A 57,671-nucleotide genomic window follows, 5' to 3' on the forward strand; every position below is an offset into this window, starting at 1 on the left:
AAATCGTCGAATTCGGGAATCCTGACGCGCTCGTTTCCGGCGGTTCGATTCTTCTGGGAGTCGGCTTTGTCGGTATGGTTTCCGGGTTTGGTTTGGGCGGGCTATTCCGGGGCTCCCTGCGTGGTGGACGCCGGCGCGGCGGCTTCGTCTGCCTGGCGGCGGCCATGACGCTCGCGGTGACGGCGGTTCCGGCCCCCGCGTTCGCGCCCGTTCGGTCTGCTCAGGCGGCGATGCCGCGCGCGCAGGCCGACGCGGTTCCCATCGCGCCGTGTCTGGACACCGGCGAGGTGTCGCTGGGCGGGGAGTACGACGTTTATTACATCCATACCGATCACCGCGGCGCGCCGGTCTTCCTGACGGACGAATCCGCCGATGTCGTGTGGACGACGGAGTACGACCCCTTCGGCAACGCGCTGTGCGATTGGGGCCGCGTGCATCAGGACGCCACGGGACGCACCGAGTGCGTGCCGAATGACTGGGTTTCGGGCGAGCGCGTGGAGATGAACCTGCGTCTGCCGGGCCAGTACTACGACGAGGAGTCCGGCCTCCATTACAACTGGCACCGGTACTACGACCCCAAGATCGGGCGGTATTTGACGCCGGATTCCTACATTCTGTCCGTCAACAAATATATTTATGCCCACAATAATCCATTGCTATATGTAGATTTTGAAGGAAGTCATCCCGCTGCGGTTGCCGCAGCTGCAGCGTGGGAGCTAATAGAAGGGTTCAATGATTCGTCGGCTTTTGTTTGGGATGTAATGGATTTGATAAACGGAGGGTACTGTAATTTAAGCGATTGGCTTTGGACCGGTTGGGACGCCTTGAGCTTAGCATTGCCCGGATTGCCTGCGCTCGGACTAATAGGCAAACCTGGACGATTTGATGACGTTATGGATGCTCTAGATAAATGGCTGGGCCCTGGGGCACGAACGCGCTTTAACAAAGCAAACGACTGGTTCAGGCAGTCGGAGGACGAATTAAAGCAGGTTCGGTTTGACAAGAATAATCCATCGCCCCATGATAAACCTCATTTACATGTTACAGAGTGGTCCCCAGATGGCGAGGAGATTCTAAACAGACGTTACTTCATCGATGAGTGAGGAGGACACAGTGACGACTGTACGAGGAGAGAGATACTTGGTGATCGATGAACTCGGAAGTTCATATCGTTATATTCATGACAAAGAAAATGACGTTCATCGAATTGTATTAGAAGGTCAGCAAATTGAAATGGGTTTATGTCTGAGCAAGATCGGAAGCATAGAAATACCATTATGTGAAGGCCCGGCGACCTCTGAGGAGAATTTCTATTATTTGAAAAACCTTGGACGAAAGTCTTTGAGATTTCTTGATATGATCGAACATCTACGTGTTGCAAACGGGAATCGCAAAGTGATTATTGATTGCATCTTGGTTAATAAGTACGCTAAACTATTTCTAAGAGAGTTGCAATTACTGAGCTTTGACGACTATGAACTTGCGATGTGGGGTTCGCGAGCAAAAAGCTTAGAAAAAAAGGGAATTATCAACCAGCTCTCCGGGGATGATCATATGTTAAACATGGCGAGCGTTGCCGATGAGGTTCTCATCGACGCGTATGATAAGAAAGAAGTCGCTATAAAAATAAAACTTAATACAAGTTGTGGCAATGAAAGAGTTCGCGATGTTGACCGGTTTGTTCAAATATTACTTCAGGGAATTTCTCGTTCGGACAATCCGTGACTTAGATGAATAGATTATAGCTTGGAAATTCTTAAGCGGTTAGCAAGAGGCCACCTGCGGCCACGTAATTCGAGGAGAAATCGATGCGCGACGGACTGAAATCGATAGATCTGGGTGTTCTGGCGGCGTTGATCGTTCTTGCGCTGCTCGCGGCCTCCTGCGGCGGCGGGGGCGGGGACGACCCTTCGACACGCTCAGGGCCTAGCGGCGACGTGGATGACGACGACGGAGATGACGACGGCGGTTCCGGCGACGACGACGGGTCGGGCGACGATGACGGCGGCGGGGACGACGACGGCGATGATGATGACGACGATGACGGCGCCGACGACGACACGGAGATTGCGTGGGTGCCGATTCCCGCGGGCGAGTTCGTCATGGGCTGCTCGCCGGGCGACACGGACTGCGAGGACCACGAGAAGCCGCCGCGCACGGTCATTCTCACGCAGTCGTTCCAGATGGCGGCGACCGAGACGACGCAGGCCCAGTACGCCGCGGTGATGGGCTCGAACCCGAGCCACTTTGCCTCGTGCGGCGGCGACTGCCCGGTGGAGATGGTGTCGTGGGTCGATGCGAAGACATAGGCCGTGAGTCGGAACTTGTCAGAGAGGGAATTCTCGACTCGGTCGGAAGGCTACGCTCGAAACGACGGTTTCAGCTTCGATATTCGCACGTCTTTCGCTGCCGCGTGACGTTGCCTGAATCCATCCGTGTCCGTATCGACGTCGTGAGCCGATGCCGCGTCCTTCAGCCGCCACTCGTCTTCGATCACGACCGCGTCCGCGAGGCCACGAAAACGGCGAATTGCGTTGGAGATCGCGCGCTCCTCGTGTAGGATTCTTCGCCCATGCACGCCGTCGCATCCGATTTCCGCGTCCTCCTACTGCACGCGCCGTCGTACGAGGTGCTCGGAAACGTCGCGGGCCGCCCGTGGCGCGGGCGCAGCACGGCGCACATTCTCGGTCTCGGCTACCTTCGCGGCGCGATTTCGGATATCGCCCAGTGCGTGGTCCTCGACGTTTCGACGCGGCCGGATCCCGCGCGCGCCGTGGAAGAGCATCTCAGCGAAAACCGCTACGACCTGATCGGCCTGTCCGCCATCGTCTTCAGCCTGGGTTGGGCGCAAGTGTTCGCGCAGATCGCCCGGCGGACGCACCCACGCGCCCTCGTGGTGCTCGGCGGCGCGTCCACGACGTTTCCGATTTCGCTGCTGTGGGAACGCGTGCCCGACGCGCATGGGATCGTCGTCGGGGAAGGCGAACTCGCCCTGCGTGGGCTCGTCGAGGCGATGCGGGCGGGAAACCCTCTCGACGGACTCCCGGGGATTGTCTGGTCGGGGTCGGGGCACGAACGCCCGGCGACGCCATCGCCGCAGCCGGAAATGGACGCACTGGAATTTCCGCGGCCGGCGCTCGGGCGGACGGGCATCGATCTGCATCCGCCGTACGGACTCTACGCGCCGATCGCGCCCTACGAGACCTCGCGCGGGTGCCCCTGGCCGTGCTCGTTTTGCACGATTCGCCGGGGGTATCGCAAACGGTCGGTCGAGCGATGCGCCGGCGAACTGGCGACGCTGTACGAATCGCGCGATATTCGCGAGATCTACTTCGTCGATCCCACGTTCACGCTCGACGCCGGGCGCACACGCCAATTGTGCGAGGCGATGATCGCGCGCAAAACGAAACTGCGGTGGAGCTGCAAAACACGCGTGGACTGCGTGGACGACGAAACGCTCGCCCTCATGAAGCGGGCGGGCTGCTACCAGATCGCGCTCGGCGTGGAATCGGGCGACGAGGAAATCCTGCGCGCGACGGAAAAGGGCTCGACGCCGGGGGAGGTCGTCGAGGCGATTCGGAAGACGAATCGGCACGGCATCAAGTCAATTGCCTACATGATCGTCGGCCATCCGCTGGAAAGCGAGGCGACGCTGGCGCGCTCGCAGGCCATGCTGCGCGAGGCGAAACCCACGTATGCGAGCGTCACGGGCTACGTGCCGATCGGCGTGGACGAGCCGACGTTTGCCGAGTACTGGCGCGGGGTGTTTGACGGCACGCTCTGCGATTGGCCGCGTTATCGCGTCGTCGCCAGGTGGGTGCGAAATTTCTATCTCACGTTCTATCTGCGCCCGCGCACCGTGTGGACGATCCTGATGTTCCTCGCCGCGCCGCGAGGGATGGAGCAGATCGTGCGCGCGGCTTTCGATTTCGCCCGAAAGGCCGTCTTTTCCAGTCGAAAGCCAAAACCGGTCGCCATGTCGTCCGCGGACACGGCACCCGCCGCGACCGGCGCCTGACGGTAGCAGTCCATTCAAGGAGTGGCTCCAGACGGGCACTTGGCCGGATCCACCGGCGGACCCACAATGGTTTTCACATCGACGCCAAACCCCGGCAGAAATTTCCAGAAAGACCACCGCCCTTTTCGCCAGGCATCGGCGGAAAGACACGTCATTCGACCCGCCGGCGCGTCCAGCCAGCGCACAACGTGCCGCTCCCCCGGAAAATCGGGGCCGGTCACGAACCAGGAGTTTTTCAGGTCCGCGTATGGAATCAAGGATGGTCCAACACTTGTCGCCCAAATTTCCGGACCCGCCGTCCACCAGGGCGAAATATCGTTAGTGAACGGAATGTCTTTGCGATGCACGGGCATGAGTTCATTCACCACAGCCCATGACCGACCGGATTCCGCGCCGTGCGGCGGACAGGGCGCGGTAGTCATGTTTCCGAATAGCAGCGCGAGATAATCGGGGGACTTCGACCACAGATAGACGGGACGATCGCCCCACTGCGTCCGATATTGTCTCACCAAGGACACCGCGTAGAGATCGGGCAACAGGTACCCCTCGATGCGGATGTCCTCACTTCGCAACCGGGCCGCGTCACGCCGGATGTCGAACGCGGCGATATCCTTGGCCGGACGCTGGTGATACCGGACGATTCCAACCGCGCCGAATACAATCCACGCCACGACAATAACCCAAGTCAAGGAGGTTCCGAGGGGTCGGTGCCGGTATAGGGTTGCCAGTCCGCATGCGAGCAGGAGAAACAAATAGGGTTGAATCGGCACCCAGAATCGAATGGAAAATTTCGTCGTTCCAAAGATCCGATAAGCCAGGATCGACGCCACGAAAACGAGCGATGTCACCACGACCACCGGGCCGCGTCCCTGCCGGATCCAGGCCATCATTCCAAACGCGGTGATTCCCGCGCCAACTACTCCCAAGATCGGAGTGCCGAAAAGAAAGCCCAGAAGAAATGCGATCATCATGACGGGTGAGACGCCGGTATACGAGTCGATATTCAACAAGTGTTCACGGCAAGTGACGGCGTAGACGATAAATCCGGCCAAAGAAATTCCGCTGAGCGCCGCGCCAAACACAACCTGGCCAAAAAGGCGCAGACGATGGCCCCGAATCTCGGTCTCGACCGAACACACCCGGATGAGGATCCAACAAACATGGATGCCGAGAAAAATCAGATAGCCTTGCGTGAAGGCACCGACTGTCGAAACGATCAACCACCCGGCGATCGCAGCACGATTCCCGCGCGCCAACGCCGAATCAAGAAATAAATGAGCCGCCAACGCGTATGCGGCCACGGTGGAATAGGGGCGAACCTCTTGGGCATACACCACCTGCAGTGGCGACCACGCGACCAGGAGTCCGGCCAACAACGACTCAGGAACTCCCGCACGGTGACGTCTCGCCATCATGACGGCCAAAGGGACGCAGGCCAGGCTCATGATCGCCGGAAATATGCGCAAAACGGTATCCGAAGCGCCCCACATCGCAAGCCATCGAACGCCCTCGCTAAAGGACAGATTCGGCAGATAATAAATCATGCGATCCGGCAGGCATTTGAACGAGGCGATCAAGACCTCCATCGCCTCATCGTTCCATAGTGGTTTACGGCCGATGTTCCAGAACCGCGTAACGGTCGCGATCATGGAAAGCAGCGCGACGGACAGCCACAATCGCCGCGTCGGGTGAGACAAAAATGATTGCGCCATGATGAGCGTATCTATTTTCGGTGCGTTTGCGCCACTGGGCGAAAGGCATCCCAGGACCGTTGTTGCCGGTCAAAATGTCGAACGAAAGCCCTCAAACCGTTGCCGCCTGAGCGACCGCGTCCGTGTCCATTCGACGACGGAACAGTAATCGACGGTAGTATTCGCCGGCCGTGATTCTCGCGCTCAAACGCGTGAATGATGCAAAGAGCAGGAATGGTCTCGTGCTGGCTGTGACGAGACGAAGAAGCCTTCGTGGCGAAAAAAATCGGCGGTAGGCGCGTTTCTGCGTGACCGACAGATCACGCCCGGTCGCCAAGGCATAGAACGAATGTTTGGGGTAGTAATCGTAGTCCAGGTCTTTAATTCGCTCGCCAAGTTCCGCCGCCGCAAGATCGTAAAGCGGCGTCTTGGGAAATGGAGTGAATGTGAAAAAACTCGCAAGGTTGAGTTTGGACTCCACGGCCAATTGCACGGTCTTCTCGATTTCCTCCGCGGTTTCTGTCGGAAAACCGATGATGAAATATCCCTTCGTCAAGATTCCGATACTCGATGCGTAGCGAATGCTCTCCATCAACCGTTCCGGTTTGAGCGCTTTTTTCAGAAGTTTCTGCACGCGATCGGAGCCCGATTCCACCGCGAAAGTCAGGTTGTAGCAACCGGCCCGCTTGAGCGCGTCGATCTGTTCCTTGTCGAGCAGGTCCCCCCGCACGCCGTTGGGGAACGCGATGTGGATTTTGTACGGTCGGGCTGCGATTTTTTCGCAAAACTCCAAAACGCGCCGCCGGTCGTAATTCCAGATGTCGTCCACGAACTGAATCTCATCTACGCGATGGTCGCGGACGAGAATATCGATCTCTTCCAGAACATGGTCCGTGGACCTCGCTCGCATTCTTCGACCCATCAGATTGTGACAATAAGTGCAATGGTACGGGCAACCTCTCGACGTCATGACCGGAGCGACGCGACGGCCGGCCTGAACCATCCCGTTCATGGAATTGACCGCGAGATAGTCTTTGAACCGAATGGATGACCAATCAGGAAATCCCAGGGCGTCCAAGTCCTGTGGGGCTTCCGAAACGGTTTCCGGTTGATCCAGATCGCCACGGGTGGCTACGCCGGGAATGGCGTCAGCATGTCGTTTCGAAAACAGGTTTCGCAAATACCGCGGGAACGAATACTCGGCCTCGCCCAGGATGGCCGCATCGACCGCGGGACTGTCAAACGCGCATGCCCGATCGACCGTGGCCAACGGCCCCCCGGCCACGACGTGCGTCGCGGAATGAGCCCCTCGGACCACGTCGGCCGAGAGCGCAACGCCTTTTTGCTCGCCGAACAGCGCGCTGAGCCCGACCACATCGGGACGATAATCGGCGACCAATCTGGACAACGCGTCCAGCGGCTTTTTCTCGTTACGCGAGTCGTGAATACGAACGTCGACGTCTCCGCCAAAGTCCCTTTTGATGGCGGTGGATAGCCAGAGTGGGCCGAGCGGCGGCGATGACGTCTTGACGGGAATAGGCTGACTGACGCGCACCATCAACACTCGCATGACGGACTCCCCTCGGTGGCAGGGTGTAAGGACTGCTCTCGAACCGCACCCGCGGATTGTGGGCGCACCCGACCAAAAGACTTTCGGAAACGACGGACGGTATCGCCGAGCGACCGGCCAATACGTCCGCCCCCTTTTCCTCGGATTTCCGGCGTCGTCGCGACGGGTGCTCTGGGGAAACGCGGCATGAGCAAATCGGCGACGGCCTTTTCGATCATCATGCCGAAATAGAAACGGCGCATACGCGCGCGCGCAATCGGTCGATAAAGCGTGCTCGCGAGCCGCAGCGGCCACGACCGGCTATAGTCGTTGATTTTGCGATCAATGAATATCGACGCGAAATGCAGGCGTTCGAATTTTTCTTTTTTGTCGCCGTCATCCCACGAATACCGGTTCCATTCGCCCACGCGCGCCCAGCCTGCGAGCGAATCCGGCGCGCGAAATCCCGCCGCGACGGCATCCTGATAAACCTCGGTCCCTGGAAACGGCGTGAACAGATACAGAGGGCTGGTGCGAAATCGGGAATTGAGTTCGAGCAGATCCACCATCAGTTTCGCGGTCTGCCGCGTGTCGTCCTCGGTTTCGGAAGGGAGGCCGGTCATGAAGCTCGCGAAGAGGTTCAACTGAAAGTTTGCGAGTCGCCGAACCTGCTCGACCACCTGCGGCACGTCGCCCTGCTTCTTGATGTACGTGCGGATGCGTTCCGAGCCGCTCTCGATGCCGATCGTAACCCTCTTGCAACCGCTTTTTTCCACGAGTCGCAGGTCGTCATCCGTCAGCCGGGCGAGGCTGTAGATGTCCACGCCCTGCACCTCGTAAGTCAGATCCGTGGTGAGAAACAGTTCCGCCAGACGCAGCGCGCGTTTCTTGTTGATGAAGAAATTGTCGTCGACAAAATAGACCGAACCGAAATCGTGTTTTCTGCGCAGCGCGAGGATGTGCTCGAAGAGCCGCTCGGGCTCGATCGCGCGCCAGCGCGTGTCGTTCATGACGGTGTTGTAGCAATAGGTGCAGTCGTACGGGCAACCGCGGCTGCCCTGCGTGTAAAGCGTCGGCACGCCCTGATACGTGGGAAGATACGGACGCAGATCGGCGTCGATGGTGGGCAGCAGCGGGATGCGTTCGCCGCGCATCAGCGGGCGTTTCGCCGTGACCGAGACACGGCCGTTCTCGGAAAACGCGATTCCGGGGATCTCGCCGAGCGGGCGGCGCTCGATCAGATACGAAACGATTTCGCCGAAGGTCTCCTCGCCCTCGCCGATGACCACGGCGTCCACGAGTTCGTGCGCGGCGGTCTGCTGGGCCGTGAGACTCGCGTGCACGCCGCCCCAGATCACCGGCGTCGGCCCCGATTCGCGCACGATGCGCGCGGCGTCCATGGCGTTGACGAGCATGTCGGAGGTGTAAGACGTCAGGCCGACGGCGACCGTCGGTGCTTCGCGAAGCCAAGCTGCGAGCGTCGATCGCCAACCGGAGTCGAGCCGCGCGTCGAGAAGACGTACGCGCACTCCCTCGGGAACGCCGGTCGAAACGGCCATCAGGCCGAGCGGAGGGGAGGGCGCCGAGCGGAGAAAATCCATGTAGCCGATCGCCGGCTGGATCAGGATGACCTGCGGATTCGCGGATGTCGGCATGCATTCTCCGCGGATTCGGCCCCGCAAACGCATCGCGGTCCGCATGGATTCACGGAATGCTCGCAGTCTATCGCCGAATCCGTGGCCGCGTAAGCTGTATGGATTACAAATCCTTCGTGCGCCCGGTGCCAAACGTTATCGGCGCGACTCTTCCAGGCGCTTGACGCGGTTCTCATCCACGCGCACGAACACGGTTTTCGTTTGCTCCACCACCACGCGGCCCGGCGGCGCGCCTTTGGGTTTGCGGACGTATTTGCGCTGCGTGTAACGCACCTCGCCCGCGCCCTGTTTGACGAGTCGCGACCCGCGCAGCGCCAGCGTCGCGGCGTCCAGCAAGGTTTCCGACGACAACTCCTGCCCCGGCGGGACCTTGACGACGACGTGGCTTCCCGACTCGCCCGAGACGTGGAACCACCAGTCGTTTCCCACGCCGATGCGAAACGTGACCTCGTCGTTTTCGCGGGCGTCGCGGCCGACCACGATGAGCGATCCGTCCTTCGCGACGTATCGCCTCGGTCCCGATAGCTGCGGCGTTGATTTCCGTGTCGTCGCCGCTGTGACGCCTATTGGATTGCGCGGTTTCGGGATGAAATTTTCGGCCTCGGCGCGCGCGCGCAGAACGCCCAATGCGTCATCGGGCGCGCGCTCGATCTCCTGCGCCAACGCCGCGGCCAGATCCGCGCGGCGCTTCGCCTCGGGGATCTGCTCGGCGAGCGCCGCGAGCTTGCGTTCGCCGCGACGGGCTCGGGTAAACAACCGATCGACCTGCCCGGCGGCGCCCAATTTGGGATCGAGCACGATCACGCGCGCGGGACCGCCGTACCAATCCTCGATTTCGATACGATCCAGTCCCTTTTTGACGAGATGCATCGACGCGGCGAGATGCTCGGCGTCGGCTCGAAGGCGCACGGGGTCGCCGGCGTCCTCGGCTTCGCGCGTGAGTTTCGCCAGATGCTCTCGCGCCCGCTTCGCCGACTTGCGAACCGCGGCGAGCAATTCCGCCCGTGCGCGGTCACGCCGCGACCGATCGCGTTCCCGCGCGTAGAACCTTCCGATCGCGAACGCGATATCGCCCTCGCCGAAGTCGCGGACAGTGCGCTGCGCGGCCGGACCCTGGGCCGGCGGCGCGACCGCGTGCGGCGGCTGATAAACGTCGCCGGGCACGCAGGGGCGTGGCCCCGATCCCGCGCGCGCCGCGTCGAGCACGCGCCCTTCTCCGTCGATGACGATCAGGTTGCCGTGCCGGCCGAAGAGTTCGGCGACGAGCGTGCGAACGCCGTCCGCGCGCTCCACGGTCAGCGTCGCGACACGGTCGCCGGGCACGACGGCGAGTTCGACCACGCGACCGCCCTCGAGGTGTTTGCGCGCCGTGGCGCAGAACCGCGGCGGCGTGGGGTCATGCGCGACGCGCTCGTCGGCCAGCGCGATGTGCGCGAGGCCCGGCTCGCACGTCACGATGAGCCACGCATCCAGGTCGCTCCCGTGAAGCTGGATACTGAGCGTGTGGTCGGCCGTCTGGTAGATCTTCTGGACGCGCGCGCCCTCGACTTGGCCGCGCATCGCGTCGACGACGAAGGTCAACTCCCGCGATGTGAGCGTCACGCGGCGTCGTCCGGGAGTTCGAGAATCGTCAGCCGTTTTTCGTCGCGAAAAGGTCCGCAGTTGATGAATCGCGTGCGGTCGTAGTCCATCTCGCGTCGCCGGGGTTCGTGGACATGGCCGTAGTGGACCGTCCTCGGCGCGTGCGCGTCCACGTAACGCAGAAGTGCCTCGCTGCCGCCCTCGTCGCGATTCGCGATGCGGTCGAAACACAGGTCCTCGATCGCGGGCGGGCAGTGCACGAAGAGGTGATCGACCGGGCCGAGCGCGACGAGCCGGCGCTCGAATTCCTCGGGCGAAATCTCGCCGGGCATGCCGAAGCTGTAGTTCATCTTCGGGCTGCCGTTCACGAATCCCAGCCGCGCGCCGTTCAGATCCAGTACGTGCGTCTCTTCGATGTACCGGATGTTGGGACGCAGATTGGCGCGCAGTTGCGGCGGAAAATCGACGTTGCCGTTGATGAGATAAACCTCGCAGGGAATCTTCGAAAACAGTTCGCGGTAGCACTCGCCGGTGCGCTCGGCGATTTTTCCGAACAGATCCTCGATTCCCGCCGCGGTTTTCACCATCACCTTCTTGGCTTCGGCGAGGCGGTTTTGCGCGGTGAGCTCGATGACCTGCTCGATGGTTTCGCGATCGACGAATTCGGCGAGCAGTCCCGACCGATCGGAGTAGTCGATGATGTTGATGAAATCGCCGAGCAAAAAGCACAGGTCTTCGCCGTCCAACTGCGCGACGAGGTCGTCGTACGCGCCGTGGATATCGCTGGCGATCTTGATGCGCACGATCGCTTCCGTTATCGGGCGGCGCGGATGCCGTCGAGGGCGTCCAGATTCGCGCACGACGCGGTATCGCCCGGGTCCTGACCCAGATACACCTTCTTGATGGTGCCGCGCAGAATCTTGGCCGAGCGCGTCTTGGGCAGATCGCTCACGAAGACGAGCACGCCGGGGCGCAGCGTCTTGCCCAGATGCCGGACGACTTGATCCTTGAGTTCGGCGCGAAGTTCCTCGCTCGGCTCGTGACCCGGCGCGAGCACGACGAAGCAGCCGACCGTCTCGCCCTTCAGATCGTCGGGCAGACCCACCGCCGCGGATTCCATAACGGACGGGTGCTCCATGAGCGCCGACTCGATCTCGGCGGGCCCGGTGCGTTTGCCCGCGACCTTGATCGTGTCGTCCGACCGGCCGCGCAGATACCAGAAGCCCTGCTCGTCCACCTCGGCCCAGTCGCCGTGAAACCAGATGTTCGGGAACTTCGAGAAATACGTGTCGAGGTATCGCTGCCGGTCGCCCAGGAATCCCTTGGTCATCGACGGCGCGGGCTGCTTGCAGACCAGGTGCCCGATGCCGGTCTTGATCGGATGCCCGTCCTCGTCGAACACGTCCACGTCCATGCCGAGCGCGGGGCCGGCCAGCGTGCAGGGGGTCAGCTCGGTCACGGGGTTCGGGCTCAGGTGACAGCCGACGATCTCGGTGCCGCCGCTGATGTTGATGATCGGCACGCGCGACTCGCCGACGTTTTCGAACAGCCACATATACGACTCGGGATCCCACGGCTCGCCCGTCGAACCGAAATAGCGCAGCGACGTGCGGTCATACTTTTTTACGTACGACAGATCGGATTGCTGAAGCAGCCGGATCGCCGTGGGCGAAACGCCCAGGTGCGTGACGCGAAATCGCTCGACCATCTCCCACAGCCGCCCGGCGTCGGGGTAGTTCGGCACGCCCTCGAAGATGACGAAGCTCGCGCCGAAGTGCGCGACGCCGATCATCTCCCACGGCCCCATCATCCAGCCGATGTCGGTCACCCAGAAGAATCGCGAGTCGGGCTTCACGTCGAAGGCGTACCCGAGTTCTTTCGCCATTTGCGCGATGCAGCCCGCGTGCGTGTGGACGGTGCCCTTGGGCCGCCCCGTCGTGCCCGACGTGTAGATGATGAGCGCGGTGTCCTCGGCCTCGCAGATCTCGGTCGGCGCGTCGTCGCCGTGGTCCGCGACGAAGTCGGCGTAGCGCACATCGCGGCCGTCCGTCATCGGCACCGCTTGTCCGGTTCGGGCGACCACCACCACGGTCGTCACGGTCTTCGCGAGGTCCACGGCCTTGTCGGCCTCATTCTTCAGCGGCACGGGCTTGCCGCGCCGGAACGAGCCGTCCGCCGTGAACAGCAGTTTCGCGCCGGCGTCCTCCAGGCGCACCGCCAGCGCCGATGGCCCGAAGCCCGAGAAGACGGGAATCGCCACCGCGCCGATCTTGAGGATCGCGAAAAACACCACGACGATCTCGGGTGCCATCGGCATATAGATGCCGACCGCGTCGCCCTTTTTCACGCCGTGCGCGCGCATGGCGTTCGCGAGCCGGCAGACCTCGCGGTTCAGCCGGTCGTAGGTGTAGGTCGTGGGCTCGCGGTCGTCGCACTCGTGCGTGAAGCAGATGTGATCGCCGCGGCCGTCGCGGATGTGCCGGTCGACCGTGTTGAGCACGACGTTGGTCTTGCCGCCGACGAACCAGCGCGCAAAGGGGAAACCGTCGGCCTGCGTCTGCGTGTACGGCGCGTACCACTCGACGCCGAGGTCGCGGAGCGCCGTGTCCCAGAAGCGCGAGGTGTCGGCGACGGACCAGGCGTGCAGCTCGCGATAATTCGCCGCGCCGACCTGGCGCATCAGCCGCGCGATGTTGGAGTTTTCCAAATATTCGCCGGTGGGTTTCCAGATCACCTCGACCATGGCAGGACCCTTTCGTCGCGCATCGCGCGCATGTGCATTCGGCAGCAGTCGCTCATGTGCATTCGGCCCCAGTCGGACCCGGGCGGGTGGTTGCGAAAAGAGCCTCAATATTGTACACGGTTCGCGTTCAATTGACCACGTTTTGAGCCCCCGCACAAAATGGCGGATTCGTGCATTGACGGGGCCGGTGTTCCCGAAGGAGGTGCTTCATGTCAGGCGAGAAGATCACGGTAAAGGACGGCCGGCTCCAGATCCCGGATCGGCCCATCATTCCCTTCCTCGAGGGCGACGGAATCGGCCCGGACATCTGGCGTGCGTCGCAGATGGTGTTCGACGAGGCGGTCCGCAAGACCTTCGGCGGCAAGCGTCAGATCGTCTGGAAAGAGATCCTGGCGGGCGAGAAGGCGTTCAAGGAAACCGGCAACTGGCTGCCGGTCGAAACCACCGACGCCATCAAGGAATATCTCGTTTCCATCAAAGGTCCGCTGACGACACCCGTGGGCGGCGGTTTCCGCAGCCTCAACGTCGCGCTGCGCCAGATCCTCGACCTGTTCGCGTGCGTGCGGCCGGTGCGCTATTTCGACGGCGTGCCCTCGCCGGTGAAGGCGCCTCACAAGCTCAACGTCGTCATCTACCGCGAAAACACCGAAGATGTGTACGCGGGCATCGAATACGAACAGGGCAGCGACCAGGCGCTGAAGCTGATCGAGTTCCTGAACACGACCTACGGCACCAACATCCGCGTCGATTCGGGCGTGGGCATCAAGCCGATCTCGGTGTTCGGCAGCCGCCGCCTCGTGCGCAAGGCGATCCGCCATGCGATCGACAAGAAACGCGGCAGCGTGACGCTCGTGCACAAGGGCAACATCATGAAGTTCACCGAAGGCGCGTTCCGTAGCTGGGGCTACGACGAGGCCCGCGAGAACTTCGGCGAATTCACGGTGACCGAGGATCAGGTGTGGAGCGACTTCGGCGGCAAGACGCCGGCGGGCAAGGTCATGATGAAGGACCGCATCGCCGACGCCATGTTTCAGCAGGTGCTGCTGCGCCCCGACGAATACGAGGTCCTCGCCACGCCCAACCTGAACGGCGATTACCTGTCCGACGCGTGCGCCGCGCAGGTCGGCGGCCTCGGCATGGCCCCGGGCGCGAACATGAGCGACGACGTGGCGCTCTTCGAAGCGACGCACGGCACCGCACCCAAGTACGCGGGACAGGATAAGGTGAACCCCGGCAGCGTGATCCTCTCGGGCTGCATGATGTTCGAGTACATGGGCTGGGACGAGGTTTCCGTGGCCATCCAGCGCGGCATCGAGGGCGCAATCGCGAAAAAGACCGTGACCTACGACTTGGCGCGCCAGATGCCCGGCGCAACCGAGGTGTCGTGCTCCGGCTTCGGCGAGGCCATCTGCAAGAACCTCTGATTCCGACCCGAAAGACCGATGCGGCCGGTGGGATTTTCCACCGGCTGTTCTCATGCGGCGTCGCGCGGAAGATGGCCCCCGTCATGGCGCTCACGAACGATCGTTTCTACGCTTCGTGCGAACTCTGAGAACGACACGGCGGTTTCGCGGGGCGCATCGCCCCGTTCGGAGGATGACGTGGATAGACTCATCATCGACCCGATCGGCGCGACCGGCGTCCGATTCGACGAGGGCTTCGTCGAGGTCGAGCCGGGCGTGCGGCTTCGTGTCATGTCGTGGACGCCGGACGCGCCAACGGACACGGCGCCGGTCGTCTTCGTCGCGGGCTGGGTTTCTTCTGTGCTCGGGTGGGCGGAAATGATCCGCGAGTTGGCGGCGCATCGCCCGGTCGTCTATATCGAGACGCGCGAAAAGTCGTCGGCGCACGTCGCAAAATCGGGGCTGGGTCCGTCGGACTTCTCGATCGAGCGGATGGCGCGCGATCTGGTCGCCGCGTTCGCGGCGCTTCGCATCGACCACGAGCGCGCGGTGGTGGCGGCGAGTTCGCTGGGCGCGACCGCCGTGCTCGAGGCCCTCAAGCAGGGCCGTCTGCGCGCCCGGGCCGCGTTTCTCATCGGTCCCAACGCCGAGTTCAGCGCGCCGCGTTCGCTGCGGCCGATCCTCTATCTGCCCGCGGGGCTCTATCACGTCGTCAAGTACTTCGTGCTCTGGTACGTGCGCACCTTCCGCGTGGACACGAAGCGTGAGCCCGAGCAGTGGGCCCGCTACAACCGCACGCTGCGCGACGCGAATCCGCATCGCCTCAAGTACTCGGCCCGTGCCGTCATGGATTACACGGTGTGGAGCGACCTCGAGACCGTGGAGATCCCCGTGGCGGTTGCGTACGCGCCCACGGACAAGCTGCACGGCGCGGACAATATCCACCGAATTGTCGGGGCCATGCCGAACGCGGTGGCGGTGGAGTGCGCGTCGAACAAGGCGATGCACGACGCGCGCGTGGCGCGGCGGATCGAGGACTTCATTTCGCGGTTGGAGGCCCTCGGCGGACGGCGCCGGGCCGTGTGAGAAAACGCGCTCGCGGGGCGGGCGAACCGGCCCCGTCGGCGGAATCTAGTGAACCGTGCCGCCTTTTTTGAGCGCCTGACGGTGCAGCGCGCGCATCAGCGCGGCCTGCGCCCGGTTAATGTCGATCTCGGGATCGGCGTGCGACTTCGCGAGGCGCTCCTCGGCGCGCTTCTGGGCGGCCGCGGCGCGATCGGGGTCGATCTCGTCGGGCCGCTCGCACACCTCGGCGAGCACAATGACCTGATCGGAATCGATCTCCGCGTAGCCCTTGGCGACGAACATCGACGTCGTCTGCGCATTGTTGGTCAGACGCAGCGTGCCGGTTCCCAGCAACACCATGTACATGTCGTGCCCGGGCAGCACGCCCATTTCGCCCTCGGAGGCGGGAAGCACCACCATGTCGGCCTCGCCCGCCGCGACCTTGCGCGTCGGCGTGACGATGTTCACGGTCAATTTGTCGGCCATCACTTGCTCCCGATCACGCGGCGGACGCGGCGATCTTTTTGGCTTTTTCGATCACCTCGTCGACGCCGCCGACCATGTAAAACGCCTGCTCCGGGTACTCGTCGAGTTCGCCCTGAATAATTTTTCGGAAACCGCTGACGGTGTCCGCGATTTTCACGTATTTGCCGGCGAAGCCGGTGAACTGCTCCGCCACGCTGAACGGCTGCGAGAGGAAGCGCTGGATCTTGCGCGCGCGGGAAACGGTCAGCTTGTCGTCCTCGGACAGTTCGTCCATGCCCAGAATCGCGATGATGTCCTGCAGGTCCTTGTAACGCTGCAGAATGCGCTGCACCTCGCGCGCGACGTCGTAGTGCTCATCGCCCAGCACGCGCGGATCGAGGATGCGGCTCGTCGAATCGAGCGGATCGACCGCGGGGTAGATGCCGAGCTCGGCGATCTGGCGCGAGAGAACCGTCGTGGCATCGAGATGCGAGAACGTTGTCGCCGGGGCCGGATCGGTCAGGTCGTCGGCGGGCACGTAGATCGCCTGCACCGATGTGATCGAGCCCTTCTTGGTCGACGTGATGCGCTCCTGCAGTTCGCCCATGTCGTTGGCCAGGGTCGGCTGGTAGCCGACGGCGCTCGGGATGCGGCCGAGGAGCGCCGACACCTCGGAACCGGCCTGCGTGAAACGGAAAATGTTGTCGATGAACAGCAGCACGTCCTTGCCCTGCTGGTCGCGGAAGTATTCGGCGACGGTAAGGGCGGACAGACCGACGCGGGCGCGCGCGCCCGGGGGTTCGTTCATCTGGCCGTACACGAGCGCGGTCTTGGCGATGACGCCCGATTCTTTCATCTCGACCCACAGGTCGTTGCCTTCGCGGGTGCGCTCGCCGACGCCGCCGAACACCGAGTACCCGCCGTGCTGTTTGGCGATGTTGTTGATGAGTTCCATGATGAGCACGGTCTTGCCGACGCCCGCGCCGCCGAACAGGCCGATCTTGCCGCCGCGCGAGTAGGGGCACAGCAGGTCGATGACCTTGATGCCGGTTTCGAGCGCCGCCGTGGTGACGTCCTGGTCCTGCAGACTCGGCGCGTGACGGTGGATCGGCCAGTGGTCGTCGGCGTTCACCGGGCCCATCTCGTCGACCGGATCGCCGATGACGTTGATGATGCGGCCGAGCACCGCGTCGCCGACGGGTACGCTGATCATCTTGCCCGTGTCGCGCACTTCCTCGCCGCGCACCAGACCCTCGGTGGAGTCCATCGCGACCGTGCGGACCACGCCTTCGCCCAGATGCTGCGCGACCTCGAGCACGAGGTTGTCGGGTTCGCTGCTGATCGCAGCGTTGTGCACGCGCAGTGCGTTGTAAATGGCCGGCAGATGACCCTCGTCGAACTTCACGTCCACGACCGGGCCGATGACCTGCAAGATCCGTCCTTTACTCATCGTCTCATCTCCTTCGCGGCCCGTGACTCCGATCAGCCCACGCAGCCGGTTGTTTCGATCTTCACGCGGCGCGGGTGCGCCCATCCCCTCGCGCCCGACTCAGCCCTTCAGGGCCTCGGCGCCGTTCACGATTTCCGTCAGTTCCACCGTGATCGCCGCCTGGCGGCTGCGGTTGTAAAGCAGCGTCAGCCGGTCGATCATCTCGCCCGCGTTGCGGGTCGCGTTTTCCATGGCGTTCATGCGCGCGCCCATTTCGGCGGCGAAGCTCTCGAGGAACGCGCGGTAAAGCTGATAGTTCACCTCGCGCGGGAGCAGATCCTTCAGGATCGCCTCCATGCCCGGCTCGTACTTGTAGTCGAGCAGTCGCTCGCGGTCGTCGTCGATCGGATCGTCGGGAATCTCCACGGGAATCAGACGTCGCGTCACGATGCGCTGGCTGATCGCCGAGACGAACTCGTTATAGACGATGTAGATCTCGTCCGCGCCGCCCGAGTGAAAGTGCTCGATCAGCTCCTCGCCCACGCGCTGGGCGAGCGAAAAGTCGAAATCGCGCAGCAGGTTGAGGTAGCTTTTGCGGATCGGTTTTTCGCGCCGGTTGAAAAACTCGTACGCCTTGCGGCCCACGAACGACATCTCGACCTGGCGCTTCGATTCGAGGTCCGGCAGTTCGCGCTGGACGTGCCGGATGATCGACGAGTTGAATCCGCCGCACAGACCGCGGTCGGATGTGATGACGACCAGCTCGACCTTTTCGACGTGCTCGCGCCCGTGCACCAGGTCGTATCCGTCCAGCGGCGCGTGGTGCAGCAGGTTGTTGATCACGTTGTCGAGCATGATCGCGTAGGGCCGGGCCGCCTTCAGGCGTTCCTCGGCGCCGCGCAGCTTCGCCGCGGCGACCATTTTCATCGCCTTGGTGATCTGCTGCGTGCTCTTGGTGCTCTTGATCCGTTTGCGGATCGCTGAGAGATTCGACATGACTTCCTCACGAACCCTTCGCCGCCTTGAGCATATCGCTGAACTTCCGAAGACCCTCGTCCAGGTCCTTTTTGAGCGCGTCGGAGATCTCCTTTTCCTTCTCGATGGTGGGGATGACGTGCGGATAATTGTCTTCGAAGAACCGGTGCATCTGGGGCTCGTATTTGGTGACGTCGTCAACATCGACGTCGTTCAGAAAGCCGTTGAGGCCCGCGTAAATGAACAGCACCTGCTGGCCGACGCTCTGCGGTGCGTAGATGCCCTGCTTGAGCACCTCGGTCATGCGCTTGCCGCGGGCGAGCTGGGCCTGCGTGGCCTTGTCCAGTTCGGAACCGAACTGGGCGAACGCGGCGAGTTCGCGGTACTGGGCGAGGTCGAGACGCAGCGATCCTGCGACCTTCTTCATGGCCTTGATTTGGGCGGCGCCGCCGACGCGCGACACCGAGAGACCGGCGTTCACGGCCGGGCGAATGCCCGAGAAGAAGAGATCGGTTTCGAGGAAGATCTGGCCGTCGGTGATCGAAATGACGTTGGTCGGGATGTACGCCGAGATGTCGCCGGCCTGCGTCTCGATGATCGGCAGTGCGGTGAGCGAACCGCCGCCGCGTTCCTTGGACATCTTCGCCGCGCGCTCCAGCAGGCGCGAATGGAGATAGAAGACGTCGCCCGGGAACGCCTCGCGGCCCGGCGGGCGGCGAAGCAGCAGCGAGATCTGGCGGTAGGCATTGGCCTGTTTGGACAGGTCGTCGTACACCACCAGCGCGTGCATGCCGTTGTCCCGATAGTATTCGCCGATCGAGCAGCCGGTGTAAGCCGCGAGGAACTGCAGCGGCGCGGCGTCGGAGGCGTTGGCGGCGACGACCGTCGTGTACTCCATCGCGCCGTTGCGTTCGAGCGTGTCGATGACGCGCGCGACGGTGGAGACCTTCTGGCCGATCGCCACGTAGATGCAGTAGACCTGATCCTCGGGGCGCGCCGGATTTTTCTGGTTGATAATGGTGTCGACGACGATGGACGTCTTGCCGGTCTGCCGGTCGCCGATGATGAGTTCTCGCTGGCCGCGGCCGATCGGGATCATCGAATCGATGGCCTTGATGCCGGTCTGAAGCGGCTCCTTGACGCCCTGGCGATAGACGATGCCGGGCGCCTTGACCTCGACCGGACGGGACTGCGTGAGGTCGAGATCGCCCTTGCCGTCGATCGGGCGGCCCAAGCCGTCGAGCACGCGGCCCAGCGTCTGCTTGCCGGCCGGGGTCGACACGATGCGGCCGGTGCGGCGCACTTCCATGCCTTCCTTGATCGACATGCTCTCGCCGAGCAGAACGCACCCGACGTTGTCCTCCTCGAGGTTCAGCGCCATGCCCATGACGCCGCCGGGGAACTCGAGCAGCTCGCCGGCCATGACGTTCTCGAGGCCGTGCAGACGCGCGATGGCGTCGCCGACCGAGAGCACCTGGCCGACCTCGGCCACATCGACGGCCCGGTCGTAGTCCTCGATCTGTTTCGCGATGATCTTGCTGATTTCTTCCGCGCGGATCGCCTGCATGTCTTCAGTCCTTCCCCGTCAAAACTTCAAAACGACGCAACTGTCCGGCCAAGGAACCGTCGATCACGAGCGAGCCGACCTGCGTGCGCACGCCCCCGATCAGGTCGGGGTTCACGGCGGTCTCGAGGGTGACGGTCTTTCCCAGGCGTTTGGTCAACTTGATGCGGAGCTGCCCCAATGTGGCCTCGTCGAGCGGCATGGCCGACACGACGCGCCCGCGCACCTTACCCGCGGCTTCGTCGGCGATGCGGTGATACGCCTCGACGATGTCGGGCAGAGCGGCGAGTCGGCGCTTTTCCACCAGCACGCGCACGAAATTGGCGACGGCGGCAGCGGGCACGGTGGCCTTCAGGATTTCTTCGACGGCCGCGCGGCGCTTGTCCACGCCGAGCACCGGACTGTTGAGCGTGCCGAGCGACGGAGCCATCGCGTCGCACAGCGCCCCGAGTTCACGTCCGAACTCCTCGAATTTTCCCTGCTTGAGCCCGACCAGTAGCAAGGCCTGCGCGTAACGGCGGGCGAGGGCGGTGACGGCCATGTCAGGCCTCCTCGACGCGTTGGATGTAATCGTTCACGAGGCGGCGCTGCACCGAGGCGTCGGCCTCGGTGGCGAGCCGCGCCTTGGCGGCCTCGACGACGCGGAACGACATCATGTCGCGCACATCGGCCATGAGTTTCGCGGTCTCGGCATCGATCGTGGCCTGCGCGTCGGCGAGCATGCGCTCGGATTTCGTCTTGGCCGCGACGATGATGTCGTGGCCCTGACGTCCGGCGGCGTCCTTGGCGTTCTGGACGATGCGGTCGGCCTCTTCCTGCGCGTGCGCGAGGCGGGCGGCCGCTTCCTGATGCAGACGGTCGGCCTCGGTGAGCGTGGCCTTGGCCTTGGTCACCGCTTCGTTCAGTTCCTCGGTGCGCTTGCGATAGAAGTTGGTGACGGCCTTTTTCGCGAGCCACACCAGCAGAGCCACGTAGAGCACGAAGTTGACGACCGACGCGACGACCTGACCGAGTGGGAATCCGCCGTGCGCGCCATGAGCCTCGCCGTGTGCGCCTTCCTGGCCCGCGGCTTCGTGCGTTGCGGCTTCGTGTCCCGCCGCCGCGTGCGGATCGGCGACCGGATGTTCCTCGGCGGGCGCGTCTCCTTCCGGATGCGACGGCGCGACCTCGCCCTGGGCGACCGCCCACGACGCCGACATCAGGATCGCCGCGATGCCCACTCCCAAAATCCAACGATGAATTGACGTCATTTCCCTACCCAACCGGCGTCCCGAGGGTCGCCGCAATTCAAGCCGATCGACCGATCAGACGATCCGCGAGTCGTGCCGCGAGCTTCATGGCGTGGGCGTCCACTTCGGCGACGAGTTGCGCGCTCGCGGCCGCGAGTTTCTCCCGCGCTTCACCGACGAGCCGCGTCGCATCCGCCGTGGCCGCCGTCAGGATTTTGTGCTCCTGCTCGTGCGCGTCCTTGATGAGTTCCTCGCGAATGCGGTCGCAGTCGCTCTTCGTCTCCGACATGATGCCCGCGTACTCGGCGCTCTCGGCGTTCGCCTTGGCGATCAGTTCCTCGGCCATCCGCGCCGGCTCCACGTGCGCGCGCTCGCGGGCGTCGAGCACCGCGAGAATCGGCCGAAACAGCACGCGGTTCAGGAACCACATGAGGAACAGGAAGAGCCCGAGCTGATAGAAGAAGGTCAGGTCCAAACTGATCATGGCTCACTCCGCGCCGCGAAGCCGGTCTCGTCCCAGGACGATGCCGATCTCGCTCAGTTCGAGCAACGGTTCGTCCTCGGCCATCCGATGGATCGCAACCAGCGATTCCACGGGGCCGACGAAACGACCCGAACCGGTGTAGACGTAGTCGTGCGAGGCCGTGTAACGGCCCGTCAGGTCTTTTTCGTGCGGTTGATCCGAAACAGCGCTCTCGAAGTTCTCAAGACGCACGCCCGTGGCGTCGGTCTGCACAATCCGCCGGATCCGCTCGCCGTGCTCGCGACTGGAGGTCGTGAAGCGGAACGAGAATCCTGTCTCCACCACGTCGTGGGCGGCGACGATCGGCGTGTCGGCCTTCGCGAACGTGTCGCGCGCGACTTCGAGCGCGGGCCATGTCTCGCCGGGCACGAGCACGTGTGTCTCGTTGCCGGCGAGGTGCAGCTTTTCGAGCACGCGATGCACGCGGCTTTCTCCCTGAATCCCGAGTTTTTCCGAGAAAACGACGCGCTCCGCCGCTTCGCCGAGCTTCGCACGCAGGGTCCCGAGCGCCTGCTCGCAGCGCGGCAGGTCGCATTCAAAGACCACTTCGACGTATGGCGTCGCCAAGAACGGCCCCTAGAAGAAAAACACCGGAGTTGACAGCAGGAAGACGACGATCAGCACGGGGATCGAGTACTTCAGCATATAGCCGAAAAAGCTCGGCATCGGCACCCCGGCCTCCTCGGCGATGGCTTTTACCATGAAGTTCGGCGCGTTTCCAATATAGGTGTTCGCGCCCATGAAAACGGCCCCGGCGCTGATGGCGGCCAGGTAGTGCGCGCCGTTGGGGAAGGTTGTTCCCGCCACCTCGCCCATCAGGTAGCGCACCGCCTCGGGCTCGGGGATGCCCGGGTAGATCTGGCCGAGCGCCGCGTTGAAGAAGGTCAGATAGGTCGGCGCGTTGTCGAGGAAACTGGACAGTCCGCCCGTGGCCCAGAAATAGCGGGCGGGCGTGTTGACCGCATTCACGAGGAAGGCGAGGTGCCCTTGCGAGCCGGCCTTGAGAATCGCCAACGCCGGAATGATCGTGATGAAAATGCCCGCGAAAAGAATCGCGACCTCGCGAATGGGTCCCCACGTGTATTCGTTGGCCTTTCGAAGCGCTTGCGACGTGGTGAACCACGACGCCGCGCCCATGCCGAGAATGAGCAGATCGCGCACGAGGTTTTGAACCGACTCGTACAGGCCGAGGCCGACGGGGACCTCGCCCCATTCGATAAGGCCGCTCATCAACACCGCCGCGAGAATCCCCCCGAGGAACACGAAATTGAGCTTTCCGTCGAGGCCGAACGGCTCGGGTGCACCGTCGTCGGGCGGCGGCGATTCTTTTTTGAAATAGAAAGAGTCGAGGGCGAAGAAGATGGCGAGGACAAGCACCGCGGTAAAAAGCGTATCCGGCAAAATGTGGATGGCGGTCCAGAAGAAGTGAACGCCGTGGAGGAATCCGAGGAAGAGGGGCGGGTCACCCAACGGTGTGAGCGAACCGCCGATGTTGGAGACGAGAAAAATGAAGAAGACGACGACGTGCACCTTGTGACGCCGCCACGCGTTGGCGCGCAGCATGGGACGGATCAGGATCATCGACGCGCCGGTGGTGCCGACGAGCGAGGCGATGGCCGTTCCGATGAGCAGTAGGATGAGGTTGACCTTCGGCGATCCGCGAAGCGAACCGCGCACCACGATGCCGCCCGCGACCGTGAAAAGGCCGAAGAGCAGGATGATGAACGGGATGAAGTCGACGACGACGATGTGCCAGATCTCGTGCAGCGCGTGGCCGCGATACGCCATCAGGAACGGAACGGCGAAGACGACGGCCCAGGCCGCCGCAATCTTCGGATAATGGTGATGCCAGAAGTGCGGAGCGACGAGCGGGAATACGGCGATGGACAGGAGGATGCCCACGAAGGGGATGACGCTCCACAGCGGGAGCTCAGCCCCCAGGTTCACGCCATCGCTTTCGGCCGCGTCACCCGCCCACGCAAAACCCGCGCCCAAAAGAAGGACGAGGGTGCAGATCGCGGAGAAAAAAGACACGTACCTCAATGCGGCACCTTCCGCACGGCCGACCGACCGGAAAATTCCGAAGGATAAAGATCGGGCGGGGTCCGGACCTAGACGGTCTTCTCGGTCCCCTTGAGAGCCTGCTGGGGCGGGGCGGCCGCCGGACGGCTCTCGGGCCGGACGGGTCCGTCACCCAGGATCGCCTCGATGTTTTCCATCTTGCACGCGCCTTCGAAGATGACGCCCTGCTCGACGACCAGCGACGGGGTCGCGATGTTGCCGTAGAGCTTGCCGGGGGCGCGCAGTTCGACGCGCTTGCGCGCGGCGACGTCGCCGTGCACGTTGCCGGAGATGATCACGACATCGACGTTGATCTTGGCCTGGATATCGGCGCCGGGGCCGATGATGAGCGTGCCCTTGGAGAAAATCTCGCCCTCGATCTTGCCGTCGATGCGCACGGTCCCGTCGAAGGTGAGCTTGCCGACGAACTCGCTATTCTTCCCGATGAAGGCGTTGACGTCCTTCGGGAATCCCCCCATCTCCTCAACCATGCCCCATCTCCTCCTTTAGGCCGAACCTCCCCGGTTCGACCCGACGTGTGTTTTTAACCCCTGCCCGGTTTCGCCGCAAGTCCATGCGCTTCGATTCCGGGCCGATTCTCCGTTATTCGAGTGTCCGCGCGAGCAAATCGAGCACGTGGTCGCGCTCGTCTTTCGAAAAGTAATGGATTTCGATCCGTCCTTTCGCCTCATTTCCCGACATCTGCAACCGCGTCGCGAATCGCTCACGCAGTCGGCGAAGCAGATCTTCCATGTTCGGGTCGGACTTTTCGTCGCTTTGCGGTGATGGCCGGGGCCGCGCACGCAGTTTTTTCGCGGCCTCGAGCAGGCGCTTGACGTGGCGCTCCGTCTCACGCACCGACATGCCCGCGCCGACGACATCGCCGAATGCCGACAGGATCTCGTCGGCTTCGCCCAACGGCAGAAGCGCCCGGGCGTGACCCGCCGTGATTTCGCCCGCCGCCAGTGCGTTCTTCACCAGTTCGGGAAGACCCAACAGACGCAGGGCGTTCGCCACCGCGCTGCGGCTCTTGCCCACGCGATCGGCGATGATCTCCTGCGTAAACGCGAAGTGATCGACGAGCGCTTGTAGTCCCTCGGCCTCGTCGATGGGATTCAGGTTCTCGCGCTGGAGGTTCTCGACGAGCGAGAGCACCGACAGATCCTGATCGTCGGCGTCGAAGACCAGCACCGGCACCTGCGCGAGCCCGGCGACCGCCGCCGCGCGAAAGCGTCGCTCGCCCGCGATGAGTTCGTATTTTTCCGAGTCGTCGGGCAGGCGGCGCACCGCGAGCGGTTGGAGAATGCCGTTTTCGCGGATCGACGCCGCGAGCTCGGCGATCGACGCGTTGTCGAAGGACTTTCGCGCCTGAAATCGGTTGGGAACGATCTTCGCGAGCGGCAGTTCGAGGACGCGCCGCCCGGCGGGTTCGTCGTTCTTCGCGCTCTCCCTGGCCGGGGGAGGATCGACCGCAGGGGGGGTTCGAGCTTCGCCCTTGGATGCCCCAGGGCCGATGAGCGCGTCGAGCCCCTTGCCGAGCCTGCTATGTTTCGCGGTTTTCGTCGCGGTCGTCGTCGCGGTTTTGGTCATGGCGTATCCGTCGCCTTCTCTCGCTTCAGAAACTCACGCGCGAGCGCGAGATAAGCCTCCGCGCCGGAGGACTTGATGTCGTAACGAAAAATCGTCTGGCCGAAACTCGGCGCTTCGGAAAGACGCACGTTGCGCGGAATCACCGTGGAAAACACGCGGTCGCCAAAGTGCGTGCGCACCTCGGCCTCGACCTGATTCGCGAGATTCGTGCGCCGGTCCATCATCGTGAGCAGGATGCCGCCGATGATGAGTCGCGGATTGTACGCCTCGCGGATCGCGTCAACCGTCCGCGTGAGCGCCGACAGCCCTTCGAGCGCGTAATATTCGGCTTGAAGCGTGACGACGAGTTCATCCGCGGCGCACATCGCGTTGACGGTGAGCAGGCCGAGCGAGGGCGGGCAGTCGATCACGATGTAATCGAATCGATCCTTCACCGATTTCAGCGCCCGGTGCAGCAGGTCGTTGCGGTCCGGCAGATCGACGAGTTCCACCTCGGCGCCGATGAGTCCGGGACCCGACGGCGCGACGTGCAGCTTTCCGGTCGATGTCTCGCGAATCACCTCGGACATCGGGACGTGGGCGATGAGGGCTTCGTAGATGCCGGGGGTGCGTTCGTCGGGTCCGAGGCCGATGCCGCTGGTGGAATTGCCCTGCGGGTCCATGTCCACGAGCAGCACCCGGCGGCGCGAGAGGGCGAGCCCGGCGGCGAAATTCACGGACGTCGTGGTCTTGCCCACGCCGCCCTTTTGATTTGCCACCGCCAGAACCTTGGTCATCGCTCATTCCCGTCGCGGGCTCGGATCGAATTCGGCGCGATCGGTTTCGCCCGCACGCGCACTCAGGTCATACATTTTCGGCAATTCCCGGCGCCCCAATCGCCGGGGGACGAAACCCATAGCACGATCGCCGTGTGTCGCCAAGCGCCGGGCGACCCGAAATGCGAAACGCCCCTTTCGGCGAACCGGAAGGGGCGTCGCGTCGGATTTTCGCGTCAGATCAGGGCAGGCAGCTCACGTAGCTCGCGAACACGCCCGCCAGGTCGTCGGTCGTTTCGATCAGCGAGAATTCGGCGCCGAGTCCGGCGAAGCAGCTCACGGTATTCGCGACCTCGGAGAGCGACTCGCAAGCGGGGTGAGCCGATTCGCAGGCCGCCTCGTCGTCGCCGAACGCGCGGTCCATGGCGCAGTCGAGGTAGCCGGCGCAGTTCGCGCCCTCGGCCTCGGCGCGCGCCGCGAAGTCGGTTTCGGCCGCGATCACGCAGTCGAAGACCTGCTCGCCGCACGCGGCCATGCACGCGGCGGAATCGCACTCGAACGCGCAGTTCGCGCCGGCGTCGGCGCAAGCCACCGCGTCGGTGCGGATCTGGTCGAAGCTGACGAGATCGGCCATCGGCACGTCGCCGTGGATCGCCATCTCGATGTCCGAACCCCACTCATCGGCGCCGAAATCGACGTTCAGCCCGGCGAAGTCGTCGAGCAACCCGGTGCCGTCGAGCGCGTCCATCTTGCTCGCGCAGCCGCCGCATCCGTCGCAGCCGCACGCGCCGGTCGCGGGATCCTCGGAATAATCCGGGTCCTCGGTCGTGTCGTCGTCGGCCGACGTGTCATCATCGTCCATGTTTTCGAAGTCGTTCTCCTTGTTTTCGTCGTCGTCATCGTCGTCGTCGGAACAACCCCCGAGACCGATGGTGAGAGCGCCAAGAAGAGACAGGACCACCAACAGCGTCGACCACGGCCACAAGCGCATTCGGTTCCCCCTCGTCGATGACGCCGCGAACGGGTCGCGGCCGCAAATGTGCGGAAATTCCAGCAATTTCAAGAACTATACACAAACGCGTCGAGCGAGGGAATACGCGCGAATGGGTCATCAAGCCGCGGACCGCTTCTTCCGATAGATGCTGAGAGGGGAACGGAATTCCCCGTCGCGGGTTATTGGGGAGCCGCGCGACGTACCGGCGGCGACGCCAGGGACGGTGCCGAAAATGAAACTCAAAAGAACTTTCACAGCCCTGGCGGCGATTCTGATCCTTTCGACGACCGTTTTTCCGTCGATCGCACTCGCGCAGGACGACATCGACATCGCGGCCATCCGCGCCGCCATCCGCCGGTCGGGCGCGAACTGGAGCGCCGCCGAGAACGTGGTCACGCGCCGTGGTATGAACTTCATGTCGGCCCTCGCGGCCGCACCGGTGCCGGTCGTTCATTCCACCGATCGCTTCTTCGAACCCAACATGAGTCTCGCCCTGCCGACCGCCATCGACTGGCGCGCCAACGGCGGGAACTACGTGACGCCGGTGCGCGATCAGGGCTCTTGCGGAAGCTGCTGGGCGTTCGCGGCGGTGGCGGCGGTCGAAGCGCGCGACGCGGTCTTCAACGGCATCGCGAGTCCCACGACCGACCTGTCCGAGCAACAAGTGCTTTCGTGCTCCGACGCGGGGGACTGCGTCGCGGGCGGATATCTCTCCGGGGCGCTCGACTACATCCAGGAAACCGGAACGCCCGACGAGTCGTGCTTCGCGTATGCGGGCTACAAGAAGAGCTGCGCGAGCACGTGCGGCGACTGGGCGTCGCGCACGGTCACGATCGACGACTGGTCGTGGATCACGACCACCAACTACACCGACACCACGCTCATCAAGACCGCGCTCATGGATGGCCCCGTGCCCGTCTGGTACAAGATTTACATGGATTTCTACGCCTACACGGGCGGCGTGTATCAGCACGTGTGGGGCAACTACGTCGGCAACCACTTCGTTCTGATCGTCGGCTACAACGACGCCGAACAGGCGTGGATCGTGAAAAACAGTTGGGGCGACGACTGGGGCATGAGCGGCTACTTCAAAATCAAGTACGCCGACTCCGAGTTCGGCTCCTGGGCCGCCGCCGTGACGCCGCAGGTCGATAGCTGCGCGCTGCCCGACCTCGACTTCGTCGCGAATCCCACCTCGGGACCTCCCGGCACGGTCGTGTATTTCACCGAAACCGGCAACAAGCCGCAGTGTACGGTGACCGCGCGCAAGTGGACGTTCGGCGACGGCACCTACACCAGCCACCACAATCCGCTGCATGTCTACAACGCGGCGGGAAATTTCACCGTGAAGTATGAAGTGACGAATTCGGCGGGAACCTTCCGCGTGGAAAAACCCGCGCTCGTCGTCATCGAGGACGACGCCGAGTGCCATGTGAACGCCGACTGCGAAGACGGCATCGGCTGCACCGTGAACACCTGCAATTCCCAGACGCTGACCTGCGAAATCGTGAACAACTGCGGCGACCGCACGCTCTCGGCCGACTGCGCGAACAGCGCGGGGAGCGGAGAATACACGCTGCCGATCGGGATCTCCGACGGCTCGAACGTCGATGCCTACAACTTCAATCTCGATTTCGACAACGTGAATCTCCAGTTCAAGCAGATGACGACGAACGGCACGCTGCTGGAAGGCCGGGGCGTGTTTCTCTCGTGCGGCATGGAGGGCAACGGCGACATCGGGTGCAGCGGAAATCCGTACCCCGCGCTCGAGCCGGGATCGAGCGGCGTGCTGATGAACCTCGTCTTTACGGTGCTGGCCGACGCGGGCGCGGCCGAGTTTCGCCCCTACAACATGGGCGGCGATTTCGGCGGCATGACGGGCGAATCGTGCACGGCGTCGATCCTGCTCATCGCGGGCGATGACGACGGTGATGATGATGCGGACGATGATTTGGCTGACGATGATGTCGACGATGACGCATCGGACGACGACGCGGATGACGACACCTGGTATCCCGACGACGATGCCGATGACGACAGTACCGATGACGATGCGGCGGATGACGACGCCGAGGATGATGACGCGGCGGATGACGACGCCGGCGACGACGACGGCCTGTGGTGGGATGACGACGACGAGCCCGACGATGACGACATGTCGCCCGACACGAACTCGGGCGGTGAAGACGACAGCGCCGTGGACGTGGACTCCGACGAACAGCAGCAGGTCGCCTGCGGCTGCTGATTCGCGCTTAGTGCGCGAAACGAAAAAAGCCCGGCTCGTCGCCGGGCTTTTCGTTTGACCTGATCGATCCGTGAACGTACAACCGCGTCATGCCGAAATTCGGAATTGCAGATCGAGGCGGGCCATCGCCGTCCAATCCCTCGATGTTCGACACGTCTGTCGTGACGGGGATGATCGTCGCGGCGTATGCATTCGCCGTGCTGGCCCTCGGCACGCGGCCGGTCTTCGACAACGACATCGGCATCCACATCGGCGTGGGCCGCACGATCTGGGAAAATCGGGCGGTCACCGGCCATGATTTTCATTCCCACACCGCGCCCGGCGCCGATTTTCTGGACCACGAATGGCTCGCGCGGCTTCTGTTCTTCGCCATCGACGGGGCGGGCGGCAACGCGGGGCTTGTCGCGTTTCAGGCGCTGACGGTGCTGATCGTTTTTGTTCTGCTGGCACGGAGCAATCGCGAGCACGGCCTCGCGACGGCTCTCGTCCTTCTCGCCGCGGGCGTGGTGCTTTCCACACGCGTGCAGGTCCGCCCGCACGTGATCGCCTGGGTGTTGATCGCTCTTCAAATTGTTTTTCAAAAAAAAGGCAACCGCACGGCGATCGCGGCCTTGCTGGCGCTGTGGGCCAACATCCACGGCAGTTTTCTGCTCGGTGTCGCAATGGCGCTCGTCTGGTCGGCCGAGCGCTGGTGGACCTACCGCGACCGAAAATGGTTCGCATGGGCCGCGGCATTCGCGCTCGCGCCGATGGCGAATCCCTTCGGTTGGCGGATCTACGGCTTTGCCAGGCAAATCAAGGACATCAACTTTTTCGTTTCCGAGTGGCAGCCCTATTCACTCGCATCGGTTTACCCCTGGGTGATCGCCGCGGTATTCGGGGCCATCGTCATCGACTTGATTCGACGGCGTGAGAATCTCCTGTTCGACGGCGCGAGGATCGCACTGCTCGCGGGACTGTCCTGGTCGGCCATGCGCCATGGGTCCGAAGCGATGTTGTACGCCGCGCCGATCTTTGCCGCGCGCTACGGTCCGGCGCTCGCGCGGATGCCGCGACGCGCGGGCATCGCGAGCGCGTCGATGGTCGCTGTCGCCGCCGTGGCCGGAGGCGTCTATTTAGCCGCCGAGCGGCAGTCGTTTCGCTTCACCATCGATTCGCACGCGCTCCCAATTCGGGCGATAGATTTCATCAACCGTGAAGAGCCGACCGGTGAGATTTTCAACGATTACGATTTCGGCGGCTACCTGCTCTGGAAACTCGACCCACGCCGAAAGGTTTTTGTCGACGGTCGGCTCGAGGTCTATGGCCCCGGCGGCCACCTTGACGAATATCTGCGCGTGTCCAATGGCGTGCCCGGTTGGCAATCCATCCTGGACAAGTATGGCGTGAACATGTGCGTCGTTCGCGCTGACCGCCCGATTGCCAAGCAGCTTGACGAGAGAGGCGCGTGGGAGATGGTCTACTTCGATTACAACGCGGCGATTTTCCTGCGTCGCGGAGCGTCGCCCCAAATTCGTCGCATCACGAACTTCCGCCCGTGGGGCCACCGCGACAGGGACAATTTCCCGGTTCTGATCGACGAGGCGAAGTATTTGCTTGGCCAAAACCCCGAATTTTTCGGCGGCTTCAAGATGCTGGGATTCGTCCAGTATCGCTCCGGCGACTATGCCGGCGCGCGCGACAGCATGCGCGAATACCTGCGCCTTTTTCCCGGCGGCGTGCGTTCGGAGCAAACCATGGAAATGCTCGGGAACCTTTCGGTGCGAGGGTTCGGACTCGACACCACGCACGGCAATACGGGGGGCATCATGCCCCAGTTCGACGAGCCGTGAGAGTGCCGCGTCTCGGCCACGGGTTACTCGCCGCCTTGGTCATCGCAACCGCGCTGGGGGCATATGGTCAGCTTCTGACTCCGGGCCGCGTGTTGTACTCGCAGCACAGCGACCTGATGGCGCAGCACTTGGCGACCAAAACGATCCTCCATGAGTCGATCCGCTCCGGGCACGGCATCCCGGAATGGCGCGACGACCAGTTCGCGGGAAACACCGCCGCGGGCAATCCGCAGGCGATGGGTCTCTACCCCTTTCACTCGCTTTTTCTGGTGCTCGATCCCGTTCATGCCGTCGGGCTGACGTTTTTCCTCAATGTTCTTGCGTCGGCCGCGTCGTTCTTCTTGTTGGGCTGCGCTCTCGGTCTGGGGCGGGAAGCGCGTTGGTTCATGGCGGCGGCGGGACTGGTTTGGTTCAAATTGATGGCGGCGATTTACGCGGGTTGGTTGTCCAACACGATGGTGATCGCCCTGCTGCCGGCTTTTTTCGCGGCGGTCGTTCACATGTCGCGCAGTCCGTCCATTGGGGCGGCGGTCGCGTTGGCTATTTCCGCGGCTCTTTGCGCCACCGGTGGGCACTTCCAGTATTTTTACTACGCGGTTCTGTTCGCCGCGGGATTTTTTGTCTGGAATCTGATCCGGCCTCTGCGCTCCGGCGATCGTGCGGGACTCGCTTCGATGGTTCGCTTTTTGGCGGTCGCCCTGGTTCTTGGGTTGGGACTTTCCGCGTACGTGCTGCTTCCTTTGGCCCTCGACGCGCCGCTCCTCTCGCGCACGACGCCTTCGTACGAGTTTTTTCTCGCCGACCACGCGTTCACGCCTCGCTCGCTCCTGAGTTTTCTCACTCCCGCGGCTCTGCGGAACGCTGTCGGCGCGCGGGGCGTGGAGTTCTGGGAAGACGTCGGCTATTTCGGCGTCGTTCCTTTGCTGCTCGCCGCGTTCGCGATCATTCGTGGACGTCGAAACCCGCAAGTCGTCGCGTTTGCCCTGGCGCTGGCGATGACGATCCTGCTGACCGTTGATTCGCCGCTGCTGCGTTTCTGCTTCGATTACGTTCCGGGCTACGCACTGTTTCGCTCGCCCAACCGAATGTTGTTTCTCACGAGCGTTTTCGGAATCGGCCTTGCGGGGATCGGCCTGCAGGCCCTGCTGGAAATCGTCGAGAGCCACGGCTTGCAAAAGACCGTGTCGGCCATCGCCATTGCGTTGATCATCATCGTCGGAGGCGAAGGCGTCTATCGCGCGCGGAATCTCCTGACGACGGCGCCGATCGACGAGGTCTGGCCCGCGCCGTCCGCGAACGAGTTTCCGGCCCCCGGCAACGCGCGTGAGCGAGTGCTCATCGCCGGAAGATCGACGATGAACTATGGACGGCTCGCGGCACTGGGACTGCCCTCGGTGAACGGCTACGACCCGTACAACTACACGCACATTTGGCGTTACCTCGATCTCATGACGCGAGGCCACGTGTCGGACGTCGGCGTCCGCGTATGGGGCGACACCCGCGGCATTGTTCGATGGGATCTGGCCGACGCCCTGGGAGTCGGGTGGATCGTCACGCCGGAGCCGATCGGGGATCTTCCGCCGTGGCTGGAACTCGTTTCGGAAATTCCCGACGCACCCAACTTTGTTTTTTACAAAGGCATGGAGCGCGCGAGGCGATACGTTTATCGCAATACGAACGCGCGACCTCGCGCGTTTTGGGCGCGGCGCGCGATCAGCGCCGATCCCGAACACCCCGCCCATCACCTTGCGGAACAGGCCGACTTGAGATCCACCGCCATCGTCGAAGGGTGGGGGTTTTCCGCCGTCAATTTCCAGGGGGCGGACGACGTGGTGACCGTTGTCGAATCGCGCACCGGCGTGCTGGCCCTCGAAACGATCAGCGCGCAAAAAAGCTTCCTGGTGATGAGCGAGATCTGGCATCCCGGTTGGCGGCTGACCGTGGACGGCGCTCCCGCGGAACTTTTTCGCACCGATATCGCGCTCATGGGAGCGTGGATCGATCCGGGCCACCACCGCATGGAGTTGCGCTTCCATCAACCGCTTCGGCAAGCGGGGATCGGGCTGAGCCTGATCAGCGCGGCGGCCATTTTCTGTAATTTCCTCTGGAGATTTCGTCGTCATCGGTGGACGGAATGTTCGCATGACCGCAGGTATTTGCCGAATACGTGAGTCCCCTTACGAGTGTTTTCTCGTACCACTGGTTACAAATACAACACTGGGATTTTTCGATGCTCGCTCACGACGATGCTCCCGTCGCGTCCGCGCCCTGCAGGCGCCGGAAGCCGGGAGATCGACCGGATCGTGGCGGACAAATGGATGGACCGTCTTCCGTTGAGGGATCAAATGCGTTCATGGCTTTTTTGCGTTGTGGTGTCGGCGTTTCTCGCATCCCTGATCGCCTGCGGCGAGCCGGGAGATGAAACGGCTTCGGAGCCGGTTTCCGAAACGTCTGATCTCGCGACCGGCCATTGGGCATCCGAGGTACAGTCCCGCATCCGCGTCGAGGACTACCGGCTTCAACCGGGTGACGGCGCGTTCACGGGACGTAATCCCGCCCAGCGCTTTACCATCGAAATGGATGCCGGCGGCGTCATGCTCTCCGTGACCGCGCATGACACCGACCAGGACTGGGCGTGGTCCACCGTGGGCTTTGGCCGCGAGGGATTGGTCCTCGACGCGGCACCCGCCTCTCCCGCCTTGGGGGAGTGCGCGTTGCCTCCCGAATACGGCTTCGGCGACGTTTGCCTGTCGTTGATCGAGTACGACCGCGGAGAATTGGTGGAGTGGTACGCGAACCGCGTGGGCGGCCTGGAGCAGGGCTTCGAGGTCTTCGGCGAGCCGACCGGGAATGGACTTCTCGTCATCGAGGGTCGGGTTTCAACGGCGCTTACGGGTCGAGGAAACGCGGATCTCTCCGAGATTCTTTTCGCGGATGAAACAGGCGACGTGCTGCGTTACGCGGGCCTGGCGGTGTGGGACGCCAACGGCGTTCCGCTCGATTCCTGGATGGAATGGACGGATCCGGACACGATCCGCCTGATCGTGGATGATGCGGGCGCACTCTACCCGATCACGGTCGATCCCGGCCTGTCCGCCGCACCGGACTGGCTTTATGAAGGCAACCCAGACTACGCCTACTTCGGTCATTCCGTCTCCGGCGCGGGGGATGTGAACAACGACGGCTACGACGACGTGATCGTCGGAGCGTACAGGTACGACAATGGTCAGAACGGTGAGGGCCGAGCCTACACATTCCTCGGATCGGTCTCGGGGTTGCAGTCGTCTCCGGTCTGGACCTATGAGAGCGACCAGGCCTACGCTTCTTTTGGCTGGTCCGTTTCCGGCGCGGGGGACGTGAACAACGACGGCTACGATGACGTCATGGTCGGAGCACCTGACTACGACAACGGCCAGGTCGGAGAGGGACGTGCCTACGCCTTCTTGGGGTCGGGTTCGGGCTTGCAGTCCTCGCCGGTCTGGACCTATCAGAGCGGCCAGTCTGAGGCCCGATTCGGCTTTTCTGTTTCCGGCGCGGGGGACGTGAACGGCGACGGAAGTGCCGACGTGATCGTCGGAGCAGATAGACATAGCAATGACCAACTCGGGGAGGGCAGTGCCTTCGTCTTCCTGGGATCGGGCTCGGGAATTCAGTCGTCGCCTGCTTGGACCTACGAGAGCAATCAGGCCTATGCCTATTTTGGCGGTTCCGTTTCCGGCGCGGGGGATATCAATGCGGACGGCTACGACGACGTGATTGTGGGTGCGTATTCGTATGAAAACGGCCAAGGCGCTGAGGGCCGTGCCTACGCCTTTTTAGGGTCGGGGTCGGGGTTGCAGTCGTCTCCGGTCTGGACTCATGAGAGCAATCAGGCCTACGCCCATTTCGGCTTTTCCGTTTCCGGCGCGGGCGACGTGAACAACGACGGCTACGACGACGTGATCGTCGGAGCGCATTGGTATGACAACGGCCAGGACAACGAGGGCCGTGCCTACGCCTTCTTGGGGTCGGGCTCGGGTTTGCAGTCCCCGCCAGTCTGGACTTATGAGAGCGATCAGACCAACGCCGATTTCGGCTGGTCCGTTTCCGGCGCGGGAGATGTGAACAACGATGGCTATGACGACGTGATCCTCGATGCCCAAGCTTACGGAAACGGCCAGAATGGAGAGGGCCGCGCCTATGTCTTCTTGGGTTCGGACTCTGGGGTAGAATCGTCGCCAGTCTGGACGGCCGAGAGCGATCAGGCGAACGCCCGGTTTGGCAGTTCCGTTTCCGGCGCGGGGGACGTGAACGGCGACGGAAGTGCCGACGTGATCGTCGGCGCATATCGGTTCTCCATTGGCCAAAGCAATGAAGGCCGTGCTTACGTGTTTCACGGCGAAGCGCCAACCACCACAACCACGACCACAACGACCACAACTACCACGACGACGGAAACGACGACATCCACGACAACCACCACATCGACGACCTCAACGACGGCTTCGTCGACCACCACAACAGTTCCGACGACGACAGGGTCCTCGACCACGACGACGACGTCCGGCGGCGGTGGCGGAGATGACGATGACGACGGTGGCTGCTGCGGCTGCTGAAGAAGATTCCCGATTCCGAACAAAAAAGCCCGGCTCGCCGCCGGGGCCGGTCGTCGCGCTGCTGCTCGGTAACCGACGGACCTTCCTCCTCGGGGAGAGGGCCGGAGAGCGTCTTGAACCGTTCCAAGGTGCCTGCGCTCTCAAAAGGCGCATTTTCGTGAAATCCATTACGGGACATATTACGTAACCGTTAGTACAGTGTGTTCACGCAAAATGTAATCCCGTTGCGACTCGGCCGCGAAAAACGGGTCTGCCCCCGCGAATCGCAAGAGCGCCGACTGGTGGCGCCAGTGTGGGTTTCGGTCCTGGAATCGGATCTTTGGAGGGAAACATGCGCCTTGGGACGATCGTATTGGTGATTCTTGCGGCTCTCGGCTCGTTGCTCTCCTGCGTTGGGTCCGATGGTGAGACGCGTTCGGAGCCGGCTTCCAATACGTCGGAACTCGCGGGCGGACATTGGTCCTCCGAGGTGCAATCCCGCATCCGCGTCGAGGAATACCGGCTTCAACCGGATGATGGCGCGTTCGCGGGACGCAATCCCGCCCAGCGTTTCTCAATCGAGATGGATGCTGACGGTGTTTCCCTCGCGTTGACCGTGCATGACACCGACCACGACTGGACCTGGTCCACCGTGGGATTCGGTCGCGAGGGATCGGTCCTCGACGCGGCGTCGGCTTCTCCCGCCCCGGGGGACTGCGCGTTGCCGCCCGAATACGGCTTCGGCGACGTTTGCCTGTCGCAGATCGAGTACGACCGCGGCGAATTGGTGGAGTGGTACGCGAACCGGATGGGCGGGCTGGAGCAGGGCTTCGAGGTCTTCGGCGAGCCGACCGGGAATGGACTTCTCGTGATCGAGGGTCGGGTTTCCACGACGCTCGCCGGTCGGGGGAACGCCGATCTCTCCGAGATCCTTTTCGCGGATGAAACAGGCGATGTGCTGCGTTACTCGGGTCTTTCCGTTCGGGACGCCAACGGCGTTCCGCTGGATAGCTGGATGGAGTGGGTCGAGCCCGACACGATCCGCCTGATCGTGGATGACGCGGGCGCCCTGTACCCCATTACGGTGGACCCTGGCCTGTCCGACGCACCGGACTGGATCTTCGAAAGCAACCAGGAGGGCGCCTTTTTCGGCTTGTCCGTTTCCGGCGCGGGGGACGTGAACGACGACGGCTACGACGACGTGATCGTGGGAGCACATTGGTATACCAACGGACAAATTGGAGAGGGCCGCGCCTATGTCTTCTTGGGATCGGACTCGGGAGTACAGTCCTCGCCGGTCTGGACCTACGAGAGCGACCTGCCTGAAGCTAGATTTGGCAGTTCGGTTTCCGGCGCGGGGGATGTTAACAACGATGGCTACGACGACGTGATAGTTGGTGCTCATGGATTCAACAACGTCGATGAGTTCGAAGGACGGGCTTACGCTTTTTTGGGTTCTGGATCCGGCCCACAAAACTCTCCGGTGTGGATTGAAGAACCTCATGCGCAGACTTGGTTCGGTGTTAGTGTTTCTGGTGCGGGAGATGTCAACGGAGACGGAAATGACGATGTTATTGTCGGAGCATCTCATGCATCCAATGGACATAACCGAGAAGGCAGAGCCTACGTTTATTTAGGCACAGATTCCGGAATTCAATATTCACCCGTATGGACAGCTGAAGGCAGTCAAACGAAAGGCTATTTTGGCAATCCTGTGTCAGGCGCGGGCGATGTGAATAACGACGGCTACGATGACGTGCTCGTGGGACAGCCTTACTTTTCCAATGGACAGAACTATGAGGGACGAGCCTACGTATACTTGGGAACCAGTTCTGGATTGCAGTCGTCTCCGATATGGATATACGAAGGACAACAAGATAATGCCATCTTGGGAGGGTCGGTTTCAGATGCCGGTGACATTAATGGCGACGGATATGACGACGTGGTCATCGGAGCGCAAGTGTATGACAACGGCCAGAACAATGAGGGCCGTGCCTTCGTCTTCTTGGGATCGATCTCGGGAGGTCAGTCCTCTCCGGTCTGGACCCAGGAGAGTAACCAGGTCCGTGCCTACTTCGGCGATTCCGTTTCCGGCGCTGGAGACGTGAACAACGACGGCTACGACGACGTGGTTATCGGAGCTTATGGTTATGCGAACGGCCAGAACCATGAAGGTCGTGCTTACGTCTTTTTGGGAACGGATTCGGGGTTGCAGTCGTCGCCGGTCTGGACCCATGAGAGCAACTGGGCCGAGTCCTATTTCAGCAGTTCGCTTTCCGGCGCGGGAGACGTGAACAACGACGGCTACGACGACGTGATCGTCGGAGCGTACAAGTATGACAACGACCAGAACAACGAAGGCCGTGCCTGCGTGTTTCATGGGGAGATGCCGACCACCACCACTACCACCACCACCAGCTCCTCCACGACAACAACAACGACGACGACAACGACGACGACGACGACAACGACAACAACAACGACCGCGACTTCATCTTCGACGACCTCCTCGACGGCATCCTCGTCGACCACCACAACCGTTACGACGACGACAGGTTCATCGACGACTACGACGACAGCCGGTAGCGACGACGACACCGGCGACGACGATGCGGGCGATGACGACACGGGTGATGACGACCCCCCCGATGAAGACCCGAGAGGCGACCCCATTGACCCGATAGACAGGGAAAAAGGGGGGGATTCGGACGACGACGACGACCGTGGAAGCGGATGTAGCGTTTAGGAACAACGCCCGTCGGCACACTTTCCTCAATAAGGGAGAACGTCATGGTGAGCCGAATGATGCAGGGTTTGCGATCACTGATCTTCTTTGCTTTGTTGGGCTTTTACGGAGCGTTCGCTCTCGCGCAAGGCGGCAAAAGCGTCTTGGCATCGGAAGAATCGAAAGGAGGGGGTTTGGTCGCCGTGCTGCCCCACGGGCGTCCCGGCACTCCTTGTGCCGTGGATGGACAATGCAACGACGGCGTGGCATGCACGACGGACAATTGCGCCGGTGCAACCAACGCCACGGACACGGTGGGCGGAATGGTTTTCGACTTCTCCGGCCAAGAGCTTCTTCGCGGCAACATCTATGAATGCTCTTCCAACGCCGTGCTCCAAGATGTCCAAATGTATCTGAGCCTATCGGCGGCAGCGGAAGTCATGGCCGTGGTCTACGAGGCCGATGCGGCGACCGGGCCGTTCACCCTGATCGATCAGGCAGCGGCAACCCTGCCGAACAGCGGCGTCAGTTGGTACACGATTCCCGGCCTGGAAACCCACCTGACCGCAGGCAAGTATTACGCCATCGCGTTCACTTGGGACGTGCCGACGGTCGGCTATTACCGAAGTTCACTGCCCGACGCATCGGTGTATTTCGGCACAACGGCAGGCTACGTTGCGGATGAATATTTGCCGGATGATCCCGGCGATTACCATAGCGGGTATATCTATTACCAGCGCGTGGTCGGCACGTTGGTCGACGGCCAGTGCGAAAACACGGCGGATGCGGGATATTGCAACGATGGCGTTGAATGCACCGACGACGTGTGCACCGACGACAGCAATGTGGTCGGCAACTCGGGCTATGAATTTAGTGGGACAACACGCGCTCGCGGTAACCTCTACCTGGCCGACACGGCGGAACACCTGCTGGGTGTGCGAGCCTACTTGGGTATGACGTCGAACTCTCAAGTGACTGCGGTCGTTTATTCGGCGGACGTCATCGGGGGGCCCTACACGCTGTTGGATTCCCATACGACCACTCTCACAGCGGGGGGAACGAAGTGGTACAGCGTGTTCGGCTTGGATGTCACCTTTACTCCCGGCACCTACTATGCGATCGGGCTGACTTGGAACACCCCCGACTTGCTTTACTCTTTCGGCGACTACTGCTTGACTTCCGTGCCCGTTTCCTTCGGTGACGCCGTTGGCAACTTTTCGCCGAACTTGTATCTACCGTCTCCACTGAACTCCTCACTCGCGCCGAACGATTGCCACTACTTCCAGGAGGCCGTGACCGAAGAACTGACCACCGGATGCGCGCACGAGCTGAACGACGTTTGTGACGACTCCGTCGGCTGCACCGAAGACACCTGTGACGATGTGGTCGAGGATACGTTGGGAGGGACAGCAATTGCAGAGAGCGGTTCTCCGAGAATGCGAGGAAATGTTTTTGAGGCCACGTCCAACGCGGTCCTGGAATCGATCTCGATGCAGCTGGATTTCTCGATGCACTTGGCGATCAACGACTCCCATGCCGTGACGGCCGTGGTTTACGAGGCTGCGGCGATCACCGGACCCTATACGTTGATCGATTCGCAGACGGCGGTCTTGGCTGGGCCGGGAATAGAGGATTATACGGTGGATGGGCTGGTCACTCCATTGACCGACGGGAAGTTTTACGCCATCGGGTTCACTTGGGATGGCCCATCATTGACATGGTATGCTGAAAATACCGGGAGCCAAACGGTTTCTTTCGGCGTCTCTAATGCCCATGTCGAGTGGACGGGTTATCTTCCCGACGATCCGTCCGGCGGAATAGTTCAAGACAGCCTGCGTTACCAGATGAGTCTGGTGACCGCGGGCGACGGATGCTCCAACACTCCTGACGACAATCTCTGCGACGACGGCCTCTGGTGCAACGGTGCGGAGACCTGTGATACGGTGAACGACTGCGAAACGGGCGCCGATGCCTGCGCCGACAACGGTCTGTACTGCGATGGGACGGAAAGCTGTAACGAGACCGACGACATCTGCGAAGCTTCGGGCGATCCCTGCGATACCGGCACGGAAGAATGCAACGAAACCGACGACCAGTGTGATCCCTTGTCCGACGACGACGCGACTGACGACGATGCGACCGACGACGATGCGACCGACGACGATGCCTCGGATGACGATGCGACCGACGACGATGCCTCGGATGACGACGCGACTGACGACGACACGACCACCGATGACGATGACGTTTCCGGCGGCAGCGGCGGTGACGATGACGACGGAGGCGGTTGCGGCTGCGGCTGAAACGCCGCGAAGTCCAATTTGACAAACAAAAGCCCGGCGTCGCCGCCGGGCTTTTTTCCGTCAATGCGTTCGCATTACTGGTCCTTCGTCACGTATCCGTAGGCCGAAGCGAGCCAGTAGGCGACGAGATAGTCGACGCCCGGGTTGACGTCGCGGATGTTCTCGACCGCGCCGCACTCGATCGCCCACGGATTGCGCTGCCACAGAAAGTCCGTGGCGCACTGATAGAACACCGGGTAGGCATCGAGCGCCTGATAGTCGACGCCGCCGAAGACCTCTTCCAGGAACGGATACTGCACCTGCAGGTCGTGCAGGATCACGGAAATCGGATCGAGCGGCGCGTCGGGCGGATCGACGGCATAGCGGTAGTTCGGTGCGGGGCGGAAGTCCTCCAGATCCTCGGTCATCTGCGCGAGCTGGTCGTCCCAGTAGTCGGACGTATCATCGAGCTGCGACTGGGCCATGTGGATCTGCGTGTAGAACGCGTTGTGCGACAGGTCGATGTGGTAGTGCACCTGCGTGGTGAAGACCTCGCGGATGAACTCGTTGATGTCGCAATCGGGGCGCGAGAGACGCAGCAGGTTGAACGCGTTCTGGTGCGCGAGGTTCAGCCCGTAGTGCTGCGCGTAGCGGTTCATGATCGAGATGTTCATGAGCCGGTAGAAGAGCTGATTTTCGGGCAGCGCCCACTTCTCGTAGATCTCGCGATACGTCGCGTCGCCCGTGATGTTCCAGCCGATGAGCGACCACGCCTGTTGCTGCGTGGGCAGCACGTTGGGCCCCGCGGTGGTGGGGATGTCGTCCACGTCGGTAATCCACCAGTCGGTGTCGATGAGTTCGTCGAGTACCTCGGCCACGTCGGATTCGATCTGCGCGCGCATCGTCTCGTCGTCAACGAGATCGTACGCCAGCGACATGCCGAAGAACCAGCCGGTGTACTGGTCGCGGCTGGTGTTGCCGATCCAAAAATCGCCGTCGAATTCTCCCGAATCGACGCAGTGCCAGTTCTCGTCATTCACGCAGTTCGCCGCTACATCGCCGTAAGTGGGGTCTGACTGCGGGCCGACGTAGCGCGCGATGAATCCCGGCCGCCCCGTCACGTGCAGATGGCGCGAAAGCGACGACGCGGCCTTGATGGCGTTCGCCTTGGCCTGCGCGTCGCCGGTGACGTGGTAACGCAGCGCCTGCGACGCGAGATAGGTCCCCGTCCAGATGCACGAATCGCCGAGGTCAAAATACCACTCAGCCTCGTCGCGGTCGTCCGACGTAAACACGACGCCGACGGTCGATCCGTAGTTGGGCTGATGCCACGCCTCGTGCCACGAATCGTATGCCTCGGCTTTTTCGCGCAGCGGCCCGCCCGTGGGCGACTCGTCGTAGGTCGAGCCGATCAGCACATCCTCGTCGCAAATCTCGGTGTCGTCGTCTCCAGTGTCGTCGTCCGCCGAATCGTCGTCGGGCAGCGGCGGCCATGTGTCGTCGTCGCCCGCGTCGTCGTCCGTCGCGTCATCATCCGTCGCGTCGTCGTCGGCCGTGTCGTCATCGACCGGAGCGCCACTGTCGTTGTCATCGTCGTCGCCCCCGCAGCCGGCGAGGAAGAGCATCGCGACAAGAATCAAAGTCCACCATGTCCCACGCATCATCTTCACTCCTTAATCCTCAAACATCGCGCCCTGTCCCCAGGACGAGGGTTCGGGACCCATGACAAATTCGAGTGTGCCGCCGCCCGCGATGTCGTCGTGCGTGAACCACGGTACGTCGAGCGCCTCGCCATTGAGTGCCGCCGATTGCACATAGATGTTTTCGAACGACGCGTTTTCGGCGGTGATGACGAGCTCGTTTTCGCCGACGCCCACCTTGGCCCACGGGAACACCGGGCTGCCGATCTGGTAATATGGCGAGCACGGCGCGACGGGGTAGAAACCGAGCATCGTGAACACGGCCCACGCCGAGAGCGTGCCGCCGTCGTCATTGCCGAACACTCCCGCCGGGGCATCGCGGTGGCGATTGTGCAGCACCCAGCGCACCCACTTGGCCGTCAGGTCGGGCCGCCCCGCGTAGTTGAACAGATACGGCGTGTGAATGTCGGGCTCGTTGCCGTGGTAGTAGAACAGATCGGGCAGCACGCCGTAGGGCTTGGGCTGAGGCCGCGTGCCGGCGAAAAACGCTTCGAGCTCGGCGACGAATTCCTCCTCGCCGCCGAAGAGGTCGATCAGACCCGGAACGTCGTGGGGCACGAACCAGCGCCAGTGCCGCGCGTTGCCCTCGACGTATTCGTCGTACCAAAGCCACGCTTCGAGAAAGCCGGCGAGAAAGTCGCCCGATTCGTCGCGCGCGCGGAAAAACTTCGTGTCCTCATCCCACAGGTTCGCGTAATTGCCCGCGCGCTCGGCGAACATCTCGGCGTCCGCCGTTTCGCCCAGCGCGTCGGCGAGCACCGACAGGCAGTAGTCGTTGTACGCATACTCCTGCGTTTTTGAGACCGATCCGCTCGCCTCGTCGGCGGACAGCCACCCGCGCCCGGTCCAACTGTCCACATGGTCGCGGTTGCCGTAGGGCACCGGGCCGACGGCGTGCGCGCGCAGCCCCTCATACGCGGTGTCAATGTCGAAATCCGTCACGCCCTTGATGTACGCGTCGGCAATCACCGAGTCGGAGTGCGTGCCGATCATGCTGCCCGTGTCGCCAAGCCCCTGCGCCCACTTGGGAAACGCGCCGCCCTCCTCGTACATCTTCACGAGCGAGATCGCCATGTCGCGCGCGTAATCGGGATGCAGCAGCACCACGAGCGGATGGAAGGTGCGGAACGTGTCCCACAACGACAGGTCCGTGTAGTACGTGAAGCCGTCGGCGTCGTGCGCCGCGCGGTCGAAGCCCACGTATTTGCCGTTTTCCTCGGTGTACGACGTGACGAGCTGGTCGAGGTGATAGAGCGCCGAGTAGAAGATCCGCTTGTCGTATTCGCGCCCGCCCGCCACCTGCACGCTCATCAGGCGCTCGTTCCACACCGCGCCCGACGCCGCGCGCACCGCGTCGAAATCCCAATCGGCGATTTGCGCATCGAGGTTCGCGCGCGCCTGCTCGACGCTCTGGATCGACAGGCCGACCTTGGCGAACACCGTGCCTTTTGCGGCCGCGAAGCCCACGTACGCGCCGACCGTCGGGCCGCTCGCGCTCGTTCCGCCCGGAGTGCGCACCCCCGCGTCGAAGGTGCCGAAATCCTCGAAGGGTTCCGAAAAACGCGCGACGAAGTGGATCGGCAATCCTCCCGAGCGTCCCGTGAAGCCGCCGCGCTGGTCGATCATGCCGGTGACCTCCCGCGCGGAATCGTCGACCGTCACCTCGGCGTCGAAAACCTGCCCGGGTACGTTGGCGTATCCCGCGTCGATGACGACATACGGCTCGGCGCCCGCCGCAAAGGTGTAGCGGTGAAAGCCCGCGTTCATGGTCGAGGTGAGTTCCACGTCCACGTCGTAGCGGTCGAGATGCACGCGGTAGTAGCCCGGCTCGCCCGATTCGTTGTCGTGCGAAAACGGTGAGCGGTAGCCCGCGTTCGTGACTTTTTCGTCCGAGATGCCGTCCACCGGCATGAGGTTGACGTTGCAAAGATCCGTCGCGCCGATGCCCGGCAGGTGCATGTGTGAGATGCCGCGGATCGTGTTGTCCGGGTAGTAATAGCCGCCCGCGTGCATCTTTTCGTGCGCGAATCCGCCGATCGACGTATCGGGTGTGAGCTTCACCATCGAACCCGGCAGGTTGGGCCCGGGAATCAGCGCGCCCATGCCGTAGCCGATGCCGCCCGTGCCGATGAAGACGTTGACGAAATCGACCGGGTTGTCGACGGGTTCGAGATCGTCGTCGTCATCTGCCGTGTCGTCGTCGGGCAGAGGCGGCCACGTGTCGTCGTCGCCCGCGTCGTCGTCGGTGTCGTCATCGGCGGAATCGTCATCCGACGAGTCGTCGTCGACCGGCGAAGGGCTGGAGTTGTTGTCGTCGTCGTCATCGCCGCAACCCGCGATAAGCAGGGCCGATAGCGAGCACGCCAAAATCCAAACGGTGAATTTCGTCATCGTCATCCCGTCATGGGAACGCCACGGGCCCGAGCCCCTGCGCGTTGGTATTGCCATATTCGTCGCTCACGCCGCCCGGCGCAATCGAGACCGCGTGCGCCACGGCGTGTGCGCGCGTGAAAACGCCCTCGTAGTTGCCGCCGCCCACCGGTTCGAGCATGACCGGCTCGTCGCCGAATCCCGACACGTGAATTGTCGCCGCAATCGACCCGCCTTCCGCGGAGGACCACGCCCCCGCCGAGGCGGTCATCGAACGCAGCCGGAACCCGCCGGGATTCGGCGGCATGAGCGCGCGGCACGAGACGCGAAACTCGTCGCCTCCCATCGCCGTGACCGCAAGATCGGTGACGGCGAGCCCGGTCGAAACGTCCACCGTGAACGTGCGTGAATAGATGGTGTACGGCGCCGTGCGATCGCCGTCCGAGCCGTCGCCCAGGGCTTTGAGTCGGTACATGCCCGATGGCGTGCCCGCCGTGAGTTCCCAGTCGATGCGCCAGCGGTGGCGTCGCTGATAGGGAAACCCGCGCGTCTCATAGTCGGGTTCGGGCGCGTATTGCATCAGGGTGTCGATCGTCGCGTCGGTGACCGTTCGGCCGTCCGGACGCAGGAGCGGCGCGAAGCCCGCGCCGTCGTCGCGCTCCACGGTCACGCGCGGCGAGCCCAGAGCGGTGTAGCCGCCCGACCACTCGAAGGTGACCGTATCGAATCGCTCGTAGGTCGCGTGCGCCTGTGTGATGATCTCGCCCGCGAGCACGCCGGGTTCGATTTCGGCGGGCACATACGAATACGGCCACGGGTGACGCTGGCGGGCGGGCGCGCCGATTTCGTTGTTTTCCTTCTCCGGCGTCAGGAGCTGCGTGGCGAGGTCCACATTCTGCCCCGCGAGCCACTCGCCGAACTTCGGCCCCCAGAAGTTCATCGACGTTTCGTAACCGCCCTGCATCCAGTCCCAATCCATCAGCAAATACATCTGCGTGTCGTTGGCGTAGCCGAACGCGGCGATTTTGTCGGCGGGCCATACGAGTTCGGTTTCAACGCTCTCGCGCAGGTGCTTGGCGAGCCACGACGTGAGTTCGCCGGGCATCAACGGCATGATGTAATCGCCGAGACGCACGACGCCGATCTCCGCGGTGTCGAGCACCCACGACCACGGTTCGACCCAGTGAATGGGCACGTAACAGCCGTAGTAGCCGTCGAGCATCTTCGTTTCCTGATCGTTGCAGTCGACGATCGAACCTTCCGCCTCGAAAAACGACCGCTCCCCGCACCCCCACGCGCCGTGTTTGTATTCGTAGAATCGTCCGGTAATGAGGCCGTGGTAGCCGAACTCGCCGTCCTCATATCCGATCGCGTCGCGCGTGATCGTCACGCGCTTCGACACCATCTCGAAGGTCCAGTCATCGGTCGGCGTGAGATCGTCGTAGGTGTCGCGGATCATGTCCGCCGCGCGCTGCCCCAAGTGCTCCAGATTCTGCCACTCGGGCAGATCGTAGCCCGAGCCGACCGGCGTCGAATCGCCACCCGCCGCTTGAATGAACAGCACCGGCACCGGCGTGTCGAAGGTCGATTCCATGCCGTGTTCCACCGCGCCGGGTGCGTCGGACGTCATCAGAGTGGAATGGGCCATGGTGCCGTGCATCCCCCAGCCGACCAACACCGCGAGCGGCGATCCGTCCTCGCGGTCGATGCGCGCGAGGAACATCCGGTCTTCCTTGTATTCCGGCGGGTTGTTCTGGCACCGGCGGTCGCGGAAGAGGCGATTCGTCGGGTCGAACGGCGCTTGCAGCGTCACCGCCATTTTCGCGGGGACGAGATTCGCCATGCTGTCCGCGATGACGCGCGCGATCGACACGGCCATGCGGTCCTCGATGCGCTGGTCGTAGGTGTCCATGCCGGAAATGCCGAGCACCACCGGCAGTCCGTAGAAATGGTCGGGACCCGAGTGCGAGTGCGTGGACGAGAGCCAGAGTTTTTCGGAAAGGTTCAGTCCGGTGAGGCGGCAGACCTCGTCGAGCACGCGCGTGTACAGCGTGGCCGAGATGAGCGCGACGGGAATGCGCGCGATCACCAGCCGGTCCGCGCCGTTGTCGATGGTGACGGCCTTCACGTCCGGCCGGTCATGATACCCGGTCGACGCACCCATCATGATCGCGAAGGGATGCCGGGGCCCCGACCGCGCGCCATAGCCGCCCATGCTGATGCCGACCGGCGCATAGAGTTCGCCCACGGCGACGCCCGCGTGAAGCGACGCGAGGGTCTCGCCCCCGGGCGCTTCGTCGCACACGGGCGGCGCGGTGTCGTCATCGCCGGTGTCGTCGTCCTCGGCGTCGTCGTCGGGCAACGGCGGCCACGTGTCGTCGTCGCCCGCGTCGTCGTCGGCATCGTCGTCCGGCAAGACGCCGGTATCGTCGTCGGACGCATCGTCGTCGAGCACCGCGGAATCGTCGTCCGTCGCCGAATCCGCCGAAGGGTCGTCATCCCCGTTTCCGCACGCGACGCACGCGAAAGCCACGACCGCCAAAATGAAAAGCGATTTCATGCGGGGGAATCTAGCACAAGCGAGCGCGGCGCTCACCCCCGTCCGCGCGGTCGAAGCCGAGAGAGGGGACCGCAACCGGGAACCAACAACCAACAACCTCCGCACGCGTTTGACGCGCGGGGCATGGGGCGCTAATAAGGCGGCTCGCGCCGGTCGCCCGGTTTGTCGGATGATTGTGCGACTCGTTTGGGGTTGTAGCTCAGCCGGATAGAGCACCAGGCTTCGAACCTGGGTGTCGGGGGTTCGAATCCCTCCAGCCCCGTTCCTCACCGCGCCTTACGCGCCGCCGACGAATCCGGGCGGTCTTTCGCCCCCTCCCAAGCCATCGCGGCGCTAAACAGGCGGCGGCATTCGGCGAGCACGGCGTCGATGGACGGCGGCGACGCCGCGTAAACGCTTTCCATCATCAGTTCATGGACTGATCCCGCGAGCGCCAGAGCGCCGAGCGAAAAATCGCGCGGGAGCAGTTCGCCGCGTTCGGCGAGCATCGTGGCGTTCGTCTCGATCACCGATGCGAACTCGTGCATGTACGCCCGGCGACGCAACGTCATCTCGCGGCTCACCCCCGACGTCTCGACCAGCACGATGCGCGCGCGTCGCGGATCGTCGAGATAGGCGTGGACGAACGCGGCGAGGCCGCTTTCCATCATGCGGACCGGATCGCCCGCGGCGTCGGCCAACGCCTCCATCACCGCCGCGCGCGTCTCGCCCATCACGCGCGCCAACACGGCTTCGAGCAGGGTGTCACGCGTGGGGAATGCCGCGTAGAAGTCCCGCGTGGCCACGCGAGCCCGCGCGCAGAGTATGCCGATGGTGGTTTTACGGTATCCGCGTGTCGCGAACAGTTCGAACCCGGCGTCGATGAGGCGGTCACGCCGCTCGTCGACGCGCTCGGCGGCGGAGCGCCCGGCGTAGAGCCGTTCAGGCCGCTTCGCGGTCGGTTTCGCGGGCGGCTTCACGGGCGACTTCGCTTCCGCGGCGGCGCGCTTTTTCGGTGTCGTCATGTCGGGCCGTTCTCGCCCGGCCCGGCCCGGTGCGCGAGGGCGCGCAGCAGGAACTCCACCTGATCCGCGACGGACCGCTCGAATCCCTCGCCGATATAGAGGTCGAAGTGGTCCGCGTCGTATCGGCGGATCTCGGCGCGGGGCACCCGGCGTGCAGCCTCCAGCGCGGGCTCCGGCGGTGCGACGCGGTCGCGATCGGCCACGCAGAACAGCACCGGGCAGCGGATCCGCCGGACGACGCCGATGGGGCGGTAAGTCGGAATCGACAGGAACACGCGCGCCGCGACCTCGTCGGTCGACTCGCCGTCCTCGGGCACGATGGTGCGATAGCCGAATTCCAGGCCCGGCGCGGTCATCGCGGCGAGCGACCCCGGCGGCCCGGCGACCTTGATGCGAAACGGCTCGCGGTTCGTCGCCGCGCGCGCCACGTCGCGCATCGCCGAAAAGCTCAGGCGCGCGGTGTGGGCAAACCCCGCCTGGCGCACCGACGCGAGACCGTCAACGAAGGGCGCCTGCGCGATCACCGCGGCGAGGGCGTCGTCTTCCGCCGCGACGGTCAGCACGTGTCCGCCGCTGAACGACGTGCCCCACAGCGCGAGAAACGACGCATCGAGCACGGGCATCGACCGCGCGAGTCGCACCGCGGCGCGCCAGTCGTCGAGTTGCCGGTCGATGTCGAGCACGAGGCGCGGCTCGCCGCCGCTGTCGCCGAAGTGGCGATAGTCGAAGACCAGCACGGCAAAGCCGTGTTCGGCGAAGCGCTCGGCGTACGCGTCGAGCCGCGCGCGCCGCGTCGCGCCGAAGCCGTTGGCCATGACGACGGAGGGACAGGGCAGCGCGCGCTCGGGAAGAAAGAGCCACGCCGCGAGGGTTACGCCGTCGACCGCGAATGCGATCTCTTTGCGTCGCATGGGCCGATCTTACCGCGCGGCGCGAAAATGAAAAGCGATATTTTCAGTTTTGAATCGAAAGGCGCGTGCCCGGAAACTGAGAGGACCCGCCGAATGTCTTTTCGCGCAGGAAGGTTACGGCCTGTACGCCGCGCCTCGAGCGCGAACGTCGAATACGACCAAGGCGCGAGGTTCGTGTTGCCATGAGAATCGAATTCGCCAGGTCCCGACGCGCAGACGCCACTCGTCGTCGACGCCCTTCAACATCTTCACATCGCCGTGCCCGGATTCGGCAAACCGCGTCAACGCATCAAAAACACGTCGCCTCGTGGCGGCATCCAGACGATCCAGCGCCTTGACGGCAGGCTTCGTCCAAATGATTCCGACGTTCATTTCGCGTACCGACCGATCACCTCTTCGTGCGAGATCACCTCGCCGCGATCGCGCGCGCGCCTCGCGCGTTTCGCCGCGAGCGTCTCGTCCGCGGTTTCTTCTTCGTCATCCAAGGGAGCTGACGCAAGCCGGCGATAAAACGGATCTTCGAGGATGGCGTTCAGCCGCGGCCGTATGACCGCGAAGAGTGCCGAGGGAACGAGAACAAACTCTTCGCGTCCCTTTGAGTCTCGGATGGTTCGAAATGCCGGTTCGGACTCGGCGGCTCTCCTACGGCGCTGCGTCATGACTCAACTCTCCCGCGTATCGCCGGTCGAAACGCGCGATCGACCGACACGCGCATCATAACCGGGATGGCGAATGAAGACGAGTCGGGACTGAGCCGCTCAGTCGATCGGCGGCTTCTTGTCCGACCACAGTGCCACGCGGAACGGGAACAGCTCGGCGCGCATGACGCCGCGCACGACGGCCGGGTCCGCATTCATCAGCGCGCGCGCGGCGGCCTCGTCGTCGGCCTCGAAGACGCAGATGCCGAAGGTGCGTTCGGCCGCGCCGTGCGTGCGCCCCGCCGTGAAGACGACGCCCTCGGCGACGAGGTCTTGGAGATAAAGGAAGTGATCCTCAACCGCCTTCGCCTCCTCGGGCGTCGGCCCTTCGCTCAGCATCGCCGGGCGGGCCAATTCGACGCGGTACAGGAATGTCGCCATGTGTTCTCCCGCGAAAAGTCGGGAGCCTGTTTAGCACGACGTCCGCCGCGCGGGAAACGTGGCTTCTGTCCTCGCATGCGAGGGGCGCGATGAATCGCGCCCCTACGGCTTCGACGCGGGCCGGATGATGAATCGCGCCCCTATGGCTTCGACGCGGGCCGGATGTAGGTGCCGGGCGCAAGCAGGCCCTGTGCGCGGCAGACCGTGAGCGCCGAGAGGTAGAGGATCTCCTCGGAGTCGGCCTCGCGACGCACCACGTTGAAAGGCTTGCGAAGGCCCATCAGCAGCGGACCGATCGCCTGCGCCTTCGCGAATCCCGCGAGCAGCTTGTAGGCGATGTTCGCCGATTCGAGGTTCGGGAAGATCAGCACGTTGGCCTCGCGCCCCAGCCGGTTGAACGGATAGAAGCGCTGCATGTACTCCGTGTCGATCGCCGTGCTCGCCATCATCTCGCCGTCCACCGCCACGTCGGGGCGACGCAGACGCAGCAGCTCCGCGGCCTCGGCCATCTTTTTCGCGGCGGGGTGCGGGGTCGAGCCGAAATTCGAGAACGACAGCATCGCCACGCGGGGGTTGACGCCCAGGAATTTCGCCAGGTCGGTCGTCATCGACGCGATCTCGGCGAGTTCCTCCGCGTTCGGGTCGATGTTCACCGTGCAGTCGGCGAACAACACCATGCGATCCTGAAACAGCATGGCGTAAACGCCGCAGATGACGCTCGTGCCTTCGCGAATGCCGAGCACCTGAATCGCGGGGCGGATCGCGTCGCGGTATTCGGTGGAGACGCCGTTGACCATGCCGTCGGCCTCGCCGCGCAGTACCATCACCGACGCGACGTAGGTGCGGTCGCGCTGGAGCAGCCGGCACGCCTCCTGTCGCGTCACGCCCTTGCGCGCGCGCAGTTGAAACAGCGTGTCCACATACGGATCGTCGGTCATGCACGTGCTGCACTCTCCCTCGCATGTGAAATGCCGGTCGAGGATCGTCGCGCCTTCGAGATCGACGAACAGATCCCGGGCGCGCTCGCGGATGCGCTCCTCGTCGCCCAGCAGGATGGGATGCGCGATGCCCTCTTCCTTGATGAGGTGCACGGCGCGCAGCACGCTCGGGTGATCGCCCTCAGGGAACACGATGCGCTTGGGCGCCTGCGATGCCTGATTGAGCAGCGTGCGCATCAGGTGGCGTTCGGGGCCGAGCTTCACTTCGAGGCGTTCGACGTATTTGTCATGATCGAGCGTCGGGATGCCCGCGACGCCGGTGTCGATCGCCGCCTGCGCGACGGCAGGCGCCACCCACAGGATCACGCGTGGATCGAACGGCGTGGGGATCAGGTATTCGCGGCCGAAGTGGAACCGCCGTCCGCTGTAAGCGCGCGACACGGCGTCGGGAACTTCCTCGCGCGCGAGGTCGGCGAGCGCGCGCACGGCGGCGAGCTTCATCTCCTCGTTGATGTTGCGCGCGCGCACGTCGAGCGCCCCGCGAAAGATATATGGGAACCCGAGCACGTTGTTGACCTGGTTCGGGTAGTCCGAGCGGCCCGTCGCCACGATGCAATCCTCACGCACGGCGAGGGCTTCGTTCGGCGTGATCTCGGGATCGGGGTTGGCGAGGGCGAAGATCACGGGGTCTTTCGCCATCCGGCGAATCCACTCGGGGTGCAGCGCGCCCTTGGCCGACAGGCCGAGGAACATGTCCGCGCCCTCGAGGGCTTCTTCCAGCGTGCGCAATTTCGTGTCCTGCGCGAACTCGGCCTTGTAGGCGTTCATGCCCTCGGTGCGTCCGGCGTAGATCATGCCCTTGGTGTCGAGCATGAAGATGTTCTCGCGACGCACGCCGAGCGCGAGATAGAGCCGCGCGCACGAGATGCCCGACGCGCCCGCGCCGTTGACGACCACGCGAAAGTTCTCGATGCGCTTGCCGACGATTTCGACTGCGTTGAGCAGCGCGGCGCTGGTGATGATGGCCGTGCCGTGCTGATCGTCGTGGAAAACCGGAATGTTCATCAGCTCCTTGCACTTCGCCTCGATGTAGAAGCACTCGGGAGCCTTGATGTCTTCCAGATTGACGCCGCCGAAGGTCGGCTCGAGCAGGCACACGGCTTTGACGATTTCGTCGGGGTCCTCGGTGCCGAGTTCCAGGTCGAACACGTCGATGTCGGCGAATCGCTTGAAGAGGATGCCCTTGCCTTCCATGACGGGCTTGCCTGCGAGCGCGCCGATGTTGCCGAGGCCCAGCACAGCCGTGCCGTTGCTGATGCAGGCGACCAGATTGCCCTTGGCCGTGTATTCGTAAACATCGGCCGGATTCTTCTGGATCGCGAGGCACGGCGCGGCGACGCCCGGCGAGTAGGCGAGGGTCAGGTCGCGCTGCGTGCGGCAGGCTTTCGTGGGGATGACTTCGATCTTGCCGGGACGCTTGTTGCGATGGTACGCGAGCGCGCGTTCCACGTCATACATGACAAATCTCCTTGCCGGGATTCAAATCGGGAAGATCCAAAAAGCCGGGGATCCAAATGGATCACGTCGCGCGGGGAGCGCGGCACGAACCAGATCCTGCGCCCACCCCGACGTCTTTTCAAGCTTGTTTTTTCGATATCAATGTCGTATTATACCCCGTTTGGACAATCCGCGACCAAGGAGCCGATCGCGCTTCGCGACCGGCTGTTGGGGTTTTGGTGGAGACTCGGCGGATCACGCGGCGCGGTCGCCCGCAATCTGGTGAACGGCGAAGGTCATGTGGCACAGCCGCCCTCGGCTGTGCGAGACTTCTCCCGGGCCCAACTTGCACAGCCGAGGGCGGCTGTGCCACATTCATCTTACGCGAATCTGGGCCCCATTCGGTCCACCCACAGGAGCCGCGGAATGGCCGCCAAATCCCGCCGCCGCAAGTCTCGTGGATTCTTCAGCCGCAAGGACGACGTGGTGCTTTCGTATCGCTCCGCGGCCATCATCGGCGCCGTGCTCGTCGTCGCCGCCATCGCGGTCTGGCTGTATCTGGCGTTCACGTGACCAGCGGAAATTGACACCGCCGCGCGCGCCCGATAGACAGGGATATTCCATGGATTCGGGCGGTGCCGATGCGTGACGAGTCGGGGACCAAGGCGCAACTGATCGAGGATCTGAAGGCCGCGCGCGATCGCATCGCCGCGCTCGAAAGCCCTGCGGGCCGTGTCGAGGACATCGCGCGAGTCTTCGACGCGATGCCGGAACCGGCGTACGCGATCGACCCGTCGGGGCGCGTGATCGCGTGGAATCACGAGATGGAGCGCCTCACCGGCGTCAATTCGCGCGACATGCTCGGCCGCGATCAATACGAATACGCCGCGCCGTTTTACGGCGTTCGTCGCCCGATGGCCGCCGACATGGTCGCGTATGACGATGCGGCGCTGCGCGACAACTTCCCTTCGGTCCGGCGTACCGGCGACATTCTGGAACACGAGTTCTACGCACCCGCGCGCGGACGCGGCGGATCGACCTTCTGGTCGCTGGCCCAGCCGCTGCGCGATGGGGTGGGAACGGTGATCGGCGCGGTGGAGTGCCTGCGCGACGTGACGCGCCAGAAGCTGCTCGAAAGCGCGCTATCGAGCGCCAAGGGCGAGCTCGAAGCCATGCTCACCGAACTTCAGGCGGCGCTCGAGAAGTCCCGCGAACAATATAAAAACGAGGCGATCCGGCGCGGCGACCTCGAAGGCGAACTCGCCCGCACGCGCGACGAATTCGTCGACTGGGTCGATCAGCTCGAACGCAGTCAGAAAGAAACCAAGATCCTCGGCAACATGATCGACCACCTGCAGGCCTGCCGCACCATGGGCGAGGCCTACGGCGTCGTGGCGCACTCGGCCGATCAGTTGTTCCCGCCCGATTCGGGTTTTCTGGCCATGTTCGGAGAAAACCGCAACAACATGGAGATCGTCGCGACGTGGGGAACGGACCCCGGCGCGGCCAGCGTGGTCTTCGAGCCGGATCAATGCTGGGCGCTGCGCCGCGGAAAGATCCATCACGTGGACGATCCCAAACATCACCAGATCTGCCAGCATGTCGCGGGCACGCCCGAAAACGGCTACCTGTGCATGCCCATGAACGCGCACGGCGAAGTGCTCGGCATGCTGCACGTGCGTTTCGGGCACTCGCTGCGGCAGAACCGCGAAGCCGACATCCTCGCCAAACAGCGGATCTCGACGACGCTCGCCGAGCAGTTCGCGTTGTCGCTCTCCAACCTCAAACTGCGCGAAATCCTGCACGAACAGTCCGTGCGCGACCAGCTCACGGGACTGTTCAACCGGCGCTATATGGAAGAAACGCTCGACCGCGAGTTGCGCCGCGCCAAACGACAGGAAACGCCGCTCGGCATCATCATGCTCGACGTCGATCACTTCAAGCGGTTCAACGACAACTTCGGGCACGAAACGGGCGACATCCTGCTGCGCGAACTCGGCGCATTCCTGGCCCGCAGCATCCGCGGCGACGACATCGCGTGCCGTTACGGCGGCGAGGAGTTCATCCTCATCATGCCCGGCGCGCCGATGGAGATTCTGGCGCGTCGCGGCGAGCAGATCCGCGCCGGAGTCGAAACCAAACTCAAGGTCAGGCCGCCCGGCCACGACTTGCAGAACGTCACGATTTCGCTGGGCGCGGCGATGTTTCCCGCGCACGGCGAAACGCCCGAATCGATCGTCGGCGCGGCCGACAAAGCGCTCTACAGTTCGAAGGAAGGCGGGCGCAATCGCATCACGCTCGCCGAAACGCGCAAGACCTGACGCGCCCGGTTACGACGTGAATCCATCGATCAGCGAGTGGACTTTCTCGGACAGGTTCTTCGAGATGAGTTCGATGTCGGCGGGGCCGATGCCCATCTCGCGCAGGGCCGGCTCCTGGGCGAGCGCGATCTCTTCCTCGGTCTCGTAGGACCGGAATCCCACCGCGTGCGCGAAGAGATTCGACGCGTGCAGCAGGCGCGCGACGGAACGGCCCGACGGGGCGTCGTCGTATTTGTGGTGCCAGCGGATCGCGTCGTGCAACTCCTCGGGAAACTTCCACGAACGCGCCACGAGTCCGCCGACCTCGGCGTGAAACTCGCGCACGATGTCGTCGGCGAGCAGCGACCCCAGGACGCCCCACTCCGCCCGCCGGCGCAGCACGCCCTCGAGCGCGAGAAACAGCACAGGCTTGCCGCAATCGTGCAACAAGCCGCCCAGGAACGCGAACCCGGTATCCCACTTTTTCACGTCGGCGATCCGCTTGGCGATGAAGGCCGTCGCGATCGAGTGCTGCCAGACGCGCTGCATCGGCACGTGGAAGAGCTTCGAGCGAAACACGCGCTCACCCATCGAAACGGCGAGGCCCAGATCGCGCAACGTGCGTACGCCGACCGTGACGATGGCCTGCTTCAGGTTCGTGATGCCGCCCCGCGCCGAATAGACCGGACTGTTGGCGATTCGCAGAACACGCGCCGCGAGCTGCTGGTCGAGGCGAATCACCTCGGCGAATTCGCGGGCCGACGCATCGGGATCAGACGACAACGCGAGCAATCGCTGGGCGATGGCGGGCATCAACGGGACTTCGAGATCACCGGACCCCACGCGCCGCGCCACCGTGCGACGCACCTCATCGCGAACGGACGATTCCAGAACGACGGTCGACAAGGCACAACCCCTCGGGAAAAGCTAATCGACCTGATCGGTCGAATCGAACTTATTCTAGAGATATCTCGAAAAAGTTCGACCCCGCCGTTCTACGGAACGCGCGGGGTCGAATTCGGCCGAATCACCGTAGGAAAGGGCTAGTGCCCGCCGCCGTTGCCTCCCAGGCCGAGGGCGCTCATGAGCGCGATGGCGATGCCCATGATGCTCTCGCCCGCGATCAAGCCCGACGCCACCGGTACCGTGTAGGTTTCGGCGAATTCCTTCTTCGCCTTGGCGAGCGTCCATGCGATCAGCGCGCCGATGAACATCGAGAGCGTGTTGAAGAATGGAATCACGAACGCGAGGCCGAGGCCCATGGCCGAGGGAATGAACGGCCGCGCCTTCGCGGGCAGCAGCTTTTCGAGGATCGGAATCGCGAGGCCGACAAGGCCGCCGATGGCCAGCGCCCACCGCGCGGTGATGTGCAGGCTGGTCAGTCCGTTGGCAAGCAGCTCGGCGACGCCCTTCCACACCTGGGCGGCCGGGGCGGGGAACTGGTCGGTTCCCAGCACGCTCGCGGTCGGCACGAGAATGTAGAATGCGGGGACGATCACCGCCGCACCCGCGAAGATGCCGAGAAACTGCGCGATGAACTGCTTGCGCGGATTCGCGCCGAGCAGATAGCCGGACTTGAGGTCGGTGAGCAGGTCGGCGGACGAGCTCGCCGCGCCGGCGGTCACGCACGCCGTCATCAGGTTCGTCGTCATGTTCGCCGGGGCGAGCACGCCGTAGGTGAGCTGCGTGATCTTGCCCATCGCGCCGATCGGCGTGATATCCGTCTCGCCCGTCGCGCGGCAGGCGACGACCGCGAGGAAGAAGCTCATGAACACGGAGATCAGGCCCATCCACCACGAGATGGAGAAGCTGATGATCTGAATCGCGACGACGCCGATCGTTGCCACCGCCACGCCCGCGACGAACCACGAGCCCGGCACTTCGATCTCGTCCATTTTCGCGACCCGCGGATCCTTTTTCTTGGCCGATCCCGGACGCAACATGCCGGTCATTCCCGAAAACGCGCGGCCGATGGTGCGCCACTGAAATGCGAATGCGAGCAAGCCCGACGTCACCATCAGCGCGGTTCCGCCCCACAGGCTCCACGACACGATGGGACGATAGCCGAGCTGCGTGATGACGCCCTGCTCGTACATCTTCGGAGCGAGATAGAAGTAGTTGAGCACCGCACCGGCGAGCATGCTCCACGCCACGCGGATGCCGATGATCGCCCCGGCGGCCACCATGATGAGGCTCATTTCGATGCCGATGGTCCACTTCATCATCGGCGCGCCCTTCATCATACCGGGGAGTTCGAGCATGCCGGGAATCTTGAACTTCCACCACGCGAGCGGGTTGTCGCGAAACCACGCAATGACGAGACCGAGCCCGCCCGCCATGAACAGGCTGCGCGCCTTTTTCACC

General features: G+C 63.3%; 44 protein-coding genes and 1 tRNA gene (1 of these 45 running past the window's edge). 15 read left to right on the forward strand and 30 right to left on the reverse strand.

Annotated elements, in window-relative coordinates; translation table 11 throughout:
• From IT350_10440 to IT350_10455, 4 genes are all read left to right on the forward strand, one after another.
• Window positions 1–1,103: RHS domain-containing protein (locus IT350_10440; protein ID MCC6158460.1), on the forward strand; the 1,103-nt coding region annotated here is incomplete at its 5' end.
• Between the two features lie 40 nt (window positions 1,104–1,143).
• On the forward strand, window positions 1,144–1,725 hold the full coding sequence (locus tag IT350_10445) for a hypothetical protein (GenBank protein ID MCC6158461.1): 582 nt from the start codon (window positions 1,144–1,146) through the stop codon (window positions 1,723–1,725).
• 83 nt (window positions 1,726–1,808) lie between these two features.
• On the forward strand, window positions 1,809–2,309 hold the full coding sequence (locus IT350_10450; GenBank protein MCC6158462.1) for an SUMF1/EgtB/PvdO family nonheme iron enzyme: 501 nt from the start codon (window positions 1,809–1,811) through the stop codon (window positions 2,307–2,309).
• 263 nt (window positions 2,310–2,572) lie between these two features.
• Window positions 2,573–4,018, forward strand: a complete 1,446-nt coding sequence (locus IT350_10455; GenBank protein ID MCC6158463.1) for a B12-binding domain-containing radical SAM protein — start codon at window positions 2,573–2,575, stop codon at window positions 4,016–4,018.
• 14 nt (window positions 4,019–4,032) lie between these two features.
• On the opposite strand, the gene IT350_10460 is transcribed toward IT350_10455, so the two are convergent.
• The 6 genes from IT350_10460 to IT350_10485 form a co-directional block, all read right to left on the reverse strand.
• The gene (locus IT350_10460) at window positions 4,033–5,730 is read right to left on the reverse strand and encodes a hypothetical protein (protein ID MCC6158464.1); all 1,698 of its coding nucleotides are present in this window, start codon (window positions 5,728–5,730) and stop codon (window positions 4,033–4,035) included.
• A gap of 91 nt (window positions 5,731–5,821) precedes the next feature.
• Entirely contained in the window at window positions 5,822–7,279 is a 1,458-nt protein-coding gene (locus IT350_10465) for a B12-binding domain-containing radical SAM protein (protein MCC6158465.1), read from the reverse strand.
• Entirely contained in the window at window positions 7,267–8,913 is a 1,647-nt protein-coding gene (locus IT350_10470) for a B12-binding domain-containing radical SAM protein (protein ID MCC6158466.1), read from the reverse strand. The genes IT350_10465 and IT350_10470 overlap by 13 nt, the downstream gene beginning before the upstream one ends.
• A 135-nt stretch (window positions 8,914–9,048) precedes the next feature.
• A complete protein-coding gene (locus IT350_10475) occupies window positions 9,049–10,515 on the reverse strand; it encodes an NFACT family protein (protein ID MCC6158467.1) in 1,467 nt (488 codons plus the stop codon).
• The gene (locus IT350_10480) at window positions 10,512–11,297 is read right to left on the reverse strand and encodes a metallophosphoesterase family protein (protein MCC6158468.1); all 786 of its coding nucleotides are present in this window, start codon (window positions 11,295–11,297) and stop codon (window positions 10,512–10,514) included. The genes IT350_10475 and IT350_10480 overlap by 4 nt, the downstream gene beginning before the upstream one ends.
• 11 nt (window positions 11,298–11,308) lie before the next feature.
• Window positions 11,309–13,237 (reverse strand): AMP-binding protein, encoded by a 1,929-nt coding sequence (locus IT350_10485; protein ID MCC6158469.1) that lies wholly within the window; start codon window positions 13,235–13,237, stop codon window positions 11,309–11,311.
• Window positions 13,238–13,446: 209 nt separating this feature from the next.
• Between IT350_10485 and icd the strand changes: the two genes are divergently transcribed.
• Both icd and IT350_10495 read left to right on the forward strand, forming a co-directional pair.
• A complete protein-coding gene (gene icd, locus IT350_10490; protein MCC6158470.1) occupies window positions 13,447–14,661 on the forward strand; it encodes an isocitrate dehydrogenase (NADP(+)) in 1,215 nt (404 codons plus the stop codon).
• Between the two features lie 177 nt (window positions 14,662–14,838).
• Entirely contained in the window at window positions 14,839–15,726 is an 888-nt protein-coding gene (locus IT350_10495) for an alpha/beta hydrolase (protein MCC6158471.1), read from the forward strand.
• A gap of 45 nt (window positions 15,727–15,771) precedes the next feature.
• Here IT350_10495 and IT350_10500 read toward each other — a convergent pair whose 3' ends face one another.
• From IT350_10500 to IT350_10560, 13 genes are all read right to left on the reverse strand, one after another.
• A complete protein-coding gene (locus tag IT350_10500; protein ID MCC6158472.1) occupies window positions 15,772–16,191 on the reverse strand; it encodes a F0F1 ATP synthase subunit epsilon in 420 nt (139 codons plus the stop codon).
• Window positions 16,192–16,204: 13 nt separating this feature from the next.
• Window positions 16,205–17,620, reverse strand: coding sequence for a F0F1 ATP synthase subunit beta (gene atpD / locus IT350_10505; GenBank protein ID MCC6158473.1), 1,416 nt, complete (start codon window positions 17,618–17,620; stop codon window positions 16,205–16,207).
• A 99-nt stretch (window positions 17,621–17,719) separates the two neighbouring features.
• On the reverse strand, window positions 17,720–18,595 hold the full coding sequence (atpG, locus tag IT350_10510; GenBank protein MCC6158474.1) for an ATP synthase F1 subunit gamma: 876 nt from the start codon (window positions 18,593–18,595) through the stop codon (window positions 17,720–17,722).
• A gap of 7 nt (window positions 18,596–18,602) precedes the next feature.
• On the reverse strand, window positions 18,603–20,141 hold the full coding sequence (locus tag IT350_10515; protein MCC6158475.1) for a F0F1 ATP synthase subunit alpha: 1,539 nt from the start codon (window positions 20,139–20,141) through the stop codon (window positions 18,603–18,605).
• A gap of 4 nt (window positions 20,142–20,145) precedes the next feature.
• Complete coding sequence (atpH, locus tag IT350_10520; protein ID MCC6158476.1) at window positions 20,146–20,679, reverse strand: ATP synthase F1 subunit delta; 534 nt, start codon at window positions 20,677–20,679, stop codon at window positions 20,146–20,148.
• A gap of 1 nt (window position 20,680) precedes the next feature.
• Window positions 20,681–21,388 carry a hypothetical protein gene (locus IT350_10525; protein MCC6158477.1) on the reverse strand — a complete coding sequence of 236 codons (708 nt, stop codon included), beginning with the start codon at window positions 21,386–21,388 and terminating at the stop codon, window positions 20,681–20,683.
• 37 nt (window positions 21,389–21,425) lie between these two features.
• On the reverse strand, window positions 21,426–21,851 hold the full coding sequence (locus tag IT350_10530; protein MCC6158478.1) for an ATP synthase F0 subunit B: 426 nt from the start codon (window positions 21,849–21,851) through the stop codon (window positions 21,426–21,428).
• A 3-nt stretch (window positions 21,852–21,854) separates the two neighbouring features.
• A complete protein-coding gene (locus IT350_10535) occupies window positions 21,855–22,457 on the reverse strand; it encodes a hypothetical protein (GenBank protein ID MCC6158479.1) in 603 nt (200 codons plus the stop codon).
• A gap of 9 nt (window positions 22,458–22,466) precedes the next feature.
• Window positions 22,467–23,933, reverse strand: coding sequence for a sodium:proton antiporter (locus IT350_10540; protein MCC6158480.1), 1,467 nt, complete (start codon window positions 23,931–23,933; stop codon window positions 22,467–22,469).
• 68 nt (window positions 23,934–24,001) lie between these two features.
• Window positions 24,002–24,430, reverse strand: a complete 429-nt coding sequence (locus IT350_10545) for a polymer-forming cytoskeletal protein (protein MCC6158481.1) — start codon at window positions 24,428–24,430, stop codon at window positions 24,002–24,004.
• Window positions 24,431–24,554: 124 nt separating this feature from the next.
• A complete protein-coding gene (locus tag IT350_10550) occupies window positions 24,555–25,541 on the reverse strand; it encodes a ParB/RepB/Spo0J family partition protein (GenBank protein MCC6158482.1) in 987 nt (328 codons plus the stop codon).
• Window positions 25,538–26,317 carry a ParA family protein gene (locus tag IT350_10555; protein MCC6158483.1) on the reverse strand — a complete coding sequence of 260 codons (780 nt, stop codon included), beginning with the start codon at window positions 26,315–26,317 and terminating at the stop codon, window positions 25,538–25,540. The genes IT350_10550 and IT350_10555 overlap by 4 nt, the downstream gene beginning before the upstream one ends.
• Before the next feature lie 220 nt (window positions 26,318–26,537).
• Window positions 26,538–27,287, reverse strand: a complete 750-nt coding sequence (locus tag IT350_10560) for a hypothetical protein (GenBank protein MCC6158484.1) — start codon at window positions 27,285–27,287, stop codon at window positions 26,538–26,540.
• A gap of 235 nt (window positions 27,288–27,522) precedes the next feature.
• Between IT350_10560 and IT350_10565 the strand changes: the two genes are divergently transcribed.
• The 6 genes from IT350_10565 (at window position 27,523) to IT350_10590 (ending at window position 40,969) form a co-directional block, all read left to right on the forward strand.
• Window positions 27,523–29,535, forward strand: a complete 2,013-nt coding sequence (locus tag IT350_10565; GenBank protein ID MCC6158485.1) for a PKD domain-containing protein — start codon at window positions 27,523–27,525, stop codon at window positions 29,533–29,535.
• A 143-nt stretch (window positions 29,536–29,678) separates the two neighbouring features.
• Window positions 29,679–31,367, forward strand: a complete 1,689-nt coding sequence (locus IT350_10570) for a hypothetical protein (protein MCC6158486.1) — start codon at window positions 29,679–29,681, stop codon at window positions 31,365–31,367.
• Entirely contained in the window at window positions 31,364–33,538 is a 2,175-nt protein-coding gene (locus IT350_10575) for a hypothetical protein (GenBank protein ID MCC6158487.1), read from the forward strand. Before IT350_10570 ends, IT350_10575 begins: the two co-directional genes overlap by 4 nt.
• A gap of 174 nt (window positions 33,539–33,712) precedes the next feature.
• A complete protein-coding gene (locus tag IT350_10580; GenBank protein ID MCC6158488.1) occupies window positions 33,713–35,962 on the forward strand; it encodes an FG-GAP repeat protein in 2,250 nt (749 codons plus the stop codon).
• Window positions 35,963–36,293: 331 nt separating this feature from the next.
• Window positions 36,294–38,687, forward strand: coding sequence for an FG-GAP repeat protein (locus IT350_10585; protein MCC6158489.1), 2,394 nt, complete (start codon window positions 36,294–36,296; stop codon window positions 38,685–38,687).
• 44 nt (window positions 38,688–38,731) lie between these two features.
• Window positions 38,732–40,969, forward strand: a complete 2,238-nt coding sequence (locus IT350_10590; GenBank protein MCC6158490.1) for a hypothetical protein — start codon at window positions 38,732–38,734, stop codon at window positions 40,967–40,969.
• 74 nt (window positions 40,970–41,043) lie between these two features.
• Here the strand turns inward: IT350_10590 and IT350_10595 are convergent, their stop codons facing one another.
• The 3 genes from IT350_10595 to IT350_10605 are packed head-to-tail and all read right to left on the reverse strand — an operon-like array spanning window position 41,044 to window position 47,578.
• Window positions 41,044–42,618 (reverse strand): hypothetical protein, encoded by a 1,575-nt coding sequence (locus IT350_10595; protein ID MCC6158491.1) that lies wholly within the window; start codon window positions 42,616–42,618, stop codon window positions 41,044–41,046.
• 3 nt (window positions 42,619–42,621) lie between these two features.
• The gene (locus tag IT350_10600) at window positions 42,622–45,039 is read right to left on the reverse strand and encodes a GH92 family glycosyl hydrolase (GenBank protein ID MCC6158492.1); all 2,418 of its coding nucleotides are present in this window, start codon (window positions 45,037–45,039) and stop codon (window positions 42,622–42,624) included.
• A gap of 10 nt (window positions 45,040–45,049) precedes the next feature.
• Entirely contained in the window at window positions 45,050–47,578 is a 2,529-nt protein-coding gene (locus IT350_10605) for a hypothetical protein (GenBank protein ID MCC6158493.1), read from the reverse strand.
• Window positions 47,579–47,766: 188 nt separating this feature from the next.
• On the opposite strand from IT350_10605, the gene IT350_10610 reads away from it, so the two are divergent.
• Window positions 47,767–47,840, forward strand: a tRNA-Arg gene (locus tag IT350_10610).
• A gap of 4 nt (window positions 47,841–47,844) precedes the next feature.
• On the opposite strand, the gene IT350_10615 is transcribed toward IT350_10610, so the two are convergent.
• The 6 genes from IT350_10615 to IT350_10640 all read right to left on the reverse strand — a co-directional run bounded on the left by IT350_10615 (window position 47,845) and on the right by IT350_10640 (window position 53,028).
• Window positions 47,845–48,582 (reverse strand): TetR/AcrR family transcriptional regulator, encoded by a 738-nt coding sequence (locus tag IT350_10615; protein MCC6158494.1) that lies wholly within the window; start codon window positions 48,580–48,582, stop codon window positions 47,845–47,847.
• Window positions 48,579–49,493, reverse strand: coding sequence for an alpha/beta hydrolase (locus tag IT350_10620; GenBank protein ID MCC6158495.1), 915 nt, complete (start codon window positions 49,491–49,493; stop codon window positions 48,579–48,581). The genes IT350_10615 and IT350_10620 overlap by 4 nt, the downstream gene beginning before the upstream one ends.
• A 114-nt stretch (window positions 49,494–49,607) precedes the next feature.
• Window positions 49,608–49,865, reverse strand: a complete 258-nt coding sequence (locus IT350_10625; protein MCC6158496.1) for a type II toxin-antitoxin system RelE/ParE family toxin — start codon at window positions 49,863–49,865, stop codon at window positions 49,608–49,610.
• The gene (locus IT350_10630; GenBank protein ID MCC6158497.1) at window positions 49,862–50,152 is read right to left on the reverse strand and encodes a hypothetical protein; all 291 of its coding nucleotides are present in this window, start codon (window positions 50,150–50,152) and stop codon (window positions 49,862–49,864) included. The genes IT350_10625 and IT350_10630 overlap by 4 nt, the downstream gene beginning before the upstream one ends.
• 99 nt (window positions 50,153–50,251) lie before the next feature.
• On the reverse strand, window positions 50,252–50,572 hold the full coding sequence (locus IT350_10635) for a hypothetical protein (protein MCC6158498.1): 321 nt from the start codon (window positions 50,570–50,572) through the stop codon (window positions 50,252–50,254).
• Between the two features lie 140 nt (window positions 50,573–50,712).
• Window positions 50,713–53,028 carry an NADP-dependent malic enzyme gene (locus tag IT350_10640; GenBank protein MCC6158499.1) on the reverse strand — a complete coding sequence of 772 codons (2,316 nt, stop codon included), beginning with the start codon at window positions 53,026–53,028 and terminating at the stop codon, window positions 50,713–50,715.
• 405 nt (window positions 53,029–53,433) lie between these two features.
• Between IT350_10640 and IT350_10645 the strand changes: the two genes are divergently transcribed.
• Both IT350_10645 and IT350_10650 read left to right on the forward strand, forming a co-directional pair.
• Window positions 53,434–53,580, forward strand: coding sequence for a hypothetical protein (locus IT350_10645; protein ID MCC6158500.1), 147 nt, complete (start codon window positions 53,434–53,436; stop codon window positions 53,578–53,580).
• A 68-nt stretch (window positions 53,581–53,648) separates the two neighbouring features.
• Window positions 53,649–55,328, forward strand: coding sequence for a diguanylate cyclase (locus tag IT350_10650; protein MCC6158501.1), 1,680 nt, complete (start codon window positions 53,649–53,651; stop codon window positions 55,326–55,328).
• A gap of 9 nt (window positions 55,329–55,337) precedes the next feature.
• Here IT350_10650 and IT350_10655 read toward each other — a convergent pair whose 3' ends face one another.
• Window positions 55,338–56,213 carry an HDOD domain-containing protein gene (locus IT350_10655; protein ID MCC6158502.1) on the reverse strand — a complete coding sequence of 292 codons (876 nt, stop codon included), beginning with the start codon at window positions 56,211–56,213 and terminating at the stop codon, window positions 55,338–55,340.
• Window positions 56,214–56,350: 137 nt separating this feature from the next.
• Window positions 56,351–57,671, reverse strand: the 3' portion of a protein-coding gene (locus IT350_10660) for an OPT/YSL family transporter (protein MCC6158503.1). The gene runs 644 nt beyond the window's last position; 1,321 of the gene's 1,965 nt are visible here — the last part of the coding sequence; the start codon falls outside the window, past its right edge; the stop codon is at window positions 56,351–56,353.

The organism is Deltaproteobacteria bacterium, from assembly GCA_020845895.1.
Lineage (GTDB): Bacteria > Lernaellota > Lernaellaia > JACKCT01 > JACKCT01 > JADLEX01.

Excerpts from the sequence above, each read along its gene's own strand:
- IT350_10455 (MCC6158463.1), top strand. The coding sequence starts at position 2,573 with ATGCACGCCGTCGCATCCGATTTCCGCGTCCTCCTACTGCACGCGCCG.
- IT350_10555 (MCC6158483.1), bottom strand. The coding sequence starts at position 26,317 with ATGACCAAGGTTCTGGCGGTGGCAAATCAAAAGGGCGGCGTGGGCAAG.
- IT350_10625 (MCC6158496.1), bottom strand. The coding sequence starts at position 49,865 with ATGAACGTCGGAATCATTTGGACGAAGCCTGCCGTCAAGGCGCTGGAT.
- IT350_10550 (MCC6158482.1), bottom strand. The coding sequence starts at position 25,541 with ATGACCAAAACCGCGACGACGACCGCGACGAAAACCGCGAAACATAGC.
- IT350_10485 (MCC6158469.1), bottom strand. The coding sequence starts at position 13,237 with ATGGTCGAGGTGATCTGGAAACCCACCGGCGAATATTTGGAAAACTCC.
- IT350_10580 (MCC6158488.1), top strand. The coding sequence starts at position 33,713 with ATGCGTTCATGGCTTTTTTGCGTTGTGGTGTCGGCGTTTCTCGCATCC.
- IT350_10530 (MCC6158478.1), bottom strand. The coding sequence starts at position 21,851 with ATGATCAGTTTGGACCTGACCTTCTTCTATCAGCTCGGGCTCTTCCTG.
- atpG (MCC6158474.1), bottom strand. The coding sequence starts at position 18,595 with ATGTCGAATCTCTCAGCGATCCGCAAACGGATCAAGAGCACCAAGAGC.
- IT350_10615 (MCC6158494.1), bottom strand. The coding sequence starts at position 48,582 with ATGACGACACCGAAAAAGCGCGCCGCCGCGGAAGCGAAGTCGCCCGTG.
- IT350_10650 (MCC6158501.1), top strand. The coding sequence starts at position 53,649 with ATGCGTGACGAGTCGGGGACCAAGGCGCAACTGATCGAGGATCTGAAG.
- IT350_10470 (MCC6158466.1), bottom strand. The coding sequence starts at position 8,913 with ATGCCGACATCCGCGAATCCGCAGGTCATCCTGATCCAGCCGGCGATC.
- atpH (MCC6158476.1), bottom strand. The coding sequence starts at position 20,679 with ATGGCCGTCACCGCCCTCGCCCGCCGTTACGCGCAGGCCTTGCTACTG.
- atpD (MCC6158473.1), bottom strand. The coding sequence starts at position 17,620 with ATGAGTAAAGGACGGATCTTGCAGGTCATCGGCCCGGTCGTGGACGTG.
- IT350_10560 (MCC6158484.1), bottom strand. The coding sequence starts at position 27,287 with ATGCGCTTGTGGCCGTGGTCGACGCTGTTGGTGGTCCTGTCTCTTCTT.
- IT350_10450 (MCC6158462.1), top strand. The coding sequence starts at position 1,809 with ATGCGCGACGGACTGAAATCGATAGATCTGGGTGTTCTGGCGGCGTTG.
- IT350_10640 (MCC6158499.1), bottom strand. The coding sequence starts at position 53,028 with ATGTATGACGTGGAACGCGCGCTCGCGTACCATCGCAACAAGCGTCCC.
- IT350_10500 (MCC6158472.1), bottom strand. The coding sequence starts at position 16,191 with ATGGCCGACAAATTGACCGTGAACATCGTCACGCCGACGCGCAAGGTC.
- IT350_10605 (MCC6158493.1), bottom strand. The coding sequence starts at position 47,578 with ATGAAATCGCTTTTCATTTTGGCGGTCGTGGCTTTCGCGTGCGTCGCG.
- IT350_10590 (MCC6158490.1), top strand. The coding sequence starts at position 38,732 with ATGGTGAGCCGAATGATGCAGGGTTTGCGATCACTGATCTTCTTTGCT.
- IT350_10620 (MCC6158495.1), bottom strand. The coding sequence starts at position 49,493 with ATGCGACGCAAAGAGATCGCATTCGCGGTCGACGGCGTAACCCTCGCG.
- IT350_10545 (MCC6158481.1), bottom strand. The coding sequence starts at position 24,430 with ATGGGGGGATTCCCGAAGGACGTCAACGCCTTCATCGGGAAGAATAGC.
- IT350_10630 (MCC6158497.1), bottom strand. The coding sequence starts at position 50,152 with ATGACGCAGCGCCGTAGGAGAGCCGCCGAGTCCGAACCGGCATTTCGA.
- IT350_10465 (MCC6158465.1), bottom strand. The coding sequence starts at position 7,279 with ATGCGAGTGTTGATGGTGCGCGTCAGTCAGCCTATTCCCGTCAAGACG.
- IT350_10525 (MCC6158477.1), bottom strand. The coding sequence starts at position 21,388 with ATGACGTCAATTCATCGTTGGATTTTGGGAGTGGGCATCGCGGCGATC.
- IT350_10570 (MCC6158486.1), top strand. The coding sequence starts at position 29,679 with ATGTTCGACACGTCTGTCGTGACGGGGATGATCGTCGCGGCGTATGCA.
- IT350_10585 (MCC6158489.1), top strand. The coding sequence starts at position 36,294 with ATGCGCCTTGGGACGATCGTATTGGTGATTCTTGCGGCTCTCGGCTCG.
- IT350_10460 (MCC6158464.1), bottom strand. The coding sequence starts at position 5,730 with ATGGCGCAATCATTTTTGTCTCACCCGACGCGGCGATTGTGGCTGTCC.
- IT350_10645 (MCC6158500.1), top strand. The coding sequence starts at position 53,434 with ATGGCCGCCAAATCCCGCCGCCGCAAGTCTCGTGGATTCTTCAGCCGC.
- IT350_10600 (MCC6158492.1), bottom strand. The coding sequence starts at position 45,039 with ATGACGAAATTCACCGTTTGGATTTTGGCGTGCTCGCTATCGGCCCTG.
- IT350_10515 (MCC6158475.1), bottom strand. The coding sequence starts at position 20,141 with ATGCAGGCGATCCGCGCGGAAGAAATCAGCAAGATCATCGCGAAACAG.
- IT350_10565 (MCC6158485.1), top strand. The coding sequence starts at position 27,523 with ATGAAACTCAAAAGAACTTTCACAGCCCTGGCGGCGATTCTGATCCTT.
- icd (MCC6158470.1), top strand. The coding sequence starts at position 13,447 with ATGTCAGGCGAGAAGATCACGGTAAAGGACGGCCGGCTCCAGATCCCG.
- IT350_10635 (MCC6158498.1), bottom strand. The coding sequence starts at position 50,572 with ATGGCGACATTCCTGTACCGCGTCGAATTGGCCCGCCCGGCGATGCTG.